This window comes from Parafilimonas sp., from assembly GCF_051953455.1.
Lineage (GTDB): Bacteria > Bacteroidota > Bacteroidia > Chitinophagales > Chitinophagaceae > Parafilimonas.
In genome coordinates this window covers 1-57,671 of record NZ_JBQCIT010000062.1, presented here as the reverse complement: position 1 = coordinate 57,671, position 57,671 = coordinate 1, and the positions used below count along the sequence as shown (strand labels likewise).

At 40.0% G+C, this 57,671-nt stretch carries 56 protein-coding genes and 1 pseudogene (1 of these 57 running past the window's edge); 24 read left to right on the top strand and 33 right to left on the bottom strand.

The window, feature by feature from the left end:
* Positions 1-1,029, bottom strand: the 5' portion of a protein-coding gene (locus tag ACTHN6_RS21490) for a TIGR02391 family protein (RefSeq protein ID WP_440437841.1). The gene continues 243 nt to the left of window position 1, outside the view; the window shows 1,029 of its 1,272 coding nt (coding positions 1-1,029); it begins with the start codon at positions 1,027-1,029; its stop codon lies beyond the left edge, outside the window.
* 403 nt (positions 1,030-1,432) lie between these two features.
* Between ACTHN6_RS21490 and ACTHN6_RS21485 the strand changes: the two genes are divergently transcribed.
* The 4 genes from ACTHN6_RS21485 (at position 1,433) to ACTHN6_RS21470 (ending at position 6,366) form a co-directional block, all read left to right on the top strand.
* Positions 1,433-1,696, top strand: a complete 264-nt coding sequence (locus tag ACTHN6_RS21485; protein ID WP_440437840.1) for a hypothetical protein — start codon at positions 1,433-1,435, stop codon at positions 1,694-1,696.
* Positions 1,697-3,019: 1,323 nt separating this feature from the next.
* Entirely contained in the window at positions 3,020-3,319 is a 300-nt protein-coding gene (locus ACTHN6_RS21480; protein WP_440437839.1) for a GIY-YIG nuclease family protein, read from the top strand.
* A gap of 848 nt (positions 3,320-4,167) precedes the next feature.
* The gene (locus ACTHN6_RS21475; RefSeq protein ID WP_440437838.1) at positions 4,168-4,410 is read left to right on the top strand and encodes a hypothetical protein; all 243 of its coding nucleotides are present in this window, start codon (positions 4,168-4,170) and stop codon (positions 4,408-4,410) included.
* Positions 4,411-4,419: 9 nt separating this feature from the next.
* Positions 4,420-6,366, top strand: coding sequence for a M1 family metallopeptidase (locus ACTHN6_RS21470; protein ID WP_440437837.1), 1,947 nt, complete (start codon positions 4,420-4,422; stop codon positions 6,364-6,366).
* A gap of 315 nt (positions 6,367-6,681) precedes the next feature.
* On the opposite strand, the gene ACTHN6_RS21465 is transcribed toward ACTHN6_RS21470, so the two are convergent.
* The 18 genes from ACTHN6_RS21465 to ACTHN6_RS21380 form a co-directional block, all read right to left on the bottom strand.
* A complete protein-coding gene (locus ACTHN6_RS21465) occupies positions 6,682-8,202 on the bottom strand; it encodes a saccharopine dehydrogenase C-terminal domain-containing protein (RefSeq protein ID WP_440437836.1) in 1,521 nt (506 codons plus the stop codon).
* Positions 8,203-8,238: 36 nt separating this feature from the next.
* On the bottom strand, positions 8,239-9,687 hold the full coding sequence (locus ACTHN6_RS21460) for a hypothetical protein (protein ID WP_440437835.1): 1,449 nt from the start codon (positions 9,685-9,687) through the stop codon (positions 8,239-8,241).
* A 122-nt stretch (positions 9,688-9,809) separates the two neighbouring features.
* Complete coding sequence (locus ACTHN6_RS21455) at positions 9,810-10,265, bottom strand: YciI family protein (RefSeq protein WP_440437834.1); 456 nt, start codon at positions 10,263-10,265, stop codon at positions 9,810-9,812.
* A gap of 128 nt (positions 10,266-10,393) precedes the next feature.
* Positions 10,394-11,224: a 5-dehydro-4-deoxy-D-glucuronate isomerase gene (gene kduI, locus ACTHN6_RS21450; RefSeq protein ID WP_440437833.1), complete on the bottom strand. Its 831-nt coding sequence runs from the start codon at positions 11,222-11,224 to the stop codon at positions 10,394-10,396.
* Between the two features lie 82 nt (positions 11,225-11,306).
* Positions 11,307-12,074, bottom strand: a complete 768-nt coding sequence (kduD, locus tag ACTHN6_RS21445; protein WP_440437832.1) for a 2-dehydro-3-deoxy-D-gluconate 5-dehydrogenase KduD — start codon at positions 12,072-12,074, stop codon at positions 11,307-11,309.
* A 46-nt stretch (positions 12,075-12,120) separates the two neighbouring features.
* Positions 12,121-14,085, bottom strand: coding sequence for a M1 family metallopeptidase (locus tag ACTHN6_RS21440; protein ID WP_440437831.1), 1,965 nt, complete (start codon positions 14,083-14,085; stop codon positions 12,121-12,123).
* Between the two features lie 131 nt (positions 14,086-14,216).
* Positions 14,217-14,945: an iron-sulfur cluster repair di-iron protein gene (gene ric, locus ACTHN6_RS21435; RefSeq protein ID WP_440437830.1), complete on the bottom strand. Its 729-nt coding sequence runs from the start codon at positions 14,943-14,945 to the stop codon at positions 14,217-14,219.
* A 13-nt stretch (positions 14,946-14,958) separates the two neighbouring features.
* Positions 14,959-15,390, bottom strand: coding sequence for a hypothetical protein (locus tag ACTHN6_RS21430; protein ID WP_440437829.1), 432 nt, complete (start codon positions 15,388-15,390; stop codon positions 14,959-14,961).
* 95 nt (positions 15,391-15,485) lie between these two features.
* Positions 15,486-15,890: a cytochrome C gene (locus ACTHN6_RS21425; protein WP_440437828.1), complete on the bottom strand. Its 405-nt coding sequence runs from the start codon at positions 15,888-15,890 to the stop codon at positions 15,486-15,488.
* A gap of 1 nt (position 15,891) precedes the next feature.
* Complete coding sequence (locus ACTHN6_RS21420; protein WP_440437827.1) at positions 15,892-16,158, bottom strand: hypothetical protein; 267 nt, start codon at positions 16,156-16,158, stop codon at positions 15,892-15,894.
* On the bottom strand, positions 16,158-17,171 hold the full coding sequence (locus ACTHN6_RS21415) for a cytochrome c (RefSeq protein WP_440437826.1): 1,014 nt from the start codon (positions 17,169-17,171) through the stop codon (positions 16,158-16,160). The genes ACTHN6_RS21420 and ACTHN6_RS21415 overlap by 1 nt, the downstream gene beginning before the upstream one ends.
* Positions 17,172-17,176: 5 nt before the next feature.
* Positions 17,177-19,348, bottom strand: a complete 2,172-nt coding sequence (locus tag ACTHN6_RS21410; RefSeq protein ID WP_440437825.1) for a cbb3-type cytochrome c oxidase subunit I — start codon at positions 19,346-19,348, stop codon at positions 17,177-17,179.
* 45 nt (positions 19,349-19,393) lie between these two features.
* A complete protein-coding gene (locus ACTHN6_RS21405; protein WP_440437824.1) occupies positions 19,394-19,825 on the bottom strand; it encodes an RrF2 family transcriptional regulator in 432 nt (143 codons plus the stop codon).
* A gap of 198 nt (positions 19,826-20,023) precedes the next feature.
* Positions 20,024-20,353, bottom strand: a complete 330-nt coding sequence (locus ACTHN6_RS21400; protein WP_440437823.1) for a metal-sulfur cluster assembly factor — start codon at positions 20,351-20,353, stop codon at positions 20,024-20,026.
* A complete protein-coding gene (locus ACTHN6_RS21395; protein WP_440437822.1) occupies positions 20,350-21,615 on the bottom strand; it encodes a hypothetical protein in 1,266 nt (421 codons plus the stop codon). The genes ACTHN6_RS21400 and ACTHN6_RS21395 overlap by 4 nt, the downstream gene beginning before the upstream one ends.
* 19 nt (positions 21,616-21,634) lie before the next feature.
* Complete coding sequence (locus tag ACTHN6_RS21390) at positions 21,635-22,486, bottom strand: DUF2249 domain-containing protein (protein WP_440437821.1); 852 nt, start codon at positions 22,484-22,486, stop codon at positions 21,635-21,637.
* Between the two features lie 31 nt (positions 22,487-22,517).
* Positions 22,518-23,423 (bottom strand): DUF2249 domain-containing protein, encoded by a 906-nt coding sequence (locus ACTHN6_RS21385; protein ID WP_440437820.1) that lies wholly within the window; start codon positions 23,421-23,423, stop codon positions 22,518-22,520.
* Positions 23,424-23,720: 297 nt separating this feature from the next.
* Entirely contained in the window at positions 23,721-25,085 is a 1,365-nt protein-coding gene (locus ACTHN6_RS21380) for a dipeptidase (protein WP_440437819.1), read from the bottom strand.
* 256 nt (positions 25,086-25,341) lie between these two features.
* Between ACTHN6_RS21380 and ACTHN6_RS21375 the strand changes: the two genes are divergently transcribed.
* The 3 genes from ACTHN6_RS21375 to ACTHN6_RS21365 all read left to right on the top strand — a co-directional run bounded on the left by ACTHN6_RS21375 (position 25,342) and on the right by ACTHN6_RS21365 (position 29,322).
* Positions 25,342-26,877, top strand: coding sequence for a tagaturonate reductase (locus tag ACTHN6_RS21375; protein WP_440437818.1), 1,536 nt, complete (start codon positions 25,342-25,344; stop codon positions 26,875-26,877).
* 116 nt (positions 26,878-26,993) lie between these two features.
* Entirely contained in the window at positions 26,994-28,502 is a 1,509-nt protein-coding gene (locus ACTHN6_RS21370; RefSeq protein ID WP_440437817.1) for a serine hydrolase, read from the top strand.
* 133 nt (positions 28,503-28,635) lie between these two features.
* The gene (locus ACTHN6_RS21365; protein ID WP_440437816.1) at positions 28,636-29,322 is read left to right on the top strand and encodes a 2-C-methyl-D-erythritol 4-phosphate cytidylyltransferase; all 687 of its coding nucleotides are present in this window, start codon (positions 28,636-28,638) and stop codon (positions 29,320-29,322) included.
* Positions 29,323-29,388: 66 nt separating this feature from the next.
* Here ACTHN6_RS21365 and ACTHN6_RS21360 read toward each other — a convergent pair whose 3' ends face one another.
* The 6 genes from ACTHN6_RS21360 to ACTHN6_RS21335 all read right to left on the bottom strand — a co-directional run bounded on the left by ACTHN6_RS21360 (position 29,389) and on the right by ACTHN6_RS21335 (position 35,220).
* Entirely contained in the window at positions 29,389-30,573 is a 1,185-nt protein-coding gene (locus tag ACTHN6_RS21360) for an acyl-CoA dehydrogenase family protein (protein ID WP_440437815.1), read from the bottom strand.
* A 78-nt stretch (positions 30,574-30,651) separates the two neighbouring features.
* Complete coding sequence (locus ACTHN6_RS21355) at positions 30,652-31,047, bottom strand: response regulator (RefSeq protein WP_090656024.1); 396 nt, start codon at positions 31,045-31,047, stop codon at positions 30,652-30,654.
* Positions 31,048-31,064: 17 nt separating this feature from the next.
* The gene (locus ACTHN6_RS21350; protein ID WP_440437814.1) at positions 31,065-33,158 is read right to left on the bottom strand and encodes an endonuclease MutS2; all 2,094 of its coding nucleotides are present in this window, start codon (positions 33,156-33,158) and stop codon (positions 31,065-31,067) included.
* 243 nt (positions 33,159-33,401) lie between these two features.
* Positions 33,402-34,373: a YihY/virulence factor BrkB family protein gene (locus ACTHN6_RS21345; protein WP_440437813.1), complete on the bottom strand. Its 972-nt coding sequence runs from the start codon at positions 34,371-34,373 to the stop codon at positions 33,402-33,404.
* Between the two features lie 73 nt (positions 34,374-34,446).
* Positions 34,447-34,617, bottom strand: coding sequence for a hypothetical protein (locus tag ACTHN6_RS21340; RefSeq protein ID WP_440437812.1), 171 nt, complete (start codon positions 34,615-34,617; stop codon positions 34,447-34,449).
* A 45-nt stretch (positions 34,618-34,662) separates the two neighbouring features.
* Positions 34,663-35,220: a YciE/YciF ferroxidase family protein gene (locus tag ACTHN6_RS21335; RefSeq protein WP_440437811.1), complete on the bottom strand. Its 558-nt coding sequence runs from the start codon at positions 35,218-35,220 to the stop codon at positions 34,663-34,665.
* Positions 35,221-35,435: 215 nt separating this feature from the next.
* On the opposite strand from ACTHN6_RS21335, the gene ACTHN6_RS21330 reads away from it, so the two are divergent.
* The gene (locus ACTHN6_RS21330; protein WP_440437810.1) at positions 35,436-37,922 is read left to right on the top strand and encodes a DUF5686 family protein; all 2,487 of its coding nucleotides are present in this window, start codon (positions 35,436-35,438) and stop codon (positions 37,920-37,922) included.
* Positions 37,923-38,060: 138 nt separating this feature from the next.
* On the opposite strand, the gene ACTHN6_RS21325 is transcribed toward ACTHN6_RS21330, so the two are convergent.
* Positions 38,061-38,723: a peroxiredoxin gene (locus ACTHN6_RS21325; RefSeq protein ID WP_440437809.1), complete on the bottom strand. Its 663-nt coding sequence runs from the start codon at positions 38,721-38,723 to the stop codon at positions 38,061-38,063.
* Positions 38,724-39,229: 506 nt separating this feature from the next.
* On the opposite strand from ACTHN6_RS21325, the gene ACTHN6_RS21320 reads away from it, so the two are divergent.
* Complete coding sequence (locus tag ACTHN6_RS21320; RefSeq protein ID WP_440437808.1) at positions 39,230-40,555, top strand: Gfo/Idh/MocA family protein; 1,326 nt, start codon at positions 39,230-39,232, stop codon at positions 40,553-40,555.
* A 126-nt stretch (positions 40,556-40,681) separates the two neighbouring features.
* On the opposite strand, the gene ACTHN6_RS21315 is transcribed toward ACTHN6_RS21320, so the two are convergent.
* The gene (locus tag ACTHN6_RS21315) at positions 40,682-41,047 is read right to left on the bottom strand and encodes a hypothetical protein (protein WP_440437807.1); all 366 of its coding nucleotides are present in this window, start codon (positions 41,045-41,047) and stop codon (positions 40,682-40,684) included.
* A 6-nt stretch (positions 41,048-41,053) separates the two neighbouring features.
* A complete protein-coding gene (locus ACTHN6_RS21310) occupies positions 41,054-41,842 on the bottom strand; it encodes a universal stress protein (RefSeq protein WP_440437806.1) in 789 nt (262 codons plus the stop codon).
* A gap of 199 nt (positions 41,843-42,041) precedes the next feature.
* On the opposite strand from ACTHN6_RS21310, the gene ACTHN6_RS21305 reads away from it, so the two are divergent.
* Positions 42,042-42,506 (top strand): pyridoxamine 5'-phosphate oxidase family protein, encoded by a 465-nt coding sequence (locus ACTHN6_RS21305; protein ID WP_440437805.1) that lies wholly within the window; start codon positions 42,042-42,044, stop codon positions 42,504-42,506.
* Between the two features lie 71 nt (positions 42,507-42,577).
* Here ACTHN6_RS21305 and ACTHN6_RS21300 read toward each other — a convergent pair whose 3' ends face one another.
* Positions 42,578-43,810, bottom strand: coding sequence for a hypothetical protein (locus ACTHN6_RS21300; RefSeq protein WP_440437804.1), 1,233 nt, complete (start codon positions 43,808-43,810; stop codon positions 42,578-42,580).
* A 149-nt stretch (positions 43,811-43,959) separates the two neighbouring features.
* A complete protein-coding gene (locus ACTHN6_RS21295; RefSeq protein ID WP_440437803.1) occupies positions 43,960-44,553 on the bottom strand; it encodes a Crp/Fnr family transcriptional regulator in 594 nt (197 codons plus the stop codon).
* A 154-nt stretch (positions 44,554-44,707) separates the two neighbouring features.
* Between ACTHN6_RS21295 and ACTHN6_RS21290 the strand changes: the two genes are divergently transcribed.
* The 13 genes from ACTHN6_RS21290 (at position 44,708) to ACTHN6_RS21230 (ending at position 54,637) form a co-directional block, all read left to right on the top strand.
* Entirely contained in the window at positions 44,708-45,187 is a 480-nt protein-coding gene (locus ACTHN6_RS21290) for a c-type cytochrome (protein ID WP_440437802.1), read from the top strand.
* Positions 45,188-45,207: 20 nt separating this feature from the next.
* Positions 45,208-47,208, top strand: coding sequence for a Sec-dependent nitrous-oxide reductase (nosZ, locus tag ACTHN6_RS21285; protein ID WP_440437801.1), 2,001 nt, complete (start codon positions 45,208-45,210; stop codon positions 47,206-47,208).
* Positions 47,209-47,415: 207 nt separating this feature from the next.
* Positions 47,416-48,012 carry a hypothetical protein gene (locus tag ACTHN6_RS21280; RefSeq protein ID WP_440437800.1) on the top strand — a complete coding sequence of 199 codons (597 nt, stop codon included), beginning with the start codon at positions 47,416-47,418 and terminating at the stop codon, positions 48,010-48,012.
* Entirely contained in the window at positions 48,009-48,443 is a 435-nt protein-coding gene (locus ACTHN6_RS21275) for a nitrous oxide reductase accessory protein NosL (protein WP_440437799.1), read from the top strand. Before ACTHN6_RS21280 ends, ACTHN6_RS21275 begins: the two co-directional genes overlap by 4 nt.
* 89 nt (positions 48,444-48,532) lie before the next feature.
* A complete protein-coding gene (nosD, locus tag ACTHN6_RS21270; RefSeq protein WP_440437798.1) occupies positions 48,533-49,777 on the top strand; it encodes a nitrous oxide reductase family maturation protein NosD in 1,245 nt (414 codons plus the stop codon).
* Positions 49,774-50,487, top strand: a complete 714-nt coding sequence (locus ACTHN6_RS21265) for an ABC transporter ATP-binding protein (RefSeq protein ID WP_440437797.1) — start codon at positions 49,774-49,776, stop codon at positions 50,485-50,487. The genes nosD and ACTHN6_RS21265 overlap by 4 nt, the downstream gene beginning before the upstream one ends.
* Positions 50,484-51,251: an ABC transporter permease subunit gene (locus ACTHN6_RS21260; protein WP_440437796.1), complete on the top strand. Its 768-nt coding sequence runs from the start codon at positions 50,484-50,486 to the stop codon at positions 51,249-51,251. Before ACTHN6_RS21265 ends, ACTHN6_RS21260 begins: the two co-directional genes overlap by 4 nt.
* A 69-nt stretch (positions 51,252-51,320) precedes the next feature.
* Entirely contained in the window at positions 51,321-52,457 is a 1,137-nt protein-coding gene (nirK, locus tag ACTHN6_RS21255) for a copper-containing nitrite reductase (RefSeq protein WP_440437795.1), read from the top strand.
* A gap of 54 nt (positions 52,458-52,511) precedes the next feature.
* A complete protein-coding gene (locus tag ACTHN6_RS21250) occupies positions 52,512-52,715 on the top strand; it encodes a hypothetical protein (RefSeq protein ID WP_440437794.1) in 204 nt (67 codons plus the stop codon).
* Between the two features lie 89 nt (positions 52,716-52,804).
* Positions 52,805-53,194 (top strand): group III truncated hemoglobin, encoded by a 390-nt coding sequence (locus ACTHN6_RS21245; RefSeq protein ID WP_440437793.1) that lies wholly within the window; start codon positions 52,805-52,807, stop codon positions 53,192-53,194.
* 2 nt (positions 53,195-53,196) lie between these two features.
* Positions 53,197-53,565, top strand: a complete 369-nt coding sequence (locus tag ACTHN6_RS21240; protein ID WP_440437792.1) for a DUF488 domain-containing protein — start codon at positions 53,197-53,199, stop codon at positions 53,563-53,565.
* A 63-nt stretch (positions 53,566-53,628) separates the two neighbouring features.
* Positions 53,629-54,192: a Crp/Fnr family transcriptional regulator gene (locus tag ACTHN6_RS21235; protein WP_440437791.1), complete on the top strand. Its 564-nt coding sequence runs from the start codon at positions 53,629-53,631 to the stop codon at positions 54,190-54,192.
* A 70-nt stretch (positions 54,193-54,262) separates the two neighbouring features.
* The gene (locus ACTHN6_RS21230) at positions 54,263-54,637 is read left to right on the top strand and encodes a DoxX family protein (RefSeq protein WP_440437790.1); all 375 of its coding nucleotides are present in this window, start codon (positions 54,263-54,265) and stop codon (positions 54,635-54,637) included.
* A gap of 9 nt (positions 54,638-54,646) precedes the next feature.
* Here ACTHN6_RS21230 and msrB read toward each other — a convergent pair whose 3' ends face one another.
* From msrB to ACTHN6_RS21215, 3 genes are all read right to left on the bottom strand, one after another.
* Positions 54,647-55,180, bottom strand: coding sequence for a peptide-methionine (R)-S-oxide reductase MsrB (gene msrB / locus ACTHN6_RS21225; RefSeq protein ID WP_440437789.1), 534 nt, complete (start codon positions 55,178-55,180; stop codon positions 54,647-54,649).
* Positions 55,181-55,332: 152 nt separating this feature from the next.
* Complete coding sequence (msrA, locus tag ACTHN6_RS21220; protein WP_440437788.1) at positions 55,333-56,043, bottom strand: peptide-methionine (S)-S-oxide reductase MsrA; 711 nt, start codon at positions 56,041-56,043, stop codon at positions 55,333-55,335.
* Between the two features lie 61 nt (positions 56,044-56,104).
* On the bottom strand, positions 56,105-57,403 hold the full coding sequence (locus ACTHN6_RS21215) for a spondin domain-containing protein (RefSeq protein WP_440437787.1): 1,299 nt from the start codon (positions 57,401-57,403) through the stop codon (positions 56,105-56,107).
* A 110-nt stretch (positions 57,404-57,513) separates the two neighbouring features.
* Between ACTHN6_RS21215 and ACTHN6_RS21210 the strand changes: the two are divergent.
* Positions 57,514-57,671, top strand: a pseudogene (locus ACTHN6_RS21210) (IS91 family transposase); the annotation flags it as partial.

Sequence of the window (57,671 nt, the reverse complement as noted above, 5' to 3'; positions counted from 1 at the left end):
ATCTAATTCCTTTCCAGTTTTAAGCTTTACTGTGTCTTTAATTTTTTTATTTAAAGCTTTTAAACATGTTTCAATTGCATCTGCGTAAAACTCATGTTTAAACTTATCAAATGCTAAGGCTTTAACTTCAGGATGAAGTAAATCCCAAAATTCGTCAAGCGTTTTTTTAGTTATGGGTTGCTTTTTAAAAAGTCTGTCAAAAGGTGAAGCAGTAACTTTCTTTGAAAAATCAACGCCCATTCTGCTGTAATAGGCAATGCTCCAATCGTGATTTATTTCAAGAGAATTTAAAATACTTGCAAGTGGATAGCCCAAAGCTTCAAGATGTTTTACATACGCGTAACGTAATGTAACCATTGTAACTTCCTTGGGAATTTTTACTTTGTCTGCAATATCTTTTATTGCATAATGAAGTCCTCTCGTGCTATATTTATTTCCTGGCTTTTTACCTTCGAAAAGCCATTTTGAAGGACGATGTACAGAATAATATTCCCTAAGAATTTGAATGATTGAGTTTGGCAAATAAAGCTCTTTAACAATTTTTTTCTTTTTATTTCTAACTATGATTGAATTTTCTTTTGCCCTAACATCTGCAAATTGAAGATCTAATATTTCATTTATTTCAAGGCCACAGCCATAACTCAAAGCCATCAATGCTTTCGTTTTTATACTATCACATTTCTCAAACAGCAATTGTACTTCATAGGTAGTCAATAAGTCAAATTCTCTTCTTTTTCTTTCAGGTCTTTCAATAGTATTAAGCGGGTGATTAAGATTAAGAAAATCATTAAAGTAAAATTTGAATGCAGAAAAGATAAGGTTTACTGTGTTAGAATTCCGCTTTCTAACTTTTATTTGGTGATCGAGATACTTTTTTATTTCGGCAAAAGAAAGATTGTCAATGCCATCCCTGCTATAATATTTTGCAAGCTCACATAAATGTTTGCTATACATCTGTGATGTCTTGTGCTCGTAGTCACGGTTTTTTATTATTTGATAGTATTTATCTCGAAGTTCTTTTTGTTCCATGTTGGGTGTCAAAGCGGGTTACATACTATACGCTAATTTATACCATACAATCCTAAACTTCCAAAAACCGCTATTCCAAAAACCCATCTTCCTTTCATTTTTAGTACAAAACCTTATCCCAAAAAAATCCGGATGCTATTTGTAACATTACAAACCCTATCCTAAAAATTTAGGATACCATACAGAAAAGTTTTTGGCCTATCCTAAAAATTTAGGATGCCATACAGAAAAGTTTTTGGCCTATCCCAAAAAATCAGGATAGGCCCCGACAAAAAAAATATTATGGCAGTTTTTATCATAATCACTAATTTTCATATAGAATTTGACTACTAAACCACCATTAGCCACTAAACCAATCTATAAATAACCCATCTTTTTTTTTAAACACTTAAAATCAAATGCTATGCTTTCACCCGACAAACTTTTCGGCAATCTCTTTAACGAAGAAGCCATTACACCCGTGCGGCTGGCCAATTTTGCGCAGGATGCGCTGAATAAACTAACGGCTGCCGCCAACCCCGATTTTTCGTTCATCATCAGCAAGCTCACCACGCCCCTGGTAGTTGTGCATCAAATAGCTCAAACGCTCTTAATCTCCAGAGATTTCTCCTGTCGTCGAAATGACGTGCGACGTGGTTTGTTTTTGCAATCATCTTTAATTAGGTAATCCAATTTAGCCAGCGAGCCGTCATTTCGAAGGCGCATTGCAGCATGATCTTCTTTTAAACGGATCATTCATGCGACTGAGAACTGCGAAGCAATCATTGAGGCAATTGAAAAACCAAATATTAAGCGAAATAAATCTCCCGACTTTAACGTTGTTCAAAATAAACATCTTGCTCCATCCATTTCAAGAGATTTCTCCTATCGTCGAAATGACGATCGAAGCGGTTGATGTTTTGCGGTCAGCATTAATTTAGTAAATCCGTATTAGCCAGCGGCCCGTCATTTCGAAAGAGCATTGCAGGATGATTTTCTTTAACCAAATCATGCATGCGACTGAGAAATCTCCCGACTTTAAAGTTGTTCAAAATAAACATCTTACTCCATCCATTTCAAGAGATTTCTCCTATCGTCGAAATGACGATCGAAGCGGTTGATGTTTTGCGGTCAGCATTAATTTAGTAAATCCGTATTAGCCAGCGGCCCGTCATTTCAAAGGAGCATAGCAGGATGGTTTTGTTTTTTAACCAAATCATCCATGCGACTGAGAACTGCGAAGCAATCATTGAGGCAATTGAAAAAACAATATTAACGAAATAAATCTCCCGAAGTTAACGTTGCTCAAAACAAATATTTCAAACCCTCCAAACTTCCAGAGATTTCTCCTGTCGTCGAAATGACGGTCGAAGTGGTTTGTGTTTTGCAGCCAGCTTAATTTGGTAATCCAAATTAGCCAACGAGCCGTCATTTCGAAGGAGCATTGCAGCATGATCTTCCTTTAAACGGATCATTCATGCGACTGAGAAATCTCCCGAGTTTCAAGTTGTTAATAAAACATCTCACCCCATCCATTTCAAGAGATTTCTCCTGGCGTCGAAATGACGTTCGAAGCGGTTGATGTTTTGCAGCCAGCTTAATTTGGTAATCCAAATTAGCCAGCGGGCCGTCATTTCGAAGGAGCATAACAGGATGTTTTTCTTTAACCAAATCATCCATGCGACTGAGAACTGCGAAGCAATCATTGAGGCAATTGAAAAAACAAATATTAACGAAATAAATCTCCCGAAGTTAACGTTGTTCAAAATAAACATTTCAAACCCTCCAAATTTCAAGAGATTTCTCCTATCGTCGAAATGACGATCGAAACGGTTTATGTTTTGCAGCCAGCTTAATTTGGTAATCCAAATTAGCCAACGGGCCGTCATTTCGAAGGAGCATAGCAAAATGATCTTCTTTTAAACAAATCATTCATGCGACTGAGAAATCTCCCGAATTTAAGCTTGTCAATCAAAATAAAATAACTTAGAATAACCATTTACTCACCACAATGACAAAAGGCGGAAGTGTTTACATAATGACAAATAAATTAAAAACCACTTTGTACATTGGGGTAACATCCGACTTACAGACAAGAATCCGCCAACATAAAAATCATTTCTTTAAAGGCAGCTTTACCGATGCATACAACCTGGAATATTGTGTGTATTATGAAAATTTTTTTTCAATAGAAGAAGCGATTCTGCGAGAAAAACAAATAAAAAAATGGAGCAGGCTGAAAAAAGAAAAACTGATCAATTCAGTAAATCCAAATTGGATTGATTTGTGGGTTGAAATTGAAAAATGGTAAGAAACCTAAATGATTATTCAAGCGCTCTAAACCTCGGGAGATTTCTCCTGGCGTCGAAATGACGTGCGGAGTGATTGATTTTTTTGCAGGCAGCGTTTAATTTAGTAATCCGTATTAGCCAGCGAGCCGTCATTTCGAAGGAGCATAGCAGGATGATTTTCTCTTAACGCAGCATGCACGCGACTGAGAAATCTCCCGAGTTTAATGTCGCTCAAAACAAATATCTCACCCCTTCCATTTCAAGAGATTTCTCCTGTCGTCGAAATGACGTTCGAAGAGGTTTGTATTATTGCTGGCTTCTTTAATTTAGTAAGGGGGAAATAAGATGCGTAGTGCCCGTCATTTCGAAGGAGCATAGCAGCATGATTTTCTTTACATGGATGATTCATGCGACTGAGAACTGCGAAGCAATCATTGAGGCAATTGAAAAAACAAATATTAAGCGAAATAAATCTCCGGAGTTTAATGTTGCTCAAAACAAATATCTCACCCCTTCCATTTCTAGAGATTTCTCCTGTCGTCGAAATGACGTGCGAAGAGGTTTGTGTTTTTTGCGGTCAGCTTTAAATTGATAATACAGTTCATCAGCGACGCGTCATTTCGAAGGAACATAGCAGCATGATTTTCTTTTAAACGGATCATCCATGCGACTGAGAAATCTCCCGAGTTTCAAGTTGTCAATAAAATATCTCACTCCATCCATTTCAAGAGATTTCTCCTGTCGTCGAAATGACGGTCGAAGTGGTTTGTGTTTTTGCAGTCTCACTGATTTAGTAAATTTAATTTATCAACGACCCCGTCATTTCGAAGGAGCATAACAGAAAGATCTTCTTTTAAACAAATCATTCATGCGACTGAGAAATCTCCCGACTTTAATGTTGCTCAAAATAAATATCTCACCCCATCCATTTCAGGAGATTTCTCCTGTCGTCGAAATGACGGTCGAAGTGGTTTGTGTTTGGCAATCAGCTTTAATTGGTAAATCCTTGTTAGCCAGCGGCCCGGCGACACAGGGTGCGCCCGCCGCAAATCTTAAACTTTTTTTAGCTTGCCAAAGCGCTTTAGCGTTTATCTTAGCAGCCATCACTTAATTAAATTTCATGAAACAATTATTCCTTAGCTTATCGCTGCTGATGGTGGCCTGTGGTTTTGTTGCTGCACAAAACGACAGCTCCCGCTACGACCAGCACACTGCATTTAACCCCCTGTTTTATCCTTCAAACGGAAACGAATACCGCAGTGCCAGCGGTGCCCCGGGCCCGGCATATTGGCAAAACCGCGCCGATTATAAAATAGCGGTTACGCTGGATACGGCACAGCACAAGGTAACCGGCTCCGTGGTTATCACGTACAAAAACAATAGCCCCGAAGCAATGAATTTCCTCTGGCTGCAATTAGACCAGAATATTTACCGTGAAGACAGCCGCGCCCAGGCTACCACGCTGCAATCGGGCGGCCGCTGGGCAGCCCGCACTTTTACCAATGGTGATGAAATAAGCGCTGTGGAAATAGTATCCAAAGGCAAATCAATAAAACCTAAGTATCGCATAAGCGATACGCGTATGCAGGTATGGCTGCCGGATACCCTGAAAGCCAAAACCGGCACCATTCAGTTGAAAATTGATTATGCATTTGCAGTGCCGGAATATGGCACAGACCGTATGGCAAGATTAAATACACAAAACGGCTGGGTATATGAAATAGCACAATGGTACCCGCGCATGTGTGTGTTTGATGATGTACTTGGCTGGAATACTTTACCGTATCTCGGCGCCGGTGAATTCTATCTTGAATATGGCGATATTGATTATACCATCACCGCCCCGTCCAATTTAATTATAGTAGGTTCCGGTGAAGTACAAAACCCGAAAGAAGTGTACACACCAACTGTTTTAAGCCGTATCGCCCAGGCAAAAAACAGTGAGAAAACAGTTACGATTGTTGGCGCGGATGAATTAGGCGGCAATGCTTATCATCCTAATAAACCCACGCTTACCTGGCATTTTCTATGCAAACAAACCCGGGATGTGGCATGGGCTGCATCCAAAGCTTTTATCTGGGATGCTGCCCGCATAAACTTACCGAGTGGTAAGAAAGCACTGGCGCAATCTGTGTACCCTGTTGAAAGCGCCGGCAACGATGCCTGGGGCCGTTCTACCGAATACACAAAAGGCACCATAGAATTTAATTCCAAACAATGGTATGAATTCACGTACCCGGCAGCCACCAATGTGGCAGGCCGTGTTGGCGGTATGGAATATCCCGGCATCGTGTTTTGTTCCTGGAAAGCGAAAAACGGCGGCTTGTGGGGTGTAACCGATCATGAATTCGGGCATAACTGGTTTCCCATGATCGTTGGTTCCAATGAAAGAAAATATCCCTGGATGGATGAAGGTTTTAATACATTCATCAATGGTGTTTCCACCAAAGAATTTAATAAAGGCGAATATTACAGGAAGGCGGATGTGCAGCGTGCGGCAACTTCTATGTTTAAAAAGGATGCCGATGCCATCATGACCATTCCCGATGTAACGCAACAGCCATTTTTGGGCAATGCAGCTTACCGCAAACCGGGCGCCGGGCTTGATATTTTACGCAAGTATATTTTGGGGGAAGAAAGGTTTGATTCTGCTTTCAGAACCTATGTTGCACGGTGGGCGTTCAAACATCCTACCCCTTATGATTTCTTCAGAACAATGGAAAACGTGGGTGGTGAAGACCTCTCCTATTTCTGGCGCGGATGGTTTATGACCAACGATAAGCTTGACCAGGGCGTTACCGAAATTAAATATGTTGAAAATGATCCGGCAAAAGGTGCCTTGATAACCGTGGTAAACAACGAGCAAATGGTATTGCCGGTGCCGTTATTGATTGAACAGGAAAACGGTAAAAAAGATACCCTCACCCTGCCGGCTGAAATATGGCAGCGTGGCGGAACATGGACGTTCCGTTATCCTTCAGCCTCAAAAATTACAAAAATTACTATAGATCCCGATCACGATTATCCGGATAGTAATACATCGAACAATGTGCTGGAAGGCAATTAATGGCTAACCGGCAAACATTATAGTAAAAAATGAAGGCGTGCATTTAAATGCACGCCTTTTTTGCCTTAAAATCCACTGTTTCCATAGGGACTTATAAAAAGCTTTAGGGGTGAATTGTTTTAAACCTTTGCATGCAAAATAAAGTTGTAGCAAAATGCGGTATTACGTGATTTATACCGTTGAATACGGGAAAAATCCCGTGATTGGGAGTATAGATTTGTAATAGTCTGAGCGGAGCCGAAGACTATTATTGAGCGAAGTCGAAATAGCAGTTAAAAAGTTGAGCGTATTTAGCAGGAAGAAAGAGTAATATAGTTATACTTCTTCTTCATTAAAAGCAATACCATGCTGTTTTAATTCTTCAAGAACAGGCTGATAAATGGATGCAAGGTTCGGGATAAGCAAGCCTGTTTCTTTAATTTTTCCTTCCAGTATTAATTTGGCGGCAATACCCAGGGGCAGCCCTACGGTTTTGGCCATTGCGGTATGAATATTATCATCGCCTTTCACCACAAGCCAGGATTTTACAGCAGACTTTTTTTCGCCGGTTTCATATTCTATTTCATGCAGCATTACTATCATGTCCTTATCGTCAGGCTGCAATGCAAGTTTTTGCTCCGCTACAAACTGCATGATATCTGCCGCACTGCACAATCCCTTATTGATAGGTGTGTCGTCATTCAAACCGAGGAAAAATAATTGTTTCAGTGTAAGGTTGGCTTCATGCATCTGCACGGCAACGCTTTCGGCGGCTTTACTTTTTACATCATCCACGTTAAGCGTGGTTAATTCGCCTTTTTCATCAATCATCATAAAATCATCGTCAGGCTCCTCTCCTTCGCTTATGGCATCCTGTTCTGCCTGCATAAGGTTCATTAGCTGCTCCATCATTTTTTTGGCATACTCAAGCCTTGAGCTAAGTAATTGCGTAAGCCATTCGCCAAAACCATGTTTCTCAAAATGCTGCCGGAAAAAAGAGGATATGGTTAGCCCATCCGTTTCATACACTTTTTCTTCATTGGTTAATTTAAGGTCAACAATATTTTTCCAGCCAAAACAGAAATCAGGATGCCTCAATGTTGTGCGCATGAAAGTTTCAGCTTCTTCAAGATTATATAACGACATATAACCCAGTGAATCGCGGTTGGCATAAAAAGCATACCAGCCCAGGCCCGGTACATCTATACCGTGTTTGCCGGAAAATAATTCTTCATATTTTAAAGTAACCGTTTCTCCATGCTCTTTATATACCGCGCCTGCTTTCCCAGCCATGATTATATTGCGCGGGTTCCAGCTTATTTTATAATGCCAGGGGTTGTCATCACTTTCAGGGGCAATCAATCCGCCGCAATGCGATTTAAAAGATATGATCCTGCCGCCCTTTTCTTTTATTGAATGAATGAGCTGCATGGCGCTCATGTGGTCAATGCCGGGATCGAGCCCCATTTCATATAAAAATAAAAGATTGTTTTGTTTGATGGCTTTCGCATGCTTCTTTATATTATCGTCCATATAAGAAGCCGTGAGTAAATGTTTTTTTAATTCGATACAGTCAACTGCCACCAGGTAATGCAAATGCGCCGGCATTAAAGAAATAACAATATCTGCACTGCCTATATATTTTTTTCTTTCTTCCGCATTGGTAATATCCACAGATGCCGCTGTAACATTTTTATGTGTGCCAACTTTCTGCTGCACCAATCGGAGATCGTTGTCTGCAACAGTAACCTGCCAGTTTTTTGCCGCAGCTAATTGTTTAAGATAATCAATAAGAACAGATGAAGATTTTCCGGCGCCAAATAACACAATATGTTTCGAGGTAAGTTCAACTGGCATTATAAAAATTTGTGCTCAAATTTAGGAATGAATGGATCAGTTATCATTCACCACATATAACTGTTTTACATCCGAGCTGATCAGGGAAATTTTAGACGTGGCATAAGTTGATGCCTCATCTTTCGGCGTTTTAATGGTTACATCCCTGCCTGCCTTTAAATTATGTAAATAAAATGTTTCGCCTTTTTTAAAGTTGTTGGCAGCGTTAAAATATTGTACATCCACCACCACAAGATCAAGATCAACATCGCCTATATTTTCAACCTTAATACTGGCTACGCCGTTCTTCATTTCAACCTGTGCTGGCAGGTTTACATAACCTGCTATAATTTTTTTGCTATTGACAGATGGCTTTACCGCTGCAGCATTCTTTACATTAACACCTTCTTCTTTGCTGTTATTAGCAGTCTTTGAATTATCTGCAGTTTTATTATCGAGCGCTTGTGTTTTATCAATATCATCATCATTGGATGGCTGGGCATCCTGTGTTGGTGCAGGTGATATTGCCGCGGTTTTAGAATCATGATTAAGGGCAGGTTGTACATATACTTTTTTTCTTTCCTTGGCACGTTCAGCCAGCACGGTGTTTTTAGAAATCAAGGTTGCCTGCTGTTGTGTGGATGAAATCCCCGGCTTTTCATCTGTAGCAGTATTAACGGTTTGAATTGAATTGGTGGTATTGGCCCCGGAAACCGCCTGCTGCCTGGGTGCAGGTGAAGGTATGGCAGATATATCCGTATCATGAAAAAGCCAGTATGCAATACTGAAAATTATGATCAGGGCAAATGCAGGCAATATAAAATCCCCTGTTTTGCCAAATGAAAGCGACCGCTTTGCTTTTTGCTTTTGCTGCAAAATATTATCAATGTATTTATCTTCCAATGCATGGAGCGGCTGCGCATATTTCGTTTCAAGTACGGGTGCTTTTTTATCAGGCTGTTTGCCAGGTGCGCTTTTTGTATTGAATAGCACTTTTTGCGCTGTGGCCGAGATATCGTCCTTTTCTTTTTCCCAATCCAGCCAGGCATCTTCCCAGCTTAACGATTTTGATGTTATGTCATGCGCCTGGCTGGTTACCATGCTTCTCTTTACACTGCGCTTCTTTTCATTTTCCGGCTGGTTATCTTTAATGGCAGGCGTAGCCACGGTTTGAATTTTACTCCACGCTGCAGAAACTTTATAGCGTGGTTTTTCTTTTATAGCCGGTGAAGCATCATTATCATTGTTAATGGCTATTGCAACATGTGTGTTAGGTTGCGCCGCTTTCGGAAATGTGTTTGTTGCCGCCTGTATTACGTTGCTTTCGCCGGGTATTGGTACGTATTGCTTAAACTGCGGTATTTCTACCGGGTAACGCCATGCCGCACTGCTGCCATCAACCCATATTAAATCATATGGGCGCAGATTTTTCTGAATAAGCTCCTCTGCCGTAAAAGGGCCTTCTTCTTTATTGTTGCGCAACAGGCGATATACTTTTATACTCATAGTTCAATACGAATAAATATATAATGGCCAATTTCATTTATTTATTGTAAACGCTATGATAAAATTTATGTGACATAGTTTAATTAAGGCTAATCAGCTTAAAGGCATCCTTATCTAGCGATTTAAAAAACTTTTTTCATGAGCTTATTATGTAAGCCTGGTATTTCCTGCAAAGCAGCCGTACAATACCATTGCAGTAATTCAAAATCCAGGTATTTTGCCTGTATGGCAGGGTCTAAGCTTACCCATTTTTTTGCCTCATCCAAATCTGCAGTGTTAAAAATAAAAATGCCTTCGTAATGTTTATCATTTTCTTCAAACGGGCCTGCAACCACCAATTTGTTTTCAGAGGCAAGTTGATTAATATTCGCCATATGGCCTTTAAAGGCAGCGCTTCTCGCGGCTTTGGAAGTATTTGTTGAAGTGCCTTTTTTCAATATGGCAAGCACATACATTTTCATTCCGTGATCATCGGCCTGTAATTTTTTGGCAAGCGCGGAATCATAATTATTATTTTGTGCCTGTAACTGGCAGAAAAAAATAAGTGCAGCAATGCAGGTTAGCATAAGTGTTTTCATTTTGATTTGTTTACTCCAAATTTAAATAACCGCTCACTTAAGCCTGCAAATCTTTCAGGAAGTCTTTACTGATATTTTGATCGGGATTGAATATCTAATTTACCGCCAGGGCAAAGGTCAATACTAAATTATTTTAAATCAGCAATAGCTACCGCATCCATATCGGAATAAGTATAATTTTCCCCGGCCATGCCCCATATAAATGCATAATTGCTGGTGCCGCAGCCGGCGTGAATGCTCCAGGGCGGGGAAATGACCGCTTCGTGATTAGCTACCACAATATGCCTGGTTTGCTGTGGCTGGCCCATAAAATGAAATACACGCTGGTCATCGGCCACATCAAAATAAAAATAGGCTTCCATACGGCGCGTATGTGTATGTGCCGGCATGGTGTTCCAAACACTGCCGCTATTTAAAATGGTTAAACCCATTACAAGCTGGCAACTCTTTAAACCGTTTTCATGAATATAACGATAGATGGTTCTTTCGTTGCTGGTTTGCAAAGAGCCAAGCACTGCATTTTCTACCTCTTCTTTACGCGCAAGCTGCACCGGGTGTGCAGCATGTGCCGGCGAAGAAAGCAAATAGAAGATAGCAGGCTGCTTTGCATCAATACTTTCGAAGTAAACTCTTTGCACGCCTTTACCCACATATAAGCAGTCAAGCTTGTTTAACTCATATGCCGCGCCATCAGCGGTTATTTTGCCTTTGCCGCCAACATTAATGATACCAAGCTCACGGCGAAATAAAAAATAGTCTGCACGCAATTCAGGATGCGTATCTAAAAATAATTTTTGACTGACGGGTTTGGCGCCGCCTACAATTACACGGTCATAATGGGAATATACCAATTGAATTTTATCATCCTGCATCAGCTTTTCAATAAGAAAGGAGGAACGCAGTTCTTCTGTTTGCATTGCTGCTGTTTCTTTAATACCATGTTCAAATCTTATTTCCATAATTATCTTTTTTCGTGAATTGTCAAACGTGAATCGTGATTGTAAGATTATGCCTATACCTTATTCCAATCCTGCTTTCCATTTACCTCGCCATCCAGCCACCATCAACATTTAATATGGTTCCATTAACATAATCAGAAGCATGTGAACACAAAAATATGATTGCGCCCTTTAAATCATCAGGTGTGCCCCAGCGATTGGCCGGGATGCGTTCAAGTATTGATTTATTTCTTACCGCATCGTCGCGCAAAGGTTTTGTATTATCCGTTGCAATATAACCCGGCGCTATACCATTTACATTAACGCCTTTACCTGCCCATTCATTGGCAAATGCTTTTACCAATCCCGCTACTGCAGATTTACTTGCTGTATAACCCGGCACAGTAATGCCACCCTGATAAGAAAGCAGCGAACAGGTAAATACAATTTTACCAACGCCTCTTTCAATCATATCTTTTCCAAATTCACGCGTTAAAATAAATTGAGCATTGAGATTTATATCAATTACTTTATCCCAATATTCGTCGGGATGTTCTGCTGCAGGTTTGCGCATGATTATGCCTGCATTGTTTACAAGAATATCAATCGCTTTATTTTTAGCCTTTACCTTATCAATAAAAGCATATACGGCAGTTCTGTTGCCAAGATCAACTTTATATGGCTTAAATGATTTACCAAGCGCTGTAATTTCCTTTTCAATATTGCTGCCGCTTTCCAGTGAACGGGATGCGCCTATAATGTCTGCACCGGCTTCGGCCAAAGCGATTGCATATGCTTTGCCAATACCTTTATCACAGCCGGTAATTAATGCTGTTTTTCCTGAAAGATCAAATAGAGATTGAAGGCTCATTATTATGTATGTGAAAAATTAAAAGAGTTTATATGCTATTTTCAGGCTATTCTTTCCAAACATTATTATCCCTGTTGCTGTCAGGCAATTCATGTTTGGGATCAATAATAACAGATTGCACCACTTGTATTGTTTTTACGCGCAATGTAAATCTGGATGATTGCAACCATGTTTCCACGGGCAATTGTATAAGTTGTTTGCTTCCATCTTTTAAATCCAATTCAACCGTACAGGGCATTGCCATTTTCTGGAGATTATTTATTACAATACTTGCCGTATTTGAACCATCTTCTCCTGTTTTATTACTTACATCGGAAACCGCAATATCCAGTTGCCAGTTGTTTACGAACCATTCTTTCCAAAACCATGACAGGTCTTCACCAGCTTCGTTATTCATTGTTCTGAAAAAATCATCAGGCGAAGGATGTTTATAAGCCCAGCGTTCTGTGTATTTTTTAAATGCATAATCAAAACGGTCATGCCCCAATACAACTTCACGCAGTAGAACCAAACCAAACGCCGGTTTAAAATATACCAACGGGTGGCGGTATTTTTCTGTAAGCATATCAGCACGGCTCATCATGGAAGGCGCCAGCGAATCTTTTAATAACGGTACAATTTCATCTGCCGGATTACCTTTTCCAGGCGCATATTCACCATCGCGTTTGGGCGCATATTCTCCGTTATTAAAATCATCAGCCGCATACACATCAATAAACGTATTAAAGCCTTCATCCATCCAGGCATAACGGCGTTCATCACTGCCCACAATCATAGGGAACCAGTTGTGGCCAATCTCGTGTGCCGTCACCCAATACAATTCATCAGACTTATCATGCCAGCCATCAAATACAATTCCCGGGTATTCCATACCGCCTGCAATGCCTGCTTCGTTTATGGTAACAGGATACGGGTAAACAAACCATTTCTCTGAAAAATATTCAATTGATTTTTTTAGATATTCAGTGGCCCTGCCCCATGCATCATTACCTGCACTTTCAACAGGATAAACAGACATCGCCAAACATTTTTTACCACCAGGCAAATTCACTTTGGCAGCATCCCACATGTATGCTTTTGATGCACCAAAAGCCACATCACGTGTATTGTTCATTTTAAAATGCCATGTAAATGTTTTGTTGTTGAACGTTTTCTGTGCATCATTGTTTACTTCATCCGCTGTTCTTATCATTATTGTTTTATCGCTGGCCCTTGCAGCATTCAATCTCTTAATTTGTGTCGAAGACAATACATCCTGCTCATTCACCAGTTCACCGCTGCCTGCCACGATTATTCCCTGAGGCACTGTAATGGTGTAATCGAAATTGCCATACTCGCAATAAAATTCACCGCTGCCAAGAAAAGGAAGGTTTGCCCAGCCATTCAAGTCATCATACACACACATGCGCGGATACCATTGCGCTATCTCGTACACCTTCCCATTTTTTGTTGTATAATAATCTGTTCTTCCGCCAAAAGCACCGGGTATTGTATATTGATAGCTGATGTGTATGGCAATGCTTTGTTTGGGAGGCAATGCATTGGTTAATCTCACCTGTAATCTTGTATCGGTAATAATGTAATCAGCCGTAGAAGTTTTGTTTTTATATTCTGTTGAGATGCTTTTAAACGCATACCCGTTTGAATGCACTTTCTTTCCGCCCCGGCCCGGTGTATAAAAGTTGGAACGGGCATCTTCTTTATAAGTATTCTGATCAATCTCTAACCATAGAGAAGGCAAAGAATCAGGACTGTTGTTGGTATAATAAATGGTTTCTGTTGCGGTTAAAATATTGGAGACTGTGTCAATGGCTGCCTTGATATTATAGTCAGCTTTGTTTTGCCAATATAATGGGCCGGGAGCCCCATTTGAGGAACGAAATTCATTTCCGTTTGTTGTAAAAAAATCCTGCGCAAATAAATCATGCGGGTCATAAACAGATTGTGTTGATTGCGCAATGGAATGTGTTGATAAAAAAACAACTGATAATAAGAGGATAGAATACTTCATCGTGTTACTGCTTATAATAAGTTTTAGAATGTTGCAAATTAGAGAATTCAATGCTTTACACTCCTCATAAATTATAAGCAGCAATTTTTCGGCTCATCAGTTTAACCTGATTTCCTGCAACCATTCAAATATTAATGCAGCATTTGCTCTTCCATTGCAATAGATTTTGGAAAGAGAATATTGTTCTCCAAATGAATATGCAGGTGCAGGTCTTCTTCAAATTCTTTTAGCATCGCTAATGTAACCCGGTAAGTATTGCAGGCATCAACAGGCGGTGTATAGTTTTGGGTAAGTGCAGCAATGCGGGCAAAACGATCACCTTCCGCATCATGTTCATGCAGCATTGCAGTAATAGGATTTTGCACCGTTCCAAAACGTGGCGCAGTAAGATCGTTGCTATTGTTTGCAGCAGCTACCATTTTTCTTATAAAAGGAAATAAAATCAATTCTTCTTTTTTCATGTGCATGGCTAGTTCACCTGCAGATTCTTCAAACAGTTGCTGCACTTCTTCAAGTTCCGGATGCCGCAGCCCATGCACACTTACTATCTTGTTGAGAAAAGGCTTTATCTCCCCTGTTTTCATTTCCACATAACGGTGATGTTTTTTTTCAATGTAATCAGCCAGCAGATCCAATGGCCAGGAGTTATAGTCAATTGCCTTCTCATCACTTTTCTCAGTAGCCTGTTGCAAGGCATTCAACAAATTACTTACATCTACTTTCTGATTCGCACAGGCTTCATCAATAGTCTTGTTGCCTTTGCAGCAAAAATCAATGCCATAAGATTGAAATATAGATGCAGTATTATAATCACTGGCTACTAATTCGCCCACGATGGTTTGTGCTGTTATATTATTCATGATTAAATATTTTTTATTTGAAAAGAGAAATGCCAAATATGAACAGGCATGCCACTTTAAGCACTTCTGTTCCTATATAATAAAAATGCAGGTTAGATGGCGGCAGCACTGCATTTTGCATACGCAGTTCAGCACGTGTATCGAGTGCCGGTAAAAGCCAGGAAGCCTGCATAAGAACGATTAATAATGGAATGAAAAAAGCCAGGTTATGTAACGTTAACAGCTGTTCGCCTGATAGCAGCAGGTTAACGAATATTATAACTGACAGTAAAATCTCTACGCGGTTAAGCGCTTTAAAAACAATGCGCCCTATGCCGAGGCCTACAGAAAGTGTAACGTTAGGTGCCCGGAATTTAATCCATGATTCCATAAAACTGATAGCGCAAACAAAGCCAATCCACACAAAAGTGATAACAATTGCTACGGGTAATTTTACTGTTGCCATGTTGAATAAATGTTGAGCATTTTAATAAGATCAATTGCAGGTATAACTTATTATTATCTTATGATGAAACTTCCGATGTCCGTATGCTTCAAAATTCAGGATGCAGCAAAATATCTCACCAGGTAAAACAGCGCCCATCCTGCAAAGCCAATGATAAGTATCCAAACCCAGGCAGGAATACTTTGCGGTGTTTCACTGCCTTCAATAAGAAAAGATTTTTGATCGCCTTTGCCGTAAGCATTAATCATTAAGGGCAACACACCATCTACTACCGCATTTTCTTTAATGCCCTCAACCGCTATGGCCGGGCCATTGCGCACAACGAATGGGATTTTACGAACGCCTTCCTTGCCCGTAGGATCTTTACTTACAATCTTCAATATATGTTCCCCATCTGTAAGCTTGCGTGTGTCTAACTCAAAGCTCACCGGTGAAAGCACTTCTGCCACAGGCTTGGTATCCTCATCAATAAAAATGAATATGGTACTTTTATCACGCATATTATTGGTTGTTTAAAATCATTCGTTTTATGTGATCTTTAGATTTTTCGCCCGGCCTTACCAGCCATTTCACAGAAAAGAAAAGTGTTGCCAATACAATTACTATGGTTGTATATACAATCAGGTAATCCCAGCGGCTGTCCGGGCCCGCACCATGTGTAATGCCTCTTAAAATTTTAGGCTGGCGCTGTTCACAGGCAGGACAGGCCGCAACAGTACCCACAGATGCGACAAAAAAAATAATAATGCTGTTTATAAATTTCTTCATTATTGCGGTGCATTTAGTTTTACAAAATCCATGATCTTTTTTACTTCTTCAGGCGTTACGTGTTTGCCGCTATTGCCCCAACTGCTGCGTTCATAATTGATGATAGCAGACACTTCATTTTCACTAAAACTCATATTGGTTCCCACTGCAGGCATTACACCATATTCCTGCCTGGCATCATAACCATTCATTATAATATTTACATACAATTCAAGATCATCACCCAATACCACAGGACTTCCTTTTAACGGTGGAAATGCTCCCGGCAGGCCTTCGCCATTTTCTTGATGGCACGACTGGCAGTTGGCAACAAATAATGATTGCCCGTTTGCGCCTGCATCTTCAGCAACAGCACTGCCTGCAGCTTCTTTTTTTACTTCTCTCTTGTATAAAAATTCCGGCTGATTGGTTCCATCCGGCAATTTGGTTTGCTTGCGTGACTGGAGATAAGCGATCAGATACAGCGCATCTTTTGATGCCACCACTTTTCCTTCTTTTCCTTTTAAATATTCCGCAGGAACATTTACAACAACATCATTTTTTGAAGGTTCTTTTTTTATGGTGAACAACCAGGGATAAGCAGGCATGACAGATTCCTTTACAACAATACGCGGGTTAAAAAGATGCACAAGGTTCCAGTCCTTTGATGGCTGCCGGTTACCCACATCAGTAAGGTCGGGGCCTGTACGTTCTGTTCCCATTAAGGTTGCAGTATTACGCCAGAAATCGGTACGTTTTATACCTGCATAATCTGCCGCAAGGCTGGGGCGGCTGCCCCAGCTTTTATCCATATCCACATTGCGTACCTGTTGCGTATGGCAGGCAACACATCCATTCGCTACAAACAATGCTTTGCCCTTTACAGCGTCAGCACTTAATTTTTCTGCTCCGGGCAACGGCTGGTTATTTTCCTGGTTATGAATAGCCGGCAGAACTGCCACCATCAACGTTAAACCAACAAACATTAACGTGGCAGCACCAAAAAGTTTTTTATGATTATTGAAGAATTCCATTATGATTAATATGATTTGGCAGGTTGAGAGATGAATGAACTATCTTTTTCAAGTTGCTGAATGGCCGAAGATTTTACATCTATTTCGTTGGTGCGTTTTATCATTTTATACATATTATAGGCGAAGAATACATGAGAAAGCCACATAAGGGTGCCGCCGATGGCCCGCCACAACCAGTAAGGTTCCATCAATTTTACACCATCCATAAAAGGCTTGCCATTCAGCCATAATAAACCTTTTAATGTGCTGCCATACATAAGCGGCACAGTATAAAAAAGTAATCCTATCAAGGCCATCCAGAAATGAGCGCCTACCGTTATTTGCGGCGCTTCTTTGCCGGTAAGCCTTGGCACCACAGCATATATGCAGGCCCATAAAAAGAATGATATAATACCGTACATGGTTAGATGGGAATGTGCCACGGTAAAATCTGTAAAATGCCAGATAAGATTAGTAGAGCGGAAGGCTTCTGCCGTGCCCTGCATAGAACCGGTGAAATAAAAGATAATACCCACTAAAAAGAACGGAAGTGTATAACTGTCTTTGATCTTATACCAGGCGCCTTTAAAAGTCATGAGGAAATTGGTAGTGCCGGCAATTACCGGAATAGCCATACCTCCGCTGCCAACTATTGCTACAGTTTGAAGCCACCAGGGTATTGCACTGAATACAAAATGGTGTGTGCCGATGAGTGTATAAAACAATATCTGCGTCCAGAAAGCAAGGATACCAAGGCTATAGGAATAGATAGGTTTGTTAAGCTGCTGTGGCAGGAAATAATATACAATGCCAAGCGTAAATAACATAAACCACATTCCTACACCCTGGTGCATGTAATAACCCTGAACGATGGTTTCTCCTAAACCATTTTGCCAGGAAGGAATATAAGCAGTTAGCGAGATTACGATAGTGAAAATAATGGCCGATACCATATACCAGTTGGAGATATAAATTTCTTTTGTAGTGCGGCCCGCAATGGTTTTAATATAATTGATGAGGCTGAGCGCAAGGCCAATACCGAATAACAGCATAACAGGCCATACATATTCACGATATTCACCGCCGCCGTTATTAATACCCGCCATTAAACAAACAGAACCAATAATAACCGACGCATTGATAAGGAACAACGCATACCAGCCCAGTTTTATACTATATATTTTTACATTGCTTACCCTCGGCACTATATAATTGCCCAGGCCAAGCATGCCAAGCGAAGCCCAGCCCCAAAACACAGAATTGGTATGCACAGGGCGCAGGCGGCCAAAGCTAAGCCAGCTCACATGGTCAGCATCGGGCGCCACGAATTTAATGCCGAGGTATTCGCCGATAGTAGTTCCAAATAACAACCAGAATGCTGAGCAACCCAGGTACCAAAGCACCAGCCGGGATAAAGCAGGATCGATATTTGGACGCGGTAAAGCCTTCTTCTTGATGGCCACGATAGGCATGCCCGGTTCCTGGCTAATGTTCAGCAAACCTCTCGAATCTTCTGCGGGTTCGCTTCCTGATAATTCATTGTGGGAAAGCGAATAATCGAGCGCTTTCTTTCTTTTCTTCAATACGTCATTAACTTCTTCATCCGGTAATGCCTCCAGGTATTCGGCCAGCTTTGCGGCTTCTTCAAGGCGTATTTTATTCCGCTGCCGGTTAATGGCATTGCTTATTTTAATGGTAAGAAGAATGAGGCCCGCCAGTATAGGAATTAAAATAAGTATGATGGTGATGATAATACCGCCTTCGCCCAGCAAGGAAGATGCGTCGCGCTTTCCAGGCGATTGAGCTACAAGGTTACTGCCTGGTAAGAAGATAAATAATGATGCAAAAAAGACTAAAAGCATGTTGCCTGCTTTGCCGGAAGATTTTTTATGCCGGTGCTGCAATAATTGTTCAATCTGTTTACTGCTGAGTTGCTGCGTATATTCCTTTAGCTTCTCTTTATAGGCTTCTGTTCTGTGTTTCTTATAACTGCTCTTCAGCGTTGAAACTCTTTCTTTGAGCAAAACGGCAGCTATAAGCAGCAAAATTGCAATGATGAGCATAAGCCACAGCCATGCTTCTTTTGATTCAAATGAAAAAGCTGATGGCTTCATGCCCTGCGCCCACAATGGAAAAGCAGTAAACAACAACGGGATAATTGACAGGCACTTCATCAATAACATATTCCTGCATTTCATATTTAAGATATTAATACCTTTTTGTCTTTTATTATTGTAAAAAAATTATCTTTTCAAAAAAGCTATATTATTTTCAAGCGCTTCTGTAAAAGCATCTATCCTTGTATTTTGCAGCATATCGAACAAACCCTGCCGCACCTTCTTGAACTCAAAATGAATGGGGCATGGTTTTGTTTCCGAACATTGCTTTAGGCCGAGGCCACAGCCGTAAAAAATTTTATCGCCGTCTACTGCCTTTACAACATCTGCCAGCGATTGCTTCATAGATGCTTTATCAAGGTAAAACCCGCCTGAAGGCCCTTTGGCAGATTGCAACAAACCCTTACGGGTTAAATCCTGCAGAATTTTTGCGATAAAATGTTCGGGTGAATTAATGCCTTTGGCTATTTCTTTTATACCTACCCTGCTATCCTGTCTTGTTTTTTGTGCAATAAATATCATAGCCCTTATAGCATACTCGCAGGTTTTTGAAAACATTCTTTGTTTTTATGATGCAAAGATAAATTCCAATTTTTAATAAAAGAGAAAAAACTCTTTTATTTGCCAAATAAATTTTTAAGGGGTAGCGGAACTTACCATCGGCACAGCCAAACAGGTCTGGTGAAGAGTTTCGAAAAATATATTCATACCCCTTTCCTTGGTTAGATCGCTGTCTCGGACCGGCCTTGTTTATATTCATTTCATTCCCAATTGTATCCTGCCTTCCGGTGTAAGCATTTCAAATCCCCAGGGCGGATCAAATGTCAATTCAACCACTATTTCTTTTCCGGGGAAAACTTTTTCCAGTGCATTATGTACTCCATTGGTAATGGCTTCGCCCATCGGGCAATGCGGTGTGGAGAGCGTCATCGTTACAATAATATTGTCCTGGTTAAACGCCACATCATATATCAGTCCAAGGTCTATCACGTTTACAAAAAGTTCCGGGTCTATCACATTATACAGCGCTTCCTGTGCTTTTAATTTTTCCGCAGAATATGGATCGCTTAATGATATAGTCATCATACAATTTTTGTTTTATGCAGCAGCACCTTCATTACATTTATTACATACAGCGAAGACACGATTATCCATATTGCAGCGGCAATGCGGATAATAATGGCTGCATTTATAACGATGCCTGCGCAAAGCATTATAAGGGCAAGTATATAAAGCCTGAATTGCCATTGCACCAAAGTTTCGCTGTATAATTGTTTGGGCAACGGCACCTTTACTTTTCCTGAAAGATTTTTGTAATGTGCATTCCATACAATAAAGGGCAGGGTTTTAAATGTTTTGCCAATTATAATACCTGTTATCCATCCCATAAATAAAAGGGCGCCATATAATATTGCCCAACGGGAACCTGCTGCATATACAATTACAGGTATCAATAATATAGCGGCGCCCAGGCTTAGGAAAGAAATAAAGGCATGTTTCATCTGCACATCTACATCTTTTCTAACGCGGCCTTTGAATGTATCATATAAATAGAGCAGCCAGCATACAACACCGGCAGCAATCAATATGACATATATAATTATCCTTGCCGCAACAATGCCAAAAAAATAGCCATCGCATAAAAAGAATAATAATCCTGCATTTTGAAGCATGCAGGCATATAGCAGCAGCTTTTGCTTTGCAGATTTGCCTAACAAAAACATCGGTACAAGTTTACTGCTTACACCGGTTATTAATTGAAGAAACCAGCCGGCTAACCCTGCATGTGCATGCAATTTTAAAATTTCAAGATGGTTTTTACTGAAGAAAAAATAGCGTAAATTAATAGCGAGCAGCAATCCTGCTATGGCTGTAAATAATAACCACGCGCCTGAAGTAACAACAAATAATTTTACAACCGAATAACGAATACAAATGCGGCTTGTAAATAATACATTGATAAGATAAGCACATGCTGATAACACAATCAGCGCTCCCCCGTTTATCATCAGCCAGCCGGTATAAAAGTTATAAAAAGCCACAACAAGCAAAACAATGCCTGCTGTTAAAGTATACCAGCATATAGCTGCGATAGCCGGACTAAACAAATCACGTTCGCATATTACAGGCAGCAGTTGATACGCTGCACCAAAGATGATCATTGTTCCCCAGCCCAGCGCTGCTGTATGCACAATTGCCAGCAGGTGTGGATTGAAATAGTGGCTTGTGAGATTACCTGCATCAAAAAACAGTAAAAGGCAAAGAACCCAAAATGCTATGGTGGCCGTTGCATAAAAAGGAAGAACTGCATTGTTGGGCGGAGCTTTGCCTATATTGATATCTGCCATTGAGCAGGATTATTTACTGTTATACTGATGATGTTTCAAATAAGATCATCTTCACATTCTTTTCATCAATTGTGTGAATATGCACTTCATAATTTTTATTTGCCAGTTCTTCAAGAAGATATACAGGCACTCTTTTATGATGAACAAATAGCATGTTGCCTTTGGGAAGTTTATCTAATTCTTTCAAGATGGTTTGCATCGGTAAAGGCATCTCCAGGCGGCGTACATCTATTTCTTTAATCTTCTCTTTTGAGAAAGCATTATATACTGATTGAAAGGAATCAGCATCATCCATAATCACTTTATCCACTGCATTACCAGCAGCTTTATTTACAACATCCTCTCGTTGTTTTTTTAGGAAATAAGTATAAAATTCAGTATGGCTTTTTGCTTGCACATAACTGTCTTCTGCCTTTTCCTGCTTCAGCAAATGAATTAATGGCGTTGGAATAAAACTGTTGATGATGCATAACACTTTGCCGGGCGGCACTTCTTTAAACTTCCCCAGTATGTTTTTCAGCGGGTCTGTACCCGATTCAATTATGGGGCGCACATCATACCATATAATATCGCTCTCTTTAGCATTACGCAACCAAAAGGGTTTAGGTTGAATGGTTGTTTCTTTAGCTGAAGAAGTTATTTCATAACTAAAACCCAGCGGTATCAATGCCGCTACAATATCTTTCACATTACAGTCCGCCATTTTTGCCGCTTCAGATATATTCACCCTTGAAGCCATCACCTTCCTCAGCACAGGATTTTTTAAACGGCGCAACGGTTTTGCAACTGCTGCAATAGCATCAATGGCTGATTTATTCAATGCAATCAGCTCTGATATTTTTGTATGGTCATTGATTATCATTTCTTTCATGGCGATATAATTTATTTGCAACGAAACCTATCTATACCGCTGCTGTTTCGGCTTCAAGTGCAGCTACTTTTGGAAAAAGAATATCTTCTTCCACATGCATACAATGCGTGAGTATGCTGTGCAATTCTTCCAGCTTTTGATAGAAATAAGTAAAAGAATTGCAGGCGCCGTAGGGTAGTGTGTAATTATTGGTTAACCTGCGGAAATACTCGAGGTCTTCTGTAATAATCACATGCTCTTTTTGCAATAACAGCAGCGATTGTTTAATAATATCCAGGTCAGTTATTTCATCTTCAACAGCACTGTTTTCTGCTGACGCAATTTGTTTGATAGCCGGCAAAACAGCATTATCTTCTTTATCAATATGCACCTGCAGGCTTTTAAAAAAAGCAGGTATGGATTGTGCAAGACGGTTTAGTTGCGGGTATTGGCTACCATGCCGTTCGGCAACTTTTTCTGCCAATCCTGTTATAACTTCTGCATTATTTTTTATGTAGGCATGGTATGTATTAACAATATAAGCCGAAAGAAAATTCAGCTCCAGTTTATCAATTCCGGGCAGAGGAGTATGCTTCTTCTCCCCTTCTGATATTTTTTCAGATGCTTTACCGGCATTGCAGCTATAATCAATCCCTTTTGCTTTAAATACTGTAGCCTTGCGCAGGTCTTTTTCAGAAACAGCCGCAGCATTTTCCTGCTCTTCATTCTTGTTTTTAGCAATTTTCACCTGCCAGCGCAGCGGCCCCTGCTGAAGGTATTCCCATTTAAATATATTACCGCGTTCACCCAGAAGCTGGTAATACAGCGGTTTAGGGTCATGATCATTATCAATAATAAAACTTTCGCCGGCTTCCAGATCATCAAAATGCTTAAAAATAGTTGGATGTTTAAGTTTTGGTTCTATCCGGGTAACATCTAAAATTTCTGCCGTTACCATAATGTTTAATTTTTAATTGTGTGGTTTAATTACAGCTGCAAAAGTACATGTTAATTCAAATAAAAGACAAATTTGTCTTTTATTTTTTTGAAGCAAAATAAATATGGGTTATCATCTAAATATGAGGGTGTTATTTATCAAATAATTGAATTGGCTGCTGATCCGAAAATTATAGTGCGAGAATTATAAACGAATCTGCCCGGAACTAAATTTATAGCTTCGGGCAGATTATGAAGTGATCTTAAGCAGCGCTGACTTAAGTAAGTGCAGCTTTGATGCATAACTTAACAAGATGCATTATTCTTCCGCAAAATATTTATGAAAATAAGGAATGGTTTCAATGCCTTTATAATAATTGGCAAGATCAAATTTTTCATTCGGACTATGCAGGTTGTCACTATCTAAACCAAAACCCATGAAAATAATTTTTATGCCAAGCTCCTGTTCAAATAATGAGCAGATAGGAATGCTGCCGCCGCCGCGTACAGGAATCGGCGCTTTTCCAAAAGTTGTTTCAATGGCTTTTGAAGCTGCTTTATAACCTTTACTCTCCATAGGCGTCATATACGGTTCACCGCCATGATGCACCGTAATTTTTATATCCACATAAGGCGGTGTAATCTTCTTCAAATGATTAATGAGCAATTCCGTTATTGCTTCTGATTTTTGATTGGGCACCAGCCGGCAACTGATCTTTGCATGCGCTTTTGAAGGTAAAACTGTTTTAGAACCTTCGCCCGTATAGCCACCCCATATACCATTCAGTTCAAGTGTAGGGCGGATGCCTGTACGTTCATTAGTTGTATAACCTTTTTCCCCCCACAATTCTTTTATACCAAGGTCATTCTTATAAGCTTCTGCGTCAAATGGCGCTTCAGCCATCAGCTTTCTTTCTTCGGCAGAAGATTCCACCACATCATTATAAAAACCAGGTATGGTAATATGATTATTTTCATCGTGCAGGCTCGCTATCATTTGTGCAAGTATAGTAATGGGGTTGGCAACAGCGCCGCCATATACACCACTGTGCAAATCGCGGTCAGGGCCAGTTACTTCAACTTCAATATAACTCAGGCCACGCACACCAACATCCATGCTCGGCGTATCAAGGCTTAGCATAGAGGTGTCGCTTATGAGAATTACATCGGCCTTTAATAAGTCTTTATGTTCTTTTACAAAAGTGGAAAGGTTGGGGCTGCCCACTTCCTCTTCACCTTCAATAATAAATTTAATATTGGTGGGGAGCGAGTTGGTGGCTGTCATGGTTTCAAACGCTTTCACATGCATATATACCTGGCCTTTATCGTCGGCAGCACCGCGGGCATATAATTTTCCATCTTTTACAACCGGTTCAAAAGGCCCGCTGTGCCAGAGTTCCAGCGGATCGGGCGGCTGCACATCATAATGCCCATACACCAGTACGGTGGGTTTGGAAGCATCAACTATTTTTTCACCATATACAATGGGATGACCGGCGGTTTTATATACTTCAGCTTTATCGGCGCCTGCATCCATTAATTTTTGTTTCATGGCTTCTGCACAAGCCAGCATATCATCTTTGTGTTCACTGCGGGCACTTACGCTGGGTATGCGCAGCAAATCAATTAATTCATTTAAAAAGCGGTCTTTATTCTGTTGTTGATATTCTTTCCATTGATTCATAAAAAAAATTTAGAAGTGAAACGAAGGTAAGCGAAAGCGGCAAAGAGAACAATCACTTGCGGAATATCACTTCTTAATAAAATGTTTACTAAAAAAATAATACCGTTTAAATATTCCGAGAACATTTTGAAAATGTTCTTCAGAAAAACATGGTATGTTTCCTTACATTCATTCAATTATGTATGTAGTATTGCTTTGCATATATTTTTATTGAAGCTTATGCGGATTTGTTACTGTAATTAAATAAACAATAAGTATGGAGTTAAAAAAGGATTTGATCGCGGAAGGGAACCTGCCTTCAACATTCAGCGTGCCGGAACCATCAGTTTTTAACCTGCCTGAAAAAGTGCTGCAGTTTGGCACAGGCGTTTTATTACGCGGCCTGCCTGATTTTTATATTGATAAAGCGAACAAACAGAACGTTTTTAACGGCCGTATTGTTGTGGTAAAATCTACCGGAAGTAATGTGGATGAATTTTCAAAACAGGATGGATTATACACGCAATGCATTAAAGGTTTAGTTGACGGAAAGCCTGTTGAAGAATATATCATCAATGCATCCATAAGCAGGGTTTTAGCGGCCCAGCAAAGCTGGAACGAAATAATGGAGTACGCACAAAGCGCAACCATGCAAATTATTATTTCAAACACAACAGAAGTGGGCATAGAATTAAAAGCAGATGATGATATTAAGGCTGCGCCGCCTGTATCTTTTCCCGGCAAACTGTTAGCATTTCTATATAAGCGTTTTCAGCATTTTAATGGAAGCCCGGAAAGTGGAATGGTAATCGTTCCAACTGAATTGATTACGGATAATGGCAAGAAATTAAAAGAGATTGTATTGCAGCTTGCCGGTATACATAAACTGGGGCAGGCTTTTATTGACTGGCTTAACACTGCCAATGATTTTTGCGATTCACTTGTTGACCGTATTGTTCCGGGTGCGCTTAAAATACAGGATCAGCTTGCGTTTGAGAAAGAGGCCGGTTATAAAGATGGGTTGACAATTATGAGCGAGCCTTATAGTTTATGGGCTATTCAATCGGCTTCTGAACGGACGAAAGAAATACTCTCGTTTTATAAAACAGACGATAGCGTTATTATAACATCCGACATCAATAAATACCGCGAATTAAAATTGCGCCTGCTGAATGCAACACATACCTTCAGTTGCGCTTTATCTTATCTGTCAGGTTTTGAGCTGGTATATGAATCAATGCGGGACGAAACTATTTTCAATTTCATTAAAAAATTGATGATGGATGAGATCGCCGGCTGTATTGTGGGTGCATCCATCACCCGTGCTGAAGCAGCATCTTTTGCCGGCAACGTTATAGACCGTTTCTCCAATCCTTATATCGAACATAAATGGTTAAGCATTAGCCTGAATTATACAGCCAAAATAAAAACACGGTGTGTGCCATTAATTATGCGTTATTATGAAAAAACGCGTAAAGTTCCTTTATACATGTCAGCTGGTTTTGCTGCCTGCATTTTATTTACAAAACCTGTTGAAATAATTGATGGGGTTTATTATGGCGAAATACAAAACAGAAAATATAAAATCAACGATAGTAACGCCGGGCTTCTTTATTCTTATTGGAAAAATGCTTCCGCAGGCGTTGCCGTGCAACAAATATTGAGCAATGATTCGCTTTGGGATATTGATCTCACAAGCATTCCGGGCTTTGCAGCTTCGGTGGAATATTTTTTAGTGCAGTTTGGTATCAGCGGGTTCAAAAACGAAATCATCCGTTTATTGCATGAAGGCGAAATACAAAATGCAGGATAGTACCCGGAATGCCAGCAGTTAAGCAACAGGTAAACATATACAGGAAAATTGCGTATGGTTTTTGCTAAGGGAGGGCAATTTTATTAAATTATTATCTTTCAAGCTTAATTGCTATCATGAAAAAGACAACGCTTTGCATCCTTCTGCTTTTGGGAATCATCTATGCTAAATCCCAGCCCTCATTTGTAAAAGACAGCATTGACAGTTATATTAACAAAGGCATGAAAGACTGGAAGATCCCCGGTCTTGCCATTGCAATTGTAAAAGATGGCAAAGTGGTTTTAATGAAAGGTTACGGCGTTCGTAATCTTGAAACAAAAGAGCCCGTTGATGAGAACACACTTTTTATGATTGCAAGCAACACCAAGCTTTTCACCGGCACATCGCTTGCAAAACTTGATTATGAAAACGAGCTTTCTTTAAACGATAAGATCACCAAATATTTTTCCTGGTACCATGTGTACGACAGTACAACAACTCAGCTTGTAACCATAAAAGATATGCTCTCGCATCATCTTGGTACAAAAACTTTCCAGGGTGATTTTACATTCTGGAATTCCCAGTATTCGAGGGATTCGCTTATGTATAAAATGCGCCTGCTGAAACCAACAGGCAATTTCAGGCAGCAATGGGGTTATTGCAATACCTGTTTTTTAACGGCGGGACAGGTAATTGAAAAGGTTACAGGCAAGCCATGGGAAGTATATGTGTATGATAATATTGTTGAACCATTAGGCATGGAAAACACGCACACGCTTGGCAACAATATGGAGCAAATGCCCGGCGCCGCAACGCCTTACAGTAATTCATTCAGCGAAACTTTGCAGAAACTGCCTTATGATAATATTGATAATATGGCTCCTGCGGGTTCTATTGTAAGTTGCATAAAAGACATTTCAAAATGGCTATTAATGCAGCTTGACAGCGGCCGTTATAATAACAAGCAAATTATTCCGTGGCCGGCTATACGCACAACAAGAGATATGAATACGATTATTACCAGCCGCAAAAACACTTTCCTGCCTTATCATTACTATGGTTACGGTTTGGGTGTTTTTATGAGCGACTATGGCGGCAAACAGGTATTTGAACATACCGGCGGCGCTGATGGTTTTGTGTCCAACACCTGCTTTGTGCCGGAAGAAAATCTTGGGATTGCCATTTTTACAAACAACGATAACCAGTCGTTTTTTGAACTGCTCCGCTATAAAATATTAGATGCTTACTTTGGCTTGCCGGCAAAAGATTACAGCGCCATGGCTTTACCAAATTATCTTGAAGCCCGTAATAACCGGCTTAGCGAAATAGAATCATACAAAGCAAGAATTAAGAATAAAAAGACACCGCTTTCTTTGAGTGTTTATACAGGTGATTACACTAACCCTGTTTTCGGAAATATGTCGATAAGAATTGTGGGCGGGGATATGGTTTTAAAATTCTACAAGCATAACCTGACTGCAAAGATAGAATACATGGATAGTAATGAATGGCTGCTTGAATATAGCAATCCTGCTTATGGAATATTCCCTGTGCACTTTGTAACAGACGGCGCCAAAGTAATTTCGGTTGATATTAAAGTGAACGATTTTCTTGAGACCGACCCCTACACATTCATTAAACAATAGTATCAGCACCCTTATCAGTAAAAAATAATTCGCTTTCTTTACTCAATAAATGGAGCGCCCATATAAGATGTATTTTACACCCGGGGAATGTATATCAAGGGCGTTACATGAGGCAAAAAACAAATATGCACGAATGAAAAAATATGCGGTAATAGTTGCCGGCGGATCTGGTAAAAGAATGGGCAATATTATACCAAAACAATTTTTACTGCTGAAAGGAAAGGCTGTTTTATGGTACACGCTCGATACTTTTTTAAGAGCTTACAACGACTTAAAGATCATATTGGTTTTACCCGGTCAACATATTCAAAATGGTAAAACCATTATTGGCAGTTTTAAGGAAAAGGATCGGATAAATATCATTACCGGTGGTGATACCCGCTTTCATTCTGTTCAATGCGGGCTTAAAGAAATCAAGGAGGAATCAGTAGTTTTTGTACATGATGCAGTACGCTGTCTTGTTTCAGTTCCGTTAATTCAACGGTGTTATAAAAATACGATTGAGCATGGAAGCGCTGTTCCGGCTGTTACAGCCACAGACAGCATACGTATAATAAGCGATACAGGTCACACTGTTGCAAAACGGGAAGATGTACGCATTATTCAAACCCCGCAAACATTTTTAAGCAGCATAATTTTACCGGCTTTTGAACAGGAATATACAGACGCTTTTACAGATGAAGCCACCGTAGTGGAAGCTTACGGCACTGAAGTGTTTTTAACGGAAGGTGAATATGATAACATAAAAATCACAAGGCCGGTTGACATGATGATTGCAGAACGCATACTGGAAGAACGTTCTGCATTAAAGCAGGTATAAAACGTAACTACATTGATGCAATAAAAAAATCTGCAAATCTTAAATCCCTGATCTTCGTTCACCTGATTATTTAAACGCATTAAAACCCGTTACATCCATGCCGGTTACAAGTAAATGAATATCATGTGTGCCTTCATAAGTGAGTACGCTTTCAAGGTTCATCATGTGACGCATAATACTGTATTCGCCGGTAATGCCCATGCCGCCAAGCATGGCTCTTGCATTACGGGCAATATCCGAAGCTATTTCGCAACTGTTGCGCTTGGCCATACTTACCTGTGCGGGTGTTGCCCGGCCTTCGTTCATTAAAACACCAAGACGCCAGACAAGCAATTGTGCTTTTGTTATTTCGGTTATCATTTCAGCCAGTTTTTTTTGCTGTAACTGGAATGCGCCGATAGGTTTATCAAACTGCACGCGTTCTTTGCTGTATTGGAGCGCTGTATCATAACAATCCATAGCAGCGCCAAGGGCACCCCAGGCAATGCCATAACGGGCTTTGGTTAAACAGCCAAGCGGCCCCTTTAAACCTTTTACGTTTGGAAAAATATTTTCTTTCGGCACGCGCACATCATGAAAAACAAGTTCGCCGGTAGCGCTGGCACGCAGGCTCCATTTGCCATGCGTTGTAGGCGTTGTAAAACCTTCCATGCCACGCTCAACAATTAAACCGCGTATCTCTCCGTTTTCATCTTTGGCCCAAACAACTGCAACCTGCGCAAAAGGCGCATTGCTTATCCACATTTTAGCGCCATTTAGTATTACATGATCGCCATCGTCTTTAATATTTGTTATCATACCCGCAGGATTGCTCCCAAAATCGGGTTCGGTCAGGCCAAAACATCCCAGCCATTCACCGTTTGCCAGCCTGGGCAAATACTTATTACGCTGTTCTTCGCTGCCATAAGCATAAATGGGATGCATAACCAAACTGCCCTGTACGCTTGCTGTTGAACGAACACCGCTATCGCCGCGCTCCAGTTCCTGCATCATTAATCCATAACTGATATAATCCAAACCGCCGCCACCATATTCGGGCGGAATGGTTGGGCCAAAACAGCCAAGTTCACCCATTTGCTTTACTATAAATTCAGGGAATGCTGCGCGCTGCGCATAGTCTTCAATAATGGGGGAAATTTCTTTCTTTACATAATTGCGTACTGTTTCGCGAACAAGTTTGTGCTCATCGGTTAACAGTTCATCTATAAGGTAATAATCCGGCGATTGAAAATTGTCGGTCCTGGAAGCCATCGCGTGTTTTTTAATAAGTAAATAAAGCCCGGCAAAGGTAGCTAGTTAACGGTATCAGCAAAGGCTTTATAACATAAATTACGTGGAAGCATATTTGGCTGTTATTTTTGAAAGATGCTCAACAGTAATGGGTTTTATAATAAAGCCCGCAGTTTTATAACTGCTGGCCCGGTCGTAATCTTCCTTGTATAAACTCGAAGAAAATATATATACGGGAATGTCTTTGGTTATTGTTTCAGACCAAACATTAAACCACTCAATAAATTCCCACCCGTTCATCACGCTCATATTCAGGTCAACGAATATCAGGTCGGGCAAATTATCGGTATTTTTCATTAAAAAAGTTTGCGCCTTGCTACCGTCTTCGCACGAAACAAATTCAGCAGCAAAGTCCGTAAGCTTTATTAAGCGTTCGCAAATTTTTACCGTTATGATGTCGTCATCAATAAATAATACTTTATCAAAAGCTGGCATATGTGTTATTACTCCTCTTATTTCTCTTCCACGGGTACGAGATCGTTCAAATCAATATTAATTGGAACCATTCCAATTTGCACTACAGCCCTTTTACCGCGTATTTCCTTTACTTCGCCTACCTGGAAATTCTTTTTCATTTTTACTTTTGAACCAACTGAAACAGGCGTTTGTAATTCCCTGTATTTTGATTCAATTTTCTTTTCCAGCCTGTTCTTAACCTGGTTATCCTTACGCTTAAATAAAAGTTCCTGTAACTGCTTAATTACCTCATTTTTATTCTCGGTCTTTTTCCAATCCAAAACAACCTGTTTAAGCTTACGCTCCATTTCCCTGAGATAAGCTATTCGCTCTTCAGTAACCTTATTCTGAAGTTTTAACACTTCAATTTGCTGCCTGTGCTTTTCCCTACTTAATTCAGTTGATAATTGCTTTTTCAGTTGCTCATTTTCGGACATTAACTTTTTCAGATCGAGCTTTTCCTTTTGCAATGTTTGAAGATCCTTTTCCGTTCTGTTTAACAACTTATCCAAACGGAAATGATTTTCATCAACCAGCTTTTTTGCATTCGCAATGAGGTGTTTGGGTAAACCAATGCGTTCTGCTATTGCAAAGGTATAAGAACTGCCCGGTTTTCCAACAGATAATTTGAATAAAGGTTGAAGGTTTTCTTCATCAAACATCATGGAACCGTTAATAATTCCAGGAGTTTTATTGGCAAACGTTTTAAGGTTAAGGTAATGGGTTGTAACTATCCCGAAAGCATGTTTCCGGTTAAGCTCATTTAAAATAATTTCTGCGAAAGCCCCGCCAAGATTAGGGTCTGTGCCGCTGCCCAGCTCATCAATAAAAAATAAAGTTTTACCATTTGCATGCTCAATAAAATACTTCATATGCAGCAAATGCGAAGAATAAGTACTGAGGTCAAATTCTATGCTTTGTGTATCGCCAATGTGGATAAATAGTTGTTTGAAGATGCCCATTTCAGAATCTGGGTGCACCGGCACCAGCAGGCCGCTTTGCAGCATTACCTGGTTAAGCCCGATGGTTTTCATGGTAACGGTTTTGCCACCGGCATTAGGGCCGCTTATAACAAGCAGGCGGTTTTGTTCATCAAGTTTTAATGTAACCGGGATGGTTTGCCTGCCCGACTGCTTATTGTGCAGCAGCAATAACGGATGGTAGGCTTCCCTTAAATCTACAATAGCTTTATCCGAAATATTTGGAAAATTGCCTTTTATATCAATCCCAAATTTTGCCTTGGCATTAATAAAATCATATTCGCCGGCAATCTGCAGCCATTGCAACAGAAGGCTGCCGTAAACGGAAAGGTTGGCTGTTAACTGTTTTAAAATACGGTAGATTTCTTTCTTCTCTTCATTTTCCAGCGAAAAAACTTCATTGTTTAGTTCTATGGTTTCTTCGGGTTCTATGAAAGCCGTTTTACGGCTATCGCTTTCGCCATGCAAAATGCCTTTTACCTGCCGTTTATATTCTGAAAAAACGGCTACCACCCTCCTGCCATTGCTGAAACTTTCTTCAATTTCTGCGCTGTAGCCGGCTTTGTTTAAACGGGCGATAGCTTTCTCAAATACGCGCCTTAATTCATTGCGTTTGCGAAAAAGGTTTTGCCGTATCTTTTGAAGCGCTTCACTGGCATTATCTTTTATATTGCCACCATCATCAAATATTTCATCAATCATTTGGATGATGGTTTTTTCATAATAAGAACCTTCCAGCACTTTATATAACGCGGTATAAGCCAGCCTGCGCTCCCCATCAAACCAGCGGAATATTCTTTCTGTATTGGCAGCCAGCCTGCGGATGTTTATAAAATCTTCCGTTTGCAATACACCGCCTTCTATACTTAATAATTTTAAACTGCGGTTCAGGTTTAAGCTGAAATTATTGGGCAATGACTGGCCCTGCTCCACTATCAGCTTGCATTCATGGGCCTGCTGCAACTGGAGCCGGATGATTTCTTTTTTGGTATGAATACGAAGCTGAGATACCTTTTCTTTTGCATAATCGGTGTCGCAATATGCAGTTAAAAGATTTTTTATTTTAGAGAATTCGAGCTGCTGTTCTGCTGATTCCGGGTATAATTTCATTCGTACATCTTTGATTTTTCAATGGTCTCATGCGCGCCTGAACGGATCAGCCGGACAGGGAACCTCGCTATGTATGTCCCTTGTGCGGGACAGGTTTAACACAGGCGTTTCATTCGCTCCAAAATCAAACAAAATTACTAAGCTACAGGTACAAGTAGCAGTTACAAAATGCTGCAAGATATAATGTTTACATCATGTGATTAACTAAGATTACCCGAATTCTGGAAACCCAAATATATTTAACTATTTCGCCCGGTTTTTATCTGCAGCTGCATCCGTTTTTTCGTTTGACTGCACGGTTTGCCTGCCTGTTTCAACCTCCACTTGTTTCATGGTAACGGCATAATCGTTGGGATGGATGGAAGACCCATATTTAACGGCGTAAGCCTTTGTGAATTCTGCTCCAAAATATAAAATAATTGAAGAGTAATATACCCATACCAGCAGGATTACAATGGAACCTGCCGCACCATACGTGCTGCCGACATTTGTTTTAGCTATATAAAATGAAATGGCAAATTTGCCTAACATGAATAATATCGAGGTAGCAATGGCGCCGGACATTATATCTTTCCATTTTATCTGTGCATCTGGCAGCACTTTAAATATTACTGCGAATATCAGCGTTGTTATGCCAAATGTTAATACCAGGTTTATAATGTAAACAATATGAACCGTCACATCGGGATAGCGGGCTTTAAAGCTGCTCATTAAAGTTTCTATAATGGCAGATATGCCAAGGGATACCAGCAATAAAAAACCAAGGCTTGCTATTACCGAAAAAGATAAAAACCTGTTGCGAAGCATTTTAAGCCAGCCTTTTTTTGGCTTTGGTTTAAGGTTCCATATTATGTTGATAGAATCCTGGATGTCGCCAAAAACTGTGGTAGCACCTATCAATAAAGTGATCACGCCAATAATAGCGGCAAAAGTGCCTTTGCCGTTTATAAAGCCATTTTTAATTACCTGTTGCAGTTGCAAAGCCGTATCTGCGCCTACGAAACTTACAAGCTGCTCATACACTTTTCCTTCAATAGCATCACGACCCAAAAAAATACTGCATAACGAAATAATCACTACCATTAAAGGGCCCAATGAAAAAACCGTATAATAAGCCAGGCTGCCGCTAAGCTTGGTTACTTTATCATTTCCAAAACCTTTAAATGATTCTTTAAAAACTTCAAACAAGCCTTTTACAGACAAACGCTTTTTCATCGCCTTTTTTAGTATTTAAACAAAAACCCCGCCGATGGCGAGGTCTCTGCTTTAATCTAAGGTTGGAAAACAATTAAGAAAATGTTGTTTCAAGCCTGTCTTCTGTAACATGCATTGTATCGCCTAATTCATCATATGCATCTGCAGCATATTCATTTATTTTATTTTTGTTGCGCCTGTACATATATGTAGCTATACCGGCTGCCAATGCAATTACTGCTCCTGCAATTATCTTCTTATTCATAATATTCAATTTAAATGATTAATAATAAATTTATTTGATTTGCGATTATGCATTGTAAGCCTGCTCATTTACCGTTTTGGAAATTTGAGTAAGCTTTTTATCTGCATTGCCTTCTTCCTGTTCTGTTTGTTCAAGTAAAGAAACAATTTCACTTTCTCCCATCATTTTTGCATGTGCTTTTAAAGAACCATAAGCGGCAATTTCATAATGCTCAACCTTTTGAGCAGCAATAATCAGCGCTGCATCTCTTGCATAGCCTTCTTCATATTCTTCTATAGCTTCTTTACCTTCTTCTACCAAGCCTTCCATAGCAGGGCATTTTTTTGCCTGCGCTTTTTTACCGAGTTGTTCAAACACCTGTTCCAACCTTTCAATATGCCCTTCTGTTTCTTTTAAATGATTGTCAAATGCCGCACTTAATTCCTCATCGTAGGCAGCTTTGCTCAATTTGGGTAATGCTTTGGTAAGATGTTTTTCGGCCCAATAAATATCTTTCAGTGAGTCTTCAAAAATTTTTGAAAGATTTTCCTTATGGCTTGCCCCATTGGAGGCGCTTTTAGATGTAGTGCGTGAAGTGGTTTTTGATGTGGATTCGTTTTTCATAAATTCTTTTTTCCGATTAACAAAACCAATTCCATACCAAACCACTTTTTTTAATTTTCAGCACAGCAACGCAGGGAATCTTTATAATTTTTTTAGACGTTTTCCTGTTATTCTTATAATAGCATGATGCTTTCTTTCAAAACAGCCTTTTACACAATTAGTTAAACGGTTGATAATTCTTTACACATTTGCGTGTTTGAGAATAATTTTGCCCCATGCGAAAGGTGTTGTTGCAGTTTATACCGGCGCTTATGAGCTTTATGCCGTTTTATGCTGTTGCCCAAACCAAAATAATCCAGGGCGAAGTATTGGATAAACAAAGCGATGAGCCCATACCTTTTGTTTCTGTGAAATTTGCTTTACAAAATGGCGGCATGCTTACCGATTCGCTTGGCAAATTTTCCATTACCTTAAACAGCCGCGCGGCTGTTGATACCCTTATTATTACAAGCGTTGGTTACGACCCCACAAAAATACCTGTGGCTGATATAGAAGATTCTTCTTTTGTCACGGTGCATCTTACGGTTATGCAGTCAAAAGATGAAGTAGTGATAAAAACAAAATATAATCGTGCTTTATGGTTTTGGCGAAAAATTATTGCACACAAACCACAAAACGACAGAAAACAATTCAACAATTATGGTTATGAGGTTTATAATAAGCTGGAACTTGACCTTGATAATGTGAACAAAGAAAAACTGGGTAAAAACTTCCTCCTGAAACCTTTGAAATTTGTGCTGGATTATGTTGACAGCACATCGGAGAGAGAACCTTTTCTGCCGGTATATTTAACCGAAACGCTTTCTGATTATTATTATCAGAAAGATCCGCGTAAAACACGTGAAATAATAAAGGCCACAATAACCAACGGTATAGAAAATGAAAGTTATATAAAACAGTTGGGCAATACTTATCAAAACATAAATGTTTATGATAACACCATTCCTGTTTTTAACAGGCAATATGTGGGGCCGTTTAGTGATAACGGGAATGATTTCTACAACTTTAAATTATTAGACACACAATATCTCGCCGGCAAAAGACTGGTGCATTTTGCCTTTAAACCAAAACGCCCGGGCGGTGAATTTTTTGAAGGCGATTGCTGGGTGCACGATACCAGTTTTTCCATTCAAAAAATAATGTTGCGGCCTGCCACAGATGCGAACATTAATTTCATTACGGGGTTAACACTGATACAGGAGTTTAAGCTGGTAAACGACAGCACCTGGTTTTTATATAAGGATAAATTTGTGGCTGATATTACACCTATCAGTAAAAAAAGGCTTGGATTAAAGGCGCGTAAAACCACAACGTATAAAAATGTATTGCTCAACAGCGATATCGTTACGGCATCGCTCGATTCCAATAAATCAAATGAAGACATTTTATTGAAACGCGGCGCTCAAAACCAGCCTGATTCTTTCTGGCAGGAAAGAAGGCATGAACCTTTAAATGCCAATGAACAAACCGTATATAAAGTATTGGATACTTTAACCAACAATAAAACATATATACGGTATCAGCATGCATTTAATTTTCTTACAACAGGCACCCTTGATGTGGGTAATGTGCGCATAGGCCCATGGTATTATTGGGTATCGGGCAATACTTATGAAGGCACAAGAATGCGTTTTGACCTGGCTACCAACCGCGGTTTTAATAAGAAACTAAACCTGCGCGGTTACCTGGCTTATGGTTTTGCAGACAAAACTTTTAAAGGCAAGGCAGAAGCGAAATATATGCTGAGCCGTTCGCCCTGGAGTTATATTGATGTGTATTATAAAAAGGATATTGATAATGGCCAGGTTTTTTATGATCAGCTTGGTTCTGATAACGTGTTTGGGTTCTTTCTTCGCAAGCCGGATATGGAGTACAGGTTGCAGCAGGTTACAGAAAAAAAATTCGAATATTATCGCGAAACATTTAATGGATTTGGCTTTGGTGTTACGGCAAGCAGCCGGCAATATGAAGCGGTATTGAATCTTCCCGGTGCTAATTCTTTTCCTGCAAAAACAGGCGATCCTTTCAGCACATTTGAAACAGGTTTACGGCTTCGTTATGCCTACCAGGAGCGAACCATAGAAGATAATTTTGAAAGATATAATCTCGGCAGCAGCTACCCGGTTGTTGAATTAAATTATACGCATGCCTTTCCTGGCGTATTTAACAGCAGTTACCGGTATGATAAAATAAATATTTCTGTATCAGACTATCTTAAAATTGCGCCTTACGGCACTTTGTATTATAATGTTTTTGCAGGAAAAGTTTTTGGTACGGCACCGTATCAAATGCTGGCCATCCTTCCGGGGAATAACTGGTATTATTACAGCAAGTATTCATTCAATCTTATCGACAGGTTTGAATACCTTACTGATCGTTATGCCGGGTTTAATATTGAACATAATATAGGTTCAGGTATATTCCGCTACACAAAGCTCACCCGAAAATTAAAGATGCGCCAGTTTTGGGAAGCCAAAGGTATTATCGGCGACCTGTCCGATGCCAATTATAAACTCAATTTTGTACCGGGCAACCCTTTCAAAACGCTTAATAATAAAATGTACCTTGAAGTAGGCACTGGTGTTGATAATATTTTTAAATTCTTCAGTGTTGATTTTATCTGGCGTGTACTGCCTCGCCCTTTGCCAACAGCGCGTGTTGACAGGTTTGGCGTTTTCTTCGGGTTCAGGTTTTCATTGTAGAGTCTTTATATTTCAGTTCCTGCATATTATTACAGAAATTGGTTTAATGAATGTTTAAAGCCCGGAAGTTTAGACACAAAAAAACTCATAAGCTTAAAAAACTTTTAAACTTATGAGTTAAGAATTTATCCCGGAAAATTAGCTTCCCGGCTGTGCCACATAACGCAGATAAGCGTTAACCACTCTCACGCCATCAGGATATTTTGCCTTTGCTTCTTCTTCTGATAATGCAGCAGGGATAATTACTTCTTCGCCATTATTCCAGTTGGCAGGTGTGGAAACCTTATATGCCGATGTAAGCTGTATAGAATCAAGCACACGCAATATCTCATTAAAATTGCGGCCGGTGGACATTGGATAAGTAAGCTGCAGCTTTATTTTTTTATCAGGCCCGATTATAAAAACAGTGCGTACTGTCTGGTTGGTAACAGGCGTCCTTCCTTCTGAAGTGTTGGGTTCTTCTGCCGGAAGCATTTCATACAATTTTGCTACAGCCAGTTCCGGATCGCCAATCATCGGGTAACCAACAGCAGCGCCCTGTGTTGCTTCAATATCTTTTTCCCATCTTAAATGGCTTTCCACCGGATCTACGCTAAGACCAATGATCTTGCAATTGCGTTTGGTAAATTCAGGTTCTATTCTTGCCATATAGCCTAATTCGGTTGTACATACCGGAGTAAAATCTTTGGGGTGAGAAAAAAGCATAGCCCAGCCATCGCCAATCCATTCATGAAAATTGATAGGGCCTTTTGTGGTTTCTGCTTTAAAGTCTGGTGCGGTGTCACCAAGTCGGATACTCATGTTGTTTATTTTTTAATTGTTCGATAATAAAAACTTTATGTATTGATATACTAATAATAAATGTTTTGATGTTCACCTTCGCACTGCTGCGGTTACAACGCTGCGTGAAACTATGTTTATGAAGCGATATGTAACAGGTGTTTTATAGCAATCAGGTTACTTTTCTGCACAGGGTGCAATATATGCCTGTAACAGTTCGCTTAATAACGGTTTTGCTCCATTCAAAGTTACGTCGAGGAAACAAAAATACATAATGAAAAAAATAAATGAAACAAAGAAAGGTTCATGGAATAGCAGGAAGCCCCGCATTATAGGTTGTTTTGTTTTTGAATGAATGCTGCAGCTTGCCCTTTGAGAAATTTTATACAGAATCCACATTGTTTCTTTTTCGTTTGCACATATACTGTATATTACAAATCAAAATTTAATTTGATAACCGGGTTAACAGGCATGCCGGTTACGAAATAATCTTAGCAGAAAGTAAACATTTCAAACAACTCAATACAATGAAAAGAAGAAGTTTTATAAAAACCACTGTTGCAGGAAGCATGGCTTTTCTCCTGCCCTTTCCTTCACGGGCAATTGTTACCGGTAATAAATTAAGGATAGCACAGGTGGGTTTGGGTGGCCAGGGCTTAAGTGATTTGCATGATATTGCTTCGCATCCTGATGTGGAAGTGGTAGCCCTTTGTGATGTTGATGCAAATAAATTAAATGAGATTAAAAACACTTATGCCAATGCGCAAACATTTACAGATTATAAAGCAATGTTCAAAAATATGGGTGGTAATATAGATGCAGTGGTTGTGTCTACAACAGATCATGCACATGCGCCGGTTTCGTTAATGGCCATGGAACTGAATAAAAATGTGTATTGTCAAAAACCTTTAACCCATTATATTTCTGACTCAAGGAAAATGGACGCAATAGCCGCTCAAAAGAAATTGATAACACAAATGGGCATACAGGTGCATTCTTTTTATGAATATAAACTGGCCACCATTTTAATTCAAAAAGGCATTGTTGGCAAGGTTAAAAAAGTAATTGCCTGGTCGCCAAAAGTGTGGGGTTATGATGGCCCGGCGCCCGAAGGCAGCGATCCCGTACCGGAAGGATTGAACTGGGATTTATGGCTGGGCACTGCACGCAAGCGGCCTTACAAAGAAGGATTTTATCATCCTTCCAACTGGAGAAAATGCATTGATTATGGTTGCGGTACTTTGGGCGATATGGGCGTTCACATTTTTGACACGCCTTATAATGCCCTGCAATTAACGGTTCCTTTAACAGTAAAAAATTCCTGCAGGCAGCCGACCGATTTTGGCCATCCTGAAAAAAATCATGTTTCTTATACTTTCCCCGAAACAAAATACACCGCTCAAACACTTGAATGGGTTTGGTTTGATGGAAAAGGCGCACCGGAAGCGGAGGATGAGTTAAAACTTCCCGGAGGCGAAAAATTGCCTGACCAGGGCGCTATGTTTATAGGAGAAAGTGGCCAGCGGTTATTATTGCCGCATTTCATGCAAATGCCTAAGCTGATCGTAAATGATGCTTTCCGAGAAATTGATATAAATAAATATGACCCGGATGGAAGAGCAGGCAAACCTGCTGCCAGCTATGAGGAAGGCAGTCCGAAACATTACCATGAATTTGTAGATGCCTGCCTAGGAAGAACAAAATGCAGCGCACCTTTTTCCTACTCGGCTAAACTCACAGAAGTTATTTTATTAGGTGTGATTGCAGCAAGATTTCCGGATGAAACATTGCATTGGGATGGCAAGAATGCAAAATTTAAAGAAGAAAAGGCGAATGCATATTTAGCCGGGTGAGTACTGGTAAGCTTACAAAATGTATAAGTACTTTTTTTTAAATGCAGCTAAAAGAGTGTACAAAATTCTTATGCCGTTTCGGTTGTTATTGTGTTTTCTCTTTTAGCCTTCCTGAGCAACAATTTTTTAAAAGTGACTGCTTATTTCTTTACCTTCTGCATTCTGCTGCTGCAGCGTCCAGTTGTCGGTTAAAGAAGAGGCTATCCATACGTTTCCTGATTTTCTGAAGACTTCTGTAACAAAGCCAATATTATTAAACTGGCTTTCCAATTCTGCAACCGTAACATTATGGCTTATGTCAATAACAATTTCATCAGCTGTACGTATAAATTCATTCAACCTTATCGTTGCAGGTAGTGGTTCCTTTTTTATGGCAATGAAATTATTGGCAAAAGGTTTTTTATACAATTCTATTTTTAAAAACGGATAGCAGCTTGTAAATATCTTCTTTACATCATCTACCTTGCTTTCTTTATCTATAAACAATTTCATTTTATTTTATTGAAATGTCATTACTGCAAATGGCGCTTTAAATATTAACTGCTTCGATTTGCTTTTGTAAAAGAAGCTATGCTTTTTAGGAAAGGTTAAAATAATATCAGCATTATTTTCTTTTGCAAAATCTATAATCCCTTCATATACGTTTTTATTGTAAATGAAATGACCATGTGCATTGCAACCGCTCAGGTAACCAGTTAATTCATTCATCCGGTGTAATGTTATTTCCGGTTTATCCTCTCCGTTACTTACGTGCACAACATCGAGTTGTGCATTAAAAACCTTTACAATATTTTTTATTCTTTCTATTGGCAAACCAGATATATTCTCAAGGTCTGTTGCCAGTAATATTTTTCTAATGGGCTTGTGCTCAAGGCCACGGGGCACAACGATGACAGGATATTTGAGATTTTTTGAAAGATAAACCGTAATGCTGCCCTTGAAAAAATGCTCCATAAAGCTTGCGCCTCTTGTAGCCATAATTACGGCCAGTGGTTTTTGATGCCTGCACGCACTAATGATTTCGCTCTCGGTAAAGCCAATGGTTTTTTTAATGTGAACCGGTATCTTTTTATTCGTTCTTTTCATTAAATCATTTTTCAGGCTGTTTAATTTTTCATCAATTTCATCATGTGCAGGCGCCGTATAAATGTCTCCGCTATTACCGGGCGTGCCGGTTGCATGCAAAACCACGAGCCTAACGTTTAATGCAAGTGCCATGTCCGCTGCATAATTCACCGCGTTTAATGAAGCTTGTGAGAAATCAGTAGGCGTTATAATCGATTGCATGTATAAAAAATAAGCAACGAATTTATACCCGTCTCTTCCCATGCAATATGATGTGCATCAAAATGCGGGATGATTAATATCATATTTCTCCAACAGTTTGCCAGACACAACAGGCCATGATCATTATCAGTGGTTAAGTTGATGTTCATCACAAAAACAGCATAAGCAGCAAGATATTTTTACAAAAAATCAAAAAAATATGTTTGGTAACCTTGGAGATGACGCCATTGAAACCGTATTGCGGCATCAGATAATCGGCCACATTGGCTGTCATGCAAACGATATTACGTATGTAGTTCCTGTCAGCTATGCTTACGAAAACGGTTATGTGTACGTGCACACCGAGGAAGGAATGAAAATAAATATGATGCGGCAAAATCCGAAAGTTTGTTTTGAAACATACCTGATGGAAAATATGGGCAACTGGCAATGTGTGATTGCATGGGGCTATTTTGAAGAAATAACCCAGGAAGAAGAACGCCGGAAAGCCCTGCAAATTTTGCTTAACCGCAATTTGCCGATAATAACAAGCAAAACAGTACAGCTTACTGAGGAATGGCCATTTGTTCCTGAAAATGTAAATGAAATAAAAGGTATTGTATTCCGCATCAAGCTTACCATGAAAACCGGAAGGTATGAAAGAACGGAAGAAGTGCGCTATTAATAACTATTATTATACAATCCTCCATATTCACTACTTGCAGTTATAAGTGTAACCATTACAATCGTGAAGATTTAAATATTACCCCCTGCCTGGCTATTGGAAACCGTTGCTATGTTTAAAATAAGTATGCCTGTAAACATCACAATGGCAGCCCCGAGTAGCATTTCGTTTATATACGGAACGCCTGTATAAGTAATGGCATCAAGCCCCTGCAGCATAAGCAGCGCTTCGTTTAAAATAATACCTGCTATAAAGATCCATACGCCCCGGGCAAACCGCTTGTTATATAGAAAATATCCATTGTATAAACTATACGCCAGGATAAATATGCTGAATATGCCAAGAAATACAAGGTGCAGGTAGCCAATTACGATGGGCCTGAAACCAAAAGCCCAGGTGCTTAACGCAGGAATGGTAGAACCTAACTGCAGTAATAATTTTATGCTTAGAGCTATTGCCGGCAAAATAAAAAGCCATGTAACAGGCTTGTACTCTTGTGAAAAAATGGCAATGCGGTTTGATACCAGTTTTACAGATAATACTCCCCATGCTATAACCTGTACAAAAGCTGCCGCTACAACAATAATGTATATCCATGTTGGGATGGGGAGCCATAATGCAGACAGAAAATAAGCCGGCAGGCAGGCAAACGCAAACGCATAAAAAAAATTTTTTTTCAGCTTTACAGGGAACAACGATTCCGGCAGTTTATTCATGAATAAACCTATGCAGGTAAAAAAGAACCAGCCGTTGTATTGAAAATGCAGGTAGAAATAAATTGATGCCAGGTATATATGCTGGTAAATGTGTTTCGTTGCCATCATATAAGCTAAAGTGTAAGGGCCTATTGATGATAACACACTCCATATCAAAGCAGCTTTTATCCATGCATGGGTAAAAGTTTTTTTATTGATCCTGTTTAAATCGCGCCATACCACAATAGCAAATGCGTACGATACAAAAATCGACAGCGTTGAAAAAATGATCGACATCAGTCCATATCCTTCAAACGGAAAACAAAACAGCATGCCGTAAGCCGTAACAAGATTGGCAAACAGTAAACGGTTATATTTTTTAAGTGAAAAAGACGCTTTGTTTTTTGCAATATAAAATGCAATAAACGTCATAAGTGCCTGTGTAATCCAGCCTGCAAATGCAAAATGCGAATGTGCGTTAAGAAAATATTTTTGAGTAATGAAAGGCAGGCTGAAAGCAATTTTATAACGCATAACCAGGCCAAGAAAAGCCACAAGCAACAGGTTAAAAACTGCAATGCGCAGCCATTTATATAAACTTATACTCATTGTAGCAAAGAAAAAAACAACCGCATAGTATTTTTATGACCCTAATCATAATCAGTAGTAATATGCTATGAATATACTAATTGGTAAGTGCTGAGTTGTGCGTAAACACTTATTTCTCATTATTCACTTAACCTGCGCATGCCTCAAAATTATATATATGCTTTCCCCTTTTTAATGGCGATGAAGCCATCTTCTTCCAGCCTTTTCATAGTGCGTATAACGGTTTCTACGCGCAAGCCAAGCATATCTGCAATACGCTGGCGCGATAATTCAATCTTAAATACTTTTTCTTTAGGGCAGCCACTTTGCTTTTTAAGCATATGTAATAGAGTAACTATGCGGTGATGCGGCCTTTCCCGGGCAATTTCTTTTGCCATAGCCGTTTTCATATAGAGCATCGCACCCAGCATTGTCGCAAAATCATATAATATCTCCTCATTATTACGCAGCAGGTATAGAAAGTTTTCCTTTATTATTTTTAAGATAATGGTATCCTCATTGGCAATAGCAGTAGCGGGATAACGGGCATTAATTAATAATGAAGGTTCACCAAAACTTTGCCCTTCATTAAATAAACCTTGTATGAATTCTTTCCCATCCCTGAAAATATTTACCATACGCACAGACCCTTTTGAAATCTGGAAAAAAAACAGGGGCTCATCGCCTTCAAAGAAAACACATTGGTCTTTCTTATATTTTCTGAATGTTGCCCCATAAGTAAGTAAAACATCTTCCTGAATCATTGAATGTGGCTTTTCAGTATTCCAAATATATGAATTGAATAATAAAAAGTTGACATTAATCATGCTATTACTTATTGTTTTTATGATCTTAATCATAACTAAAAGCCCATTGGATTTTAACCTTTGCATATTATTAAAAACAAACAGATACAATATGAAGAAAATGCTTGCAATTACAATTATCTCTGCCTTGCTGTACGCCTGTTCTGGCGGCGCTGGTAGCAATGAGAACAGCAACGCTGATAATAAAAGTACTGATCAGGATGCAGGTACCAAATCTTTGGCGGATTATGATCCACACCGCGGTGAAGGAAAATTTTCAAATGTTGAAGTTGGCCCGATAGACGCAGCAATGGCAGATGCAGGTAAAAAAATATTCGATGTAAAATGTTCTGCCTGTCACAAGCTTACCAACGAAAAATTAGTTGGGCCGGGCTGGGCCGGTGTTACCTCAAGGCATGAGCCTGCATGGATCATGAATTTCATTACCAATCCGGATGCCATGATTGATAAAGATCCCGAATTACAATCACAACTCGAAATATGCCTCGTAAGAATGCCTAACCAAAATCTTACTGATGATGATGCACGCCACATTCTCGAATTCATGCGAAAAAATGATGGTGCGAAATAAAAAATAAAACAATCTAATATATGAAACTATCAAATGTGCCGGCAGCACTTGCACTGGCGGCAGCACTAATACTATGTGCTTACTCATGCAAACCAAAAAATACGGCTAATGCAGTAAGCGCTGATGCTGCACAAAAAACTTATGTGCCCCCCGGTAAATACGATGAATTTTACGATTTTGTTTCCGGTGGTTTCAGCGGGCAAATGAGCGTGTATGGATTGCCTTCGGGAAGATTACTCCGCGTAATACCCGTGTTCTCTGTTGACCCGCAGGCCGGCTATGGTTACAGCGAAGAAACAAAACCTATGCTCAACACTTCACATGGTTTCATTCCGTGGGATGATCTGCATCATATAGAAGCTTCACAAACAAACGGCGAAATTGATGGCCGCTGGGTGTTTGGCAACGGTAATAACACACCCCGCATTGCACGTATTGATCTAAGCACCTATAATACGGCAGAAATTCTTGAATTGCCTAACAGTGCGGGCAACCACTCCTCTCCTTTCACCACAGAAAACACTGAGTATATTGTGGCAGGCACCCGCTTTAGCGTGCCACCCGATAATGCTGATGGTGATGTGCCCATCGATTCCTATAAAAAGAATTTTCTGGGTACGATAAGCTTTGTAAGTGTTGATAAAAATTCCGGCAACATGAAGATTGCCTTCCAGCTAAAAATACCAGGCATTAATCTCGACCTGAGCCATGCCGGCAAAGGCCCGTCACATGGATGGTTTTTCTTCTCCTGCTACAATACAGAACAGGCGCATACATTGCTGGAAGTAAACGCATCACAGCGCGACAAGGATTTTATTATGGCCATTAACTGGAAGAAAGCGGAAGAATACCTGCAACAGGGCAAAGGTGTAAAGCAACAGGTAAAATATGCACATAATGTGTATGATGAAAAAACACAAACGGCGTCTTCCACCATAGAAACAGAAGTTACCGTTTTGGATGTTATGTCATTGCCTGGTATAGCTTACATGATGCCCTGCCCCAAATCACCGCATGGCTGCGATGTTGACCCCACCGGGGAATACATTGTTGGCTCCGGTAAATTAGCCGCTTTAATACCAGTGTTTAGTTTCAATAAAATGATGGATGCCATCAACAACAAAAAATTTGATGGTACTTATGAAAATATCCCGGTATTAAAATATGAAGATGTTTTATACGGCGAAGTGAAGAAGCCGGGTCTTGGCCCATTGCATACAGAGTTTGACGGAAAGGGCAACGCTTATACTTCTTTCTTTATTTCATCTGAAATTGTGAAATGGAATATTAAAGATTTGAAAGTGCTTGACCGTGCACCTACTTATTATTCTATCGGCCACTTAAGCATTCCGGGCGGTGATACCAAAAAGCCAAATGCAAAATATGTTATCGCTTATAACAAGATCACCAAAGACCGTTACCTGCCTACGGGCCCTGAACTGGCGCAAAGTGCGCAGTTATATGATATCTCCGGCGATAAGATGCAACTGATACTTGACTTTCCAACCATTGGCGAGCCGCACTACGCACAGGCTATCGAAGCCAGCCTCATAAAAGATAAGAGTAAGAAGTTTTATGATATTATGCAAAATGAAAACACTTATGCCACCAAGGGCGAGCCTAATGCAAAAGTGGTGCGGGAAGGCAATAAGGTGCATATTTATATGACGGCAATACGGTCTCACCTTGCACCTGATAATATTGAAGGCGTGCAGGTGGGCGACGAAGTTTATTTTCATTTTACCAACCAGGAGCAGGATTGGGATATACCACATGGATTTGCCATTAAAGCGGCTAATACAGCAGAGTTGCTGGTAATGCCCGGCGAAACACGCACATTGAAATGGATACCCGAAAAGGTGGGCATATATCCTTTTTATTGCACTGATTTCTGCAGTGCCTTGCACCAGGAAATGTCTGGCTATATACGCATTTCACCTAAAGGAAGCAAAGTGCCTTTGGCATTCGGTACAGGCGATAAAGCGCCGGGTGGTAAAGACACAACTACTATCAGCAAATAATATTGCAGGGTGGGAATGTTGTGTTTCAGCCGCACAATTTTATTATAGTTCCCACCCTTCTTTACACTGATGTTTTTAGAGGTTATATACAACCTAAAAGTTATATATGTGCGCCCATTTAAAAAATTTTGTCAAACAGAAAAATATACGGGGCGTTTCCTGCCCGGCTGAACTGTTCAGACGGTACCGGGCATAAAAAATATACGGATGAAACTAAAAAAATTAAAGCCCTGGATAAGATCACTTACCTTTCTTTCAGCCTTGTTACTGGTGCTGGTCTTATTTTTTCCTATATGGAAAATAGAGTTAACGGCGCCCCAATATCCTGAAGGCCTGGCATTGCAGATATTTGCAGGAAAAATTGGTGGCGATGTAGAAATTATTAACGGGCTTAACCATTACATAGGAATGAGGACCCTGCACGCCAACGATTTTATTGAGTTTACCCTATTGCCTTACTGTATTATATTTTTTGCGGTGCTGGTATTTGTTACGGCCATCAGTAACCGCAAAAACATGTTGTATTTTACAACGGTTCTGTTTGTTGCTTTTTGCATTGCAGCCATGTTTGATTTCTGGAGATGGGAGTATGATTACGGCCACAATCTTAATGCCGAAGCGCCGATACGTGTGCCCGGCATGGCTTATCAGCCGCCTTTGCTTGGCTATAAGCAACTATTAAACTTTGGCGCATTCTCCATTCCCGATATTGGCGGATGGATATTTATTGCAGCCGCTGCTTTACTGGTGCTTTGCATGCTGTTTCAGATTAACATCTCAAAAAAAGAAAAAAAGTTATTATGAAAAATATAGTTGCTGTAATCATAACACTATCATTCCTGGTTGCATGCACCTCTGCAGGGCCGGAGCCTTTTGAGCTTGGCAAAGAGCCATGCAGTTTTTGTAAAATGACAATATCCGATCCCCAGTTTGGTGGTGAAATAATTACCACAAAAGGTAAAGTGTATAAGTTTGATGACTTGCATTGTCTCATGTCGTTCTTAAAAGAAGGCACCGTTGCAAAAACGGATATTAAGGACATGTATGCCGTAAACTTTAGCGGCAGTCACAATCTTATAAAAGCAAATGAAAGTTTATTGTTGTATAAAAGCGATCTTTTACACAGCCCCATGAACGGCAATATTGTAGCTTTTGACAACCGCGACAGCCTTGCAGTGGTAATGAATAAGCTGCCTGGCGGCATGCCTTTAAACTGGGATGAGCTGATCAAATAAATCAATACATAGTTACCGGCTCCTGGTTGCAGGTTTAAATTTTATTGTGTCGCCTGTAACCAGCATTTTGTAACATGTAACTAAAATCAATGAAAATTTTTTCATTCATAGTTTTCTTTTTTGCAGGCTGCATTTTTTATGGAGCTCAGTTGAATGCGGCAACACTAATTGTTGGTAAAAACCAAATATTTACCTCAATTAAAACGGCGCTGCAGCATTGCAAAAACGGCGATACCATTTTAGTTAATGCAGGCCTGTACAAAGAACAGGAAATTGTGATTGATAAGTCTGTTGTATTAAAAGGCATTCAGCAACCTGTTTTAGATGGTGAAAGCAAATACCAGATTATCTTAATTAAAGCGCCCAATGTGGTAATCGATGGCTTCAGGTTGCAGCATTCGGGGCGGTCTGATGTAAATGATATTGCCGCCATTAAAATTTTTCATGCAGATAATGTAACTGTTTCAAACAATACAATTGATGATGCTTACTGGGGCGTCTTAGCGCAGTACAGCAATAACTGCATTATTACCAATAATCGTTTGCAGGCTTATGCCAATGAATCAAACAGTGGTAACGGCATTCACTGCTGGAAGTGCGACAGCCTGCGCATCACAGATAACACGATCAAAGGTCATCGCGATGGAATTTATTTTGAGTTTGTAACCAACTCCATCGTTCAAAAAAATATTTCTGAAAACAATCTTCGTTACGGATTGCATTTCATGTTCTCACATAATGATGCCTATATTTCAAACATCTTTAAACAAAATGGCTCCGGTGTTGCGGTTATGTTTTCACATGGCGTAAAAATGACAGGCAATTCATTTGTTAAAAACTGGGGCGATGGCGCTTACGGCTTATTGCTCAAAGAAATTACAGACAGCTATATCTATCACAACCGCTTTATAAGTAACACGGTTGGCATTCATGCCGAAGGCACAACAAGGATTAAGGTAGAGAAGAATGTTTTTAACAGCAATGGATGGGCTATGCGTGTGCAGGCAAGCTGCAACGATAATCATATTCTCTATAATAATTTTTCGAACAACACATTTGATATTGCCACGAATGGTTCGCTGGTATTAAACACATTCGATCATAATTATTGGGACAAATATGAAGGTTATGATATAAACAAGGACCGCATTGGCGATGTGCCTTACCGGCCTGTAAGTTTGTTTTCAATGATAATAGAAAAAAACCCATCGGCAATGGTACTGTTCAGAAGCTTTATGGTAACGCTATTTGATAAAACAGAAAAAGTGCTGCCCGGTATTACACCCGAAAACCTGAAAGATAATTTTCCATTAATGAAACCATTAGCCTTATGATTATTGCAAGCAATCTTACCAAACGTTTTGGCAAGCTGAAAGCGCTGGACGATGTTTCGGTAAACTTTATGAAAGGTGAATGTATTGCGCTGATGGGCCCAAACGGCAGCGGCAAAACAACTTTGATAAAATCGATCTTGGGAATGGTAGTGCCCGACAGTGGCTTTATTACATTCAACGATAAAAATATTTTACGCGACTGGCAATACCGCCGGCACATTGGTTATATGCCGCAGATAGGCCGCTATCCTGAAAACATGACCATCGGGCAGGTGATAGCCATGATAAAAGATATTCGCAGCCCTTACAATACATCTTTGGATGAAGAACTGATTGAAAGTTTTGAATTGAATGCAATACTGAAAAAAAGAATGCGCACGTTAAGCGGCGGCACAAGGCAAAAAGTAAGCGCTTCACTGGCTTTTTTATTTGACACGGACGTATTGATTTTAGACGAACCTACTGCCGGCCTGGACCCCATTGCTTCCGAAATTTTAAAAGAGAAAATTAAAGCACAGATTAAAAAAGGCAGGCTTGTAATCATCACTTCACACATATTAAGCGATCTTGATGAACTAGTAACACAGGTAATATATATGCAGGAAGGCAAGCTATTGTTTCATAAAAATATTAATACACTGCGCAATGAAACCGGACAGCAAAAACTGGCCAGGGCCATTGTGAGCGTAATGCATAATCAACGTTCATGAAAAAGATAATCAAGTATGTAACAGCTGATATCCTTCGCAATAAAATTGTACTGGCATATACGGTTTTATTGCTGATCATTTCATTTAGTGTATTTGCACTCCAGGATGATGCTTCCAAAGGCATGCTGAGCCTGTTAAATATAACGCTGCTTATTGTGCCGCTTATGGCTGTTATTTTTTCGGCCATTTACATTTATAACAGCGCAGAATTTATTGAGTTGCTCGTAAGCCAGCCTTTAAAAAGAAAATCCATCTGGCTGAGTTTGTTTTATGGACTGGCTGCTGCATTAAGCATTGCTTATTTTATTGGCGCCGGCATTCCTATTATTATTTATCAGCCCTCGGCTACAGGTTTTATTATGCTGGGCACAGGCATAATATTATCCATAATATTTGTCGCCATTGCATTGCTGGCTGCCGTGCTTACCCGCGATAAGGCAAAAGGCATTGGCATCACTATTTTATTATGGTTATATTTTGCATTGATATTCGACGGGCTGATATTGTTTATTCTTTTCCAGTTTGAAGATTACCCGCTTGATAAATTCATGGTATTTACCAGCGCATTTAACCCGGTTGACCTCTGCCGCATCTTAATTTTATTACGCATGGACGTTTCTGCGTTGATGGGCTATACAGGCGCTATATTTAAAGATTTTTTTGGATCGCAGGCGGGCTCGCTTGTTGCAGCTATTGTTTTGCTTTTATGGGTGATTATACCGGTTTGGTTAAGTATGAAAAAATTTCAAAAGAAAGATTTATAAAGCATGCTATAAATTTGGATATCTCCTGCCGCATAAATTCAACAATATTACTCACACTTAAATTGAAGAATGATGCAACAACAGGCTTTTTCAACACAAGGGTTTTTAAACGGTTTTAAACTATTTATAATAGCAGTGTTATTCTTTTTTACTGCATGTAAAAACAATAACACTTCAGTTATTGATGCACAGTTCAGCGGAAGCGGCGATAACCTTAAACATGTAACTGAAGAACTGGTGCCACCTCCTATGTTGCCAAAGTTTGAACAGGTTGATAAGGACGGTCCAAAAATTATAGACGTTACTTTAACTGCCGAAGAAAAGAAAATTGAAGTAGCGCCGGGCGATTCTGCCTGGGTTTTCACTTTTAATGGTAGCGTGCCGGCACCTATTATTGTTGCACACCAGGATGATTTTATAGACCTCACATTAAAAAACCCTGCTACCAATACCCAGCAACACAATATAGATTTGCATGCAGCCACCGGTGCTATGGGGGGCGGCGACCTTACGCTGGTAAATCCCGGCCAGGAAGCTAAGTTCAGGTTCAGGTGCACAAGACCAGGCGTGTTTGTCTATCACTGTGCGCCGGGTGGAACAATGGTGCCTATTCATGTTACGGCAGGCATGAATGGTGTAATCATGGTTTTACCGCGGGATGGTTTAAAAGATGAGAATGGTAATATGGTAACATTTGACCGTGCTTACTACATTGTTGAGCAGGATTTTTATTTACCTAAAGACAAAGACGGTAAAATAATAAATATTGCAACGCCGCAGCAGGCAGTGCAGGCCGCAGGCGAATCCATAAAAACCCTCATGCCCACCAATATTGTTTTTAACGGGCATCAAGGGGCGCTCTTGGGCAAGAATGCGCTTACTGCCAATGTAGGCGAAAAAGTTTTGTTTATTACGGCCCAGGCCAACCGCGATACGCGCTTTCATTTAATTGGCGGCCATGCTGATCTTTACTGGCCCGGCGGAAAATTTAATAACAAGCCTTATACAGATTTTGAAACATGGGCTGTACCGGGCGGTTCAGCAGCCGCTGCCTTATACAAATTCCGGGAACCGGGAACTTATGTGTTTTTAAACCACAACCTCATAGAAGCTTTTGATTATGGCGCGATAGCCCAGATAAAAGTGGCCGGGCAATGGGATAGTTCTTATATGAAACAATTAGAAAAGCCGTCGCCCATAAAATAGTTTACTAATTGTTTGTGGAAATATTTAAATGTATAATAAATTTTAATTGATAAGATGATTTTAGGAAACATATACCACCAGGAAGATTTCGAAAAAATAAAATCGAAGCAGGTTTATAAAGATGAGCGCTTTCATGCAGTGCTGATACAATTGAAAAAAGAAGAAATGCTGAAGCCACATCATTCAGTAACAGATGCATTCTTAATGGTGGCAGAAGGCGAAATTATTTTCACCTTAAAAGAAAAAGCGCATCGTTAAGAAAGGGCGATATGTTTTCTTTTAAAGCATTTGAAACACACGATGTAAAAGCGGTGACAGATGCAATATTATTAATCATAAAATAACTCATGAAACAGGATATTAAAAGCAGGGCTGATATTGAGCGTATGGTAAATACTTTTTATGATAAGGTAAGGCAGGACGATATGATTGGATTTATCTTTAATGATATAGCAAAAGTGAACTGGGAAAAGCATTTGCCGGTAATGTATGATTTTTGGGAGAATATTGTTTTCCTAACCAATAAATATATAGGTAACCCGATGAGTGTGCATATTCATCTTAATGAACAGGTGCCTTTCACGAAGGAACATTTTCAGCGGTGGCTGCAATTATTTACAGGAACTGTTGATGAATTATTTGAAGGCAAGAAGGCTGATATTGTAAAGGAAAAAGCAGCAGGTATTGCCGCCATAATGGAAACGAAAATTACATCGCCATTTAAAATTGTGCGCTGAACATGAGCATACAGTTAAAAAGAGCCTACGAAGAAAAAGAAAAGGCAGATGGGTTTCGCATACTGGTTGACAGGCTGTGGCCGCGTGGCATTAAGAAAGAAGATATGCATGTTGATATTTGGCTGAAAGACATTGCACCGTCAACCGCTTTACGCAAATGGTTTAACCATGATGCGGCGAAATGGGAAGTATTTAAAACAAAATACAAAGCAGAGCTGCTGCAATCTGAAGCGCTTGATGCATTGAAACATCTAACAAACCAGCATAAAACCGTTACGCTGGTTTACAGCGCCAAAGATGAAATACATAACCAGGCCGCAGCGTTGAAGGAATTGATAGATAAAAATAGGGCAGCCATTGACGAGAAATAACGGAGAACAATACCTTATTTATTGTGTAATATTTAATACTGCTTTTAAATTTTGAATTGCGGAATGGATAACTTTTTTTCAACGGTTTCTCAATATACCCTCCTGTCTGCGCAAAGCCGTCAGGCGCTCGCAGCCCATCTGAAAAAACTGGTGTTACCCAAGGGACATATCCTTGTTAAGCCTGATACTACCTGCAATTTTACTTACTTTATAGACAGCGGATTAACGCGTACCTATTATCTGAAAGATGGTAAAGATGTTACGGACTGGATAAGCGATGAACATTCTTTTGCATCTTCCATTATTAGCTTTATTACGCGCACGCCCGACAGGCGCGGCATTGAACTTTTGGAAGATTCCGTTCTTTATTCACTTCATTATAACGATCTTGATAATCTTTGCAGTAAGTATCACGATATAGAAAATCTTTACAGGAAATTAGTATCGTTCGGGTTGGTACAATTGCAGCAAAAATTTGACGACTTGCATTTTGCAACTGCGCTGGAACGTTACCAGGTATTAATGAAAACAAATCCGTCTTTTATACAAAGAGTACCGCTTGGTATGATTGCTTCTTATCTTGGTATTACACAGGAAACCCTGAGCAGAATTCGTTCGCAAATCTGATTTTTTGATAAATGTCAAAGGTTTTGCCGGCTCCTGTTTTCACCTTTGTATCACAAAAAATACAAGGGTTATGAACAACATTATTCTTTGGGTTTTACAAGTAGTTACTGCGATAGTTTTTCTTTATTCAGGCATTTGTAAATCTTTATTACCTGAGCGGGTATTAGTGGCAAAAGGTCAAACAGGTGTTGAAGGGCTTCCTGCCCTCTTTATAAAATTCATTGGCGTTTCGGAGATAGCAGGCGCCGCAGGATTAATTGCACCTGTGTATTTTTATATCATGCCCTGGTTAACACCTGTTGCAGCCTTTTGCCTTGCTTTCATTATGCCTTTTGCGGCAAGTATACATTATAAAAGAAATGAGCCAAAAAATGTACTTACCAATATTATTCTTTTCCTGTTTTGCATTTTAATTGCATGCGGACGGCTATCTTTCAATTCATAACTCCTATACTCACATGCCATCCGGCACAAAATCCAATGAAACGGAATTCATGCAATAGCGCTTATGCGTAGGCGCCGGGCCATCATCAAAAATGTGTCCCAGGTGTGAGTTGCAGCGGGCGCATTCCACTTCAATGCGGCGCATGCCATGCGAGTTATCTTCTTTGTAAATAACACTGTTTTTTCTTTCCGTTTCAAAAAAGCTTGGCCAGCCGCAGGTACTTGAAAATTTTGCAGTAGAGCGAAACAATTTATTACCGCATACTGCACAATAGTAAGTGCCTTTGTCATCAGAGTCCCAGTATTTACCGGTAAAAGGCATTTCTGTGCTTTGCTCCCGTGCAACGGCATATAAATCATGAGGCAAAATTTTCTTCCATTCCGCATCGCTTACATTTAAATGTGTTGTATCTGTGCGGGAATAATAGGGATTGTTTTCATGATCTTCTTTTGTCATCATATCGTTGTTATTTTTTTGTTGTGCATTACTGCTGCAGCTTGCCAACATGCAAAACAGCAGGCAGGTTATAAATACAGGTTTCATTTTAATAAAGTTTATAGCGTATAAAACTATTGCCATGTTAAGCGCAGGCGAATGGTAAATATTATTCATCAACTTCGTGATTTAATTATCGCTTCTGCCCATTTGATTTTATTTTCAAATTTGCCGCTTACTCACCACTCACCTTCCACGCACTATTTATCGTCCACCAGCTTTCCTTTAAATACTTTACGAAACTTATCCAATTTAGGTTTTATTACAAGCTGGCAATAAGGCTGCTGCATATTATTATCATAATAATCCTGGTGATAATCTTCCGCCTTATAAAAAACCGTATAGGGACTTACTTCCGTAACGATCTTATTCGCGTAAGCCTTTTCTTCATCTAATTTATGGATATAATATTCAGCCAGTTTTTTCTGCTCATCATTATGATAAAAAATGGCGGAACGGTATTGCGTGCCCACATCATTGCCCTGGCGGTTAAGCTGCGTGGGATCATGTGCTACAAAAAACGCTGCAAGCAGTTCATCATAAGAGATCTTTGAAGGATCATATACAATATTGCAGGCCTCTGCGTGGCCGGTGGTGCCGGTGCAAACCAATTTATAACTGGGGTTTGCCACTTCGCCGCCGGTAAACCCTGACGTTACAGAGATTACGCCTTTCAATTGCTTAAATTGTTCTTCCACACACCAGAAACATCCGGCGGCAAAAGTTGCCGTATCTGTTGCACGCATTCTATCCATGTTTGCATCTTCTTGTTTTACCTGAGTCATTTTTTCAAATGTTTTTGTTTGATTAATAGGCTGTGCCTGTTGCCCGCATGCTGCAAAAGGAATTGCAAAAAATATAAAAGCTGCTTGGCTGAATAGCTTTACAAAGCTCGAATAAATGATAGTCATGTTATACGTTTTATCAAAAGCACTGGCAAAGGCTTTTAAACTTTTACCAGTGCTTAAAAAATTATTGAAGTGTTACTTTGATGATATCACTTATTGCAGGCAGCGTTGTAAATGCATTGGGATTGGGCACTGCTTCAATAGGTTTACTTTCATCAAGCGGTGTGCCAGCAAGGTTAAACTGCGTGATGCCTGCTCCGGGGAACTGGTTTACAGCCGTTCCGTCATCAAATAAGCCTATAGTGGCAGATACATCGCCTTTTTGCGTGGCATCTATATCGTTGCCGGTTGTTGCAAAAAACCAGTCGTTTGAAAAACCATACATGGTAGCAATGGCAATCCTGTCGCCTTTGACAACCGACAATACCTGTGACACTTTTCCGCCATCAGCGCCATTAATTTTTGGCAGCAATACGGTACTTGCGGCTTCTTTTAAAACATATACATTTTTAACACCCGGCTTTGTTTTTAAAGCGTCAGCCAATACATCAGCATTCCCTTTTTGTGCCAGTTCTTTCAGGCCTTCTCCCCTGTCGTTTTCGCCCACTTTATAAAACGGGTTTTCCGTACCGTTATATACCACAATCAACACCGGTGACAGTGGTGTAAAAATGCCGGTGAGGCCAGACAGGTAACTGTTCAAAACACTGTTATCGCCCATTTCGGCAATATTGGTAAGCCCGTTTGCAGTGGGCTGGCCCGATGTATAAATGGCATTGGGAAGCAACTGGTCGCCGCCCGCTACATACGATATGGCCCAAACGCCGGGGCTGAATGGCGTTTCATTTTGTGTTTTGCCTGAATTATTTTTAATGGTAAGCGTAAACATGGAATTGCCATTATAGGCCAGCGACACATTCATCAGTTGCGATGCCGGCAGGTAAGTATGGCCATAATCATCCATGCCATTTACTTCTTTAATATTTTTAACAGTGGCTTCTGCGGTTCCGGGGTGTGTAACAGTCATGCCGGGTGTTTGATTTTCGCGGGTTCCGTTATCCCATAATTTTATTTGAGAGGAAACATCGCCTGTTATTGGCGTGCCATCATCATTATATAATTTAATGCCGGGGTTTTCAGGAGCGAAAAATAAATCATTGCTCCAGCCATACATGGTGGCAAAAGTGAAATATTGATTCTTTGCAGCCGAGAAAGTAATGGATGTTGATTGGCCGGGTAATATTACCGGCGGCGTTCCGGTGCCCTGAAAGGTTCCGGATTCAACGAGCGGTTTGCTATCCAATACATTTTCAATGGTGATGGTATTAGCCTGTGCAGGCGGCATATCATCTTTTTTGCAGGAAGCAAATAATAAAGCTGATATACCCAGCATAATACATGCTCTGATAGTGTTTGTTTTCATTGTTATTTTATTTTGATAACACAAAAAAACAAACACGGTATCCCAAAGCCGTTGCGGAATTATAACAAAAGTATCACGGTGAAACAGCGGTAATGGTGGATTGCCTTAACGGCATCTTAAGCAGTGTCTGGAAACGCGGCAAACTGCAGGCATTGCAACACAGCTTAAAGGTTACCCGCAAAACAGCACCTGTAAAAACATGCATCAGAAAATGCCCTTGTTGTAAAACGGGAACATTAATAACCATTGAAGTGTTTGGCAAACGTGG

Coding starts and splice junctions, on each gene's coding strand:
- ACTHN6_RS21485 (WP_440437840.1), top strand. CDS start 1,433: ATGCTTTCACCCGACAAACTTTTCGGCAATCTCTTTAACGAAGAAGCC.
- ACTHN6_RS21480 (WP_440437839.1), top strand. CDS start 3,020: ATGACAAAAGGCGGAAGTGTTTACATAATGACAAATAAATTAAAAACC.
- ACTHN6_RS21475 (WP_440437838.1), top strand. CDS start 4,168: ATGCGACTGAGAAATCTCCCGACTTTAATGTTGCTCAAAATAAATATC.
- ACTHN6_RS21470 (WP_440437837.1), top strand. CDS start 4,420: ATGAAACAATTATTCCTTAGCTTATCGCTGCTGATGGTGGCCTGTGGT.
- ACTHN6_RS21465 (WP_440437836.1), bottom strand. CDS start 8,202: ATGCCAGTTGAACTTACCTCGAAACATATTGTGTTATTTGGCGCCGGA.
- ACTHN6_RS21460 (WP_440437835.1), bottom strand. CDS start 9,687: ATGAGTATAAAAGTATATCGCCTGTTGCGCAACAATAAAGAAGAAGGC.
- ACTHN6_RS21455 (WP_440437834.1), bottom strand. CDS start 10,265: ATGAAAACACTTATGCTAACCTGCATTGCTGCACTTATTTTTTTCTGC.
- kduI (WP_440437833.1), bottom strand. CDS start 11,224: ATGGAAATAAGATTTGAACATGGTATTAAAGAAACAGCAGCAATGCAA.
- kduD (WP_440437832.1), bottom strand. CDS start 12,074: ATGAGCCTTCAATCTCTATTTGATCTTTCAGGAAAAACAGCATTAATT.
- ACTHN6_RS21440 (WP_440437831.1), bottom strand. CDS start 14,085: ATGAAGTATTCTATCCTCTTATTATCAGTTGTTTTTTTATCAACACAT.
- ric (WP_440437830.1), bottom strand. CDS start 14,945: ATGAATAATATAACAGCACAAACCATCGTGGGCGAATTAGTAGCCAGT.
- ACTHN6_RS21430 (WP_440437829.1), bottom strand. CDS start 15,390: ATGGCAACAGTAAAATTACCCGTAGCAATTGTTATCACTTTTGTGTGG.
- ACTHN6_RS21425 (WP_440437828.1), bottom strand. CDS start 15,890: ATGCGTGATAAAAGTACCATATTCATTTTTATTGATGAGGATACCAAG.
- ACTHN6_RS21420 (WP_440437827.1), bottom strand. CDS start 16,158: ATGAAGAAATTTATAAACAGCATTATTATTTTTTTTGTCGCATCTGTG.
- ACTHN6_RS21415 (WP_440437826.1), bottom strand. CDS start 17,171: ATGGAATTCTTCAATAATCATAAAAAACTTTTTGGTGCTGCCACGTTA.
- ACTHN6_RS21410 (WP_440437825.1), bottom strand. CDS start 19,348: ATGAAATGCAGGAATATGTTATTGATGAAGTGCCTGTCAATTATCCCG.
- ACTHN6_RS21405 (WP_440437824.1), bottom strand. CDS start 19,825: ATGTTTTCAAAAACCTGCGAGTATGCTATAAGGGCTATGATATTTATT.
- ACTHN6_RS21400 (WP_440437823.1), bottom strand. CDS start 20,353: ATGATGACTATATCATTAAGCGATCCATATTCTGCGGAAAAATTAAAA.
- ACTHN6_RS21395 (WP_440437822.1), bottom strand. CDS start 21,615: ATGGCAGATATCAATATAGGCAAAGCTCCGCCCAACAATGCAGTTCTT.
- ACTHN6_RS21390 (WP_440437821.1), bottom strand. CDS start 22,486: ATGAAAGAAATGATAATCAATGACCATACAAAAATATCAGAGCTGATT.
- ACTHN6_RS21385 (WP_440437820.1), bottom strand. CDS start 23,423: ATGGTAACGGCAGAAATTTTAGATGTTACCCGGATAGAACCAAAACTT.
- ACTHN6_RS21380 (WP_440437819.1), bottom strand. CDS start 25,085: ATGAATCAATGGAAAGAATATCAACAACAGAATAAAGACCGCTTTTTA.
- ACTHN6_RS21375 (WP_440437818.1), top strand. CDS start 25,342: ATGGAGTTAAAAAAGGATTTGATCGCGGAAGGGAACCTGCCTTCAACA.
- ACTHN6_RS21370 (WP_440437817.1), top strand. CDS start 26,994: ATGAAAAAGACAACGCTTTGCATCCTTCTGCTTTTGGGAATCATCTAT.
- ACTHN6_RS21365 (WP_440437816.1), top strand. CDS start 28,636: ATGAAAAAATATGCGGTAATAGTTGCCGGCGGATCTGGTAAAAGAATG.
- ACTHN6_RS21360 (WP_440437815.1), bottom strand. CDS start 30,573: ATGGCTTCCAGGACCGACAATTTTCAATCGCCGGATTATTACCTTATA.
- ACTHN6_RS21355 (WP_090656024.1), bottom strand. CDS start 31,047: ATGCCAGCTTTTGATAAAGTATTATTTATTGATGACGACATCATAACG.
- ACTHN6_RS21350 (WP_440437814.1), bottom strand. CDS start 33,158: ATGAAATTATACCCGGAATCAGCAGAACAGCAGCTCGAATTCTCTAAA.
- ACTHN6_RS21345 (WP_440437813.1), bottom strand. CDS start 34,373: ATGAAAAAGCGTTTGTCTGTAAAAGGCTTGTTTGAAGTTTTTAAAGAA.
- ACTHN6_RS21340 (WP_440437812.1), bottom strand. CDS start 34,617: ATGAATAAGAAGATAATTGCAGGAGCAGTAATTGCATTGGCAGCCGGT.
- ACTHN6_RS21335 (WP_440437811.1), bottom strand. CDS start 35,220: ATGAAAAACGAATCCACATCAAAAACCACTTCACGCACTACATCTAAA.
- ACTHN6_RS21330 (WP_440437810.1), top strand. CDS start 35,436: ATGCGAAAGGTGTTGTTGCAGTTTATACCGGCGCTTATGAGCTTTATG.
- ACTHN6_RS21325 (WP_440437809.1), bottom strand. CDS start 38,723: ATGAGTATCCGACTTGGTGACACCGCACCAGACTTTAAAGCAGAAACC.
- ACTHN6_RS21320 (WP_440437808.1), top strand. CDS start 39,230: ATGAAAAGAAGAAGTTTTATAAAAACCACTGTTGCAGGAAGCATGGCT.
- ACTHN6_RS21315 (WP_440437807.1), bottom strand. CDS start 41,047: ATGAAATTGTTTATAGATAAAGAAAGCAAGGTAGATGATGTAAAGAAG.
- ACTHN6_RS21310 (WP_440437806.1), bottom strand. CDS start 41,842: ATGCAATCGATTATAACGCCTACTGATTTCTCACAAGCTTCATTAAAC.
- ACTHN6_RS21305 (WP_440437805.1), top strand. CDS start 42,042: ATGTTTGGTAACCTTGGAGATGACGCCATTGAAACCGTATTGCGGCAT.
- ACTHN6_RS21300 (WP_440437804.1), bottom strand. CDS start 43,810: ATGAGTATAAGTTTATATAAATGGCTGCGCATTGCAGTTTTTAACCTG.
- ACTHN6_RS21295 (WP_440437803.1), bottom strand. CDS start 44,553: ATGATTCAGGAAGATGTTTTACTTACTTATGGGGCAACATTCAGAAAA.
- ACTHN6_RS21290 (WP_440437802.1), top strand. CDS start 44,708: ATGAAGAAAATGCTTGCAATTACAATTATCTCTGCCTTGCTGTACGCC.
- nosZ (WP_440437801.1), top strand. CDS start 45,208: ATGAAACTATCAAATGTGCCGGCAGCACTTGCACTGGCGGCAGCACTA.
- ACTHN6_RS21280 (WP_440437800.1), top strand. CDS start 47,416: ATGAAACTAAAAAAATTAAAGCCCTGGATAAGATCACTTACCTTTCTT.
- ACTHN6_RS21275 (WP_440437799.1), top strand. CDS start 48,009: ATGAAAAATATAGTTGCTGTAATCATAACACTATCATTCCTGGTTGCA.
- nosD (WP_440437798.1), top strand. CDS start 48,533: ATGAAAATTTTTTCATTCATAGTTTTCTTTTTTGCAGGCTGCATTTTT.
- ACTHN6_RS21265 (WP_440437797.1), top strand. CDS start 49,774: ATGATTATTGCAAGCAATCTTACCAAACGTTTTGGCAAGCTGAAAGCG.
- ACTHN6_RS21260 (WP_440437796.1), top strand. CDS start 50,484: ATGAAAAAGATAATCAAGTATGTAACAGCTGATATCCTTCGCAATAAA.
- nirK (WP_440437795.1), top strand. CDS start 51,321: ATGATGCAACAACAGGCTTTTTCAACACAAGGGTTTTTAAACGGTTTT.
- ACTHN6_RS21250 (WP_440437794.1), top strand. CDS start 52,512: ATGATTTTAGGAAACATATACCACCAGGAAGATTTCGAAAAAATAAAA.
- ACTHN6_RS21245 (WP_440437793.1), top strand. CDS start 52,805: ATGAAACAGGATATTAAAAGCAGGGCTGATATTGAGCGTATGGTAAAT.
- ACTHN6_RS21240 (WP_440437792.1), top strand. CDS start 53,197: ATGAGCATACAGTTAAAAAGAGCCTACGAAGAAAAAGAAAAGGCAGAT.
- ACTHN6_RS21235 (WP_440437791.1), top strand. CDS start 53,629: ATGGATAACTTTTTTTCAACGGTTTCTCAATATACCCTCCTGTCTGCG.
- ACTHN6_RS21230 (WP_440437790.1), top strand. CDS start 54,263: ATGAACAACATTATTCTTTGGGTTTTACAAGTAGTTACTGCGATAGTT.
- msrB (WP_440437789.1), bottom strand. CDS start 55,180: ATGAAACCTGTATTTATAACCTGCCTGCTGTTTTGCATGTTGGCAAGC.
- msrA (WP_440437788.1), bottom strand. CDS start 56,043: ATGACTATCATTTATTCGAGCTTTGTAAAGCTATTCAGCCAAGCAGCT.
- ACTHN6_RS21215 (WP_440437787.1), bottom strand. CDS start 57,403: ATGAAAACAAACACTATCAGAGCATGTATTATGCTGGGTATATCAGCT.